General features: G+C 43.5%; 41 protein-coding genes, 3 pseudogenes and 1 riboswitch (2 of these 45 only partly in view). Of the genes and pseudogenes, 12 read left to right on the forward strand and 32 right to left on the reverse strand.

The window, feature by feature from the left end; translation table 11 throughout:
* The 3 genes and pseudogenes from IHV80_RS06915 to IHV80_RS06925 form a co-directional block, all read right to left on the reverse strand.
* Positions 1 to 293 (reverse strand): annotated as a pseudogene (locus tag IHV80_RS06915) (hypothetical protein); it reaches 168 nt to the left of the window's first position.
* Positions 290 to 1,094: pseudogene (locus tag IHV80_RS06920) on the reverse strand (winged helix-turn-helix domain-containing protein). Before IHV80_RS06920 ends, IHV80_RS06915 begins: the two co-directional pseudogenes overlap by 4 nt.
* Before the next feature lie 368 nt (positions 1,095 to 1,462).
* Complete coding sequence (locus tag IHV80_RS06925; protein WP_192890557.1) at positions 1,463 to 2,833, reverse strand: alanine/glycine:cation symporter family protein; 1,371 nt, start codon at positions 2,831 to 2,833, stop codon at positions 1,463 to 1,465.
* A gap of 128 nt (positions 2,834 to 2,961) precedes the next feature.
* Positions 2,962 to 3,095, reverse strand: a riboswitch (glycine riboswitch).
* 301 nt (positions 3,096 to 3,396) lie between these two features.
* Between IHV80_RS06925 and IHV80_RS06930 the strand changes: the two genes are divergently transcribed.
* From IHV80_RS06930 to IHV80_RS06940, 3 genes are all read left to right on the forward strand, one after another.
* Entirely contained in the window at positions 3,397 to 3,555 is a 159-nt protein-coding gene (locus IHV80_RS06930; RefSeq protein WP_048659466.1) for a hypothetical protein, read from the forward strand.
* 176 nt (positions 3,556 to 3,731) lie between these two features.
* On the forward strand, positions 3,732 to 4,466 hold the full coding sequence (locus tag IHV80_RS06935; RefSeq protein ID WP_192890558.1) for a chromosome partitioning protein ParA: 735 nt from the start codon (positions 3,732 to 3,734) through the stop codon (positions 4,464 to 4,466).
* A 402-nt stretch (positions 4,467 to 4,868) separates the two neighbouring features.
* On the forward strand, positions 4,869 to 5,033 hold the full coding sequence (locus IHV80_RS06940; protein ID WP_192890559.1) for a hypothetical protein: 165 nt from the start codon (positions 4,869 to 4,871) through the stop codon (positions 5,031 to 5,033).
* Positions 5,034 to 5,262: 229 nt separating this feature from the next.
* Here IHV80_RS06940 and IHV80_RS06945 read toward each other — a convergent pair.
* The 6 genes and pseudogenes from IHV80_RS06945 to IHV80_RS06970 all read right to left on the reverse strand — a co-directional run bounded on the left by IHV80_RS06945 (position 5,263) and on the right by IHV80_RS06970 (position 12,789).
* A pseudogene (locus IHV80_RS06945) lies at positions 5,263 to 6,803 on the reverse strand (alanine/glycine:cation symporter family protein).
* 680 nt (positions 6,804 to 7,483) lie between these two features.
* Positions 7,484 to 8,644 (reverse strand): ABC transporter permease, encoded by a 1,161-nt coding sequence (locus tag IHV80_RS06950; protein WP_192890560.1) that lies wholly within the window; start codon positions 8,642 to 8,644, stop codon positions 7,484 to 7,486.
* Entirely contained in the window at positions 8,641 to 9,912 is a 1,272-nt protein-coding gene (locus IHV80_RS06955) for an ABC transporter permease (RefSeq protein ID WP_192890561.1), read from the reverse strand. The genes IHV80_RS06950 and IHV80_RS06955 overlap by 4 nt, the downstream gene beginning before the upstream one ends.
* Before the next feature lie 7 nt (positions 9,913 to 9,919).
* Positions 9,920 to 10,894, reverse strand: a complete 975-nt coding sequence (locus IHV80_RS06960; protein WP_192890562.1) for an HlyD family secretion protein — start codon at positions 10,892 to 10,894, stop codon at positions 9,920 to 9,922.
* Positions 10,895 to 10,897: 3 nt separating this feature from the next.
* Positions 10,898 to 12,337: a TolC family protein gene (locus IHV80_RS06965; RefSeq protein WP_192890563.1), complete on the reverse strand. Its 1,440-nt coding sequence runs from the start codon at positions 12,335 to 12,337 to the stop codon at positions 10,898 to 10,900.
* A gap of 221 nt (positions 12,338 to 12,558) precedes the next feature.
* Positions 12,559 to 12,789 carry a hypothetical protein gene (locus IHV80_RS06970; RefSeq protein ID WP_192890564.1) on the reverse strand — a complete coding sequence of 77 codons (231 nt, stop codon included), beginning with the start codon at positions 12,787 to 12,789 and terminating at the stop codon, positions 12,559 to 12,561.
* A gap of 589 nt (positions 12,790 to 13,378) precedes the next feature.
* Between IHV80_RS06970 and IHV80_RS06975 the strand changes: the two genes are divergently transcribed.
* The 5 genes from IHV80_RS06975 (at position 13,379) to gnd (ending at position 19,940) form a co-directional block, all read left to right on the forward strand.
* Complete coding sequence (locus tag IHV80_RS06975; RefSeq protein ID WP_451923561.1) at positions 13,379 to 15,028, forward strand: ATP-binding protein; 1,650 nt, start codon at positions 13,379 to 13,381, stop codon at positions 15,026 to 15,028.
* 69 nt (positions 15,029 to 15,097) lie between these two features.
* Positions 15,098 to 15,793, forward strand: coding sequence for a response regulator (locus tag IHV80_RS06980; RefSeq protein WP_017108183.1), 696 nt, complete (start codon positions 15,098 to 15,100; stop codon positions 15,791 to 15,793).
* Positions 15,794 to 16,247: 454 nt separating this feature from the next.
* Entirely contained in the window at positions 16,248 to 17,750 is a 1,503-nt protein-coding gene (gene zwf / locus IHV80_RS06985; RefSeq protein ID WP_192890726.1) for a glucose-6-phosphate dehydrogenase, read from the forward strand.
* Positions 17,747 to 18,463: a 6-phosphogluconolactonase gene (pgl, locus tag IHV80_RS06990; protein ID WP_192890565.1), complete on the forward strand. Its 717-nt coding sequence runs from the start codon at positions 17,747 to 17,749 to the stop codon at positions 18,461 to 18,463. Before zwf ends, pgl begins: the two co-directional genes overlap by 4 nt.
* A gap of 28 nt (positions 18,464 to 18,491) precedes the next feature.
* Positions 18,492 to 19,940 (forward strand): decarboxylating NADP(+)-dependent phosphogluconate dehydrogenase, encoded by a 1,449-nt coding sequence (gene gnd / locus IHV80_RS06995; RefSeq protein WP_004733587.1) that lies wholly within the window; start codon positions 18,492 to 18,494, stop codon positions 19,938 to 19,940.
* A 131-nt stretch (positions 19,941 to 20,071) separates the two neighbouring features.
* Here gnd and IHV80_RS07000 read toward each other — a convergent pair whose 3' ends face one another.
* Complete coding sequence (locus tag IHV80_RS07000) at positions 20,072 to 21,232, reverse strand: HD-GYP domain-containing protein (protein ID WP_192890566.1); 1,161 nt, start codon at positions 21,230 to 21,232, stop codon at positions 20,072 to 20,074.
* A 345-nt stretch (positions 21,233 to 21,577) separates the two neighbouring features.
* Here IHV80_RS07000 and IHV80_RS07005 point away from each other — a divergent pair, with 345 nt between their 5' ends.
* From IHV80_RS07005 to IHV80_RS07015, 3 genes are all read left to right on the forward strand, one after another.
* Positions 21,578 to 22,342 carry an efflux RND transporter periplasmic adaptor subunit gene (locus IHV80_RS07005; protein WP_192890567.1) on the forward strand — a complete coding sequence of 255 codons (765 nt, stop codon included), beginning with the start codon at positions 21,578 to 21,580 and terminating at the stop codon, positions 22,340 to 22,342.
* Between the two features lie 10 nt (positions 22,343 to 22,352).
* Positions 22,353 to 25,361, forward strand: a complete 3,009-nt coding sequence (locus tag IHV80_RS07010) for an efflux RND transporter permease subunit (protein WP_192890568.1) — start codon at positions 22,353 to 22,355, stop codon at positions 25,359 to 25,361.
* A gap of 308 nt (positions 25,362 to 25,669) precedes the next feature.
* Entirely contained in the window at positions 25,670 to 26,083 is a 414-nt protein-coding gene (locus tag IHV80_RS07015) for a VF530 family protein (protein ID WP_192890569.1), read from the forward strand.
* Between the two features lie 134 nt (positions 26,084 to 26,217).
* Here the strand turns inward: IHV80_RS07015 and IHV80_RS07020 are convergent, their stop codons facing one another.
* The 7 genes from IHV80_RS07020 to IHV80_RS07050 all read right to left on the reverse strand — a co-directional run bounded on the left by IHV80_RS07020 (position 26,218) and on the right by IHV80_RS07050 (position 35,892).
* Positions 26,218 to 26,409 (reverse strand): hypothetical protein, encoded by a 192-nt coding sequence (locus tag IHV80_RS07020; RefSeq protein WP_192890570.1) that lies wholly within the window; start codon positions 26,407 to 26,409, stop codon positions 26,218 to 26,220.
* A 225-nt stretch (positions 26,410 to 26,634) separates the two neighbouring features.
* Positions 26,635 to 27,393, reverse strand: coding sequence for a sulfite exporter TauE/SafE family protein (locus IHV80_RS07025; RefSeq protein ID WP_192890571.1), 759 nt, complete (start codon positions 27,391 to 27,393; stop codon positions 26,635 to 26,637).
* 205 nt (positions 27,394 to 27,598) lie between these two features.
* Positions 27,599 to 29,119 (reverse strand): tripartite tricarboxylate transporter permease, encoded by a 1,521-nt coding sequence (locus IHV80_RS07030; protein ID WP_009846586.1) that lies wholly within the window; start codon positions 29,117 to 29,119, stop codon positions 27,599 to 27,601.
* 10 nt (positions 29,120 to 29,129) lie between these two features.
* Entirely contained in the window at positions 29,130 to 29,630 is a 501-nt protein-coding gene (locus IHV80_RS07035) for a tripartite tricarboxylate transporter TctB family protein (RefSeq protein WP_102451587.1), read from the reverse strand.
* 246 nt (positions 29,631 to 29,876) lie between these two features.
* The gene (locus tag IHV80_RS07040) at positions 29,877 to 30,848 is read right to left on the reverse strand and encodes a tripartite tricarboxylate transporter substrate binding protein (RefSeq protein ID WP_102435135.1); all 972 of its coding nucleotides are present in this window, start codon (positions 30,846 to 30,848) and stop codon (positions 29,877 to 29,879) included.
* Between the two features lie 293 nt (positions 30,849 to 31,141).
* Positions 31,142 to 34,816 carry a response regulator gene (locus IHV80_RS07045; RefSeq protein WP_192890572.1) on the reverse strand — a complete coding sequence of 1,225 codons (3,675 nt, stop codon included), beginning with the start codon at positions 34,814 to 34,816 and terminating at the stop codon, positions 31,142 to 31,144.
* Between the two features lie 32 nt (positions 34,817 to 34,848).
* Positions 34,849 to 35,892 (reverse strand): response regulator, encoded by a 1,044-nt coding sequence (locus tag IHV80_RS07050; protein ID WP_192890573.1) that lies wholly within the window; start codon positions 35,890 to 35,892, stop codon positions 34,849 to 34,851.
* A 321-nt stretch (positions 35,893 to 36,213) separates the two neighbouring features.
* Here IHV80_RS07050 and IHV80_RS07055 point away from each other — a divergent pair, with 321 nt between their 5' ends.
* On the forward strand, positions 36,214 to 37,443 hold the full coding sequence (locus tag IHV80_RS07055; protein WP_192890574.1) for a hypothetical protein: 1,230 nt from the start codon (positions 36,214 to 36,216) through the stop codon (positions 37,441 to 37,443).
* Positions 37,444 to 37,580: 137 nt separating this feature from the next.
* On the opposite strand, the gene IHV80_RS07060 is transcribed toward IHV80_RS07055, so the two are convergent.
* The 15 genes from IHV80_RS07060 to tssC form a co-directional block, all read right to left on the reverse strand.
* Positions 37,581 to 38,360: a protein kinase domain-containing protein gene (locus IHV80_RS07060; protein ID WP_226088516.1), complete on the reverse strand. Its 780-nt coding sequence runs from the start codon at positions 38,358 to 38,360 to the stop codon at positions 37,581 to 37,583.
* Positions 38,314 to 41,706, reverse strand: coding sequence for a type VI secretion system membrane subunit TssM (gene tssM / locus IHV80_RS07065; RefSeq protein WP_192890575.1), 3,393 nt, complete (start codon positions 41,704 to 41,706; stop codon positions 38,314 to 38,316). The genes IHV80_RS07060 and tssM overlap by 47 nt, the downstream gene beginning before the upstream one ends.
* A 2-nt stretch (positions 41,707 to 41,708) precedes the next feature.
* The gene (gene icmH, locus IHV80_RS07070; protein ID WP_192890576.1) at positions 41,709 to 42,905 is read right to left on the reverse strand and encodes a type IVB secretion system protein IcmH/DotU; all 1,197 of its coding nucleotides are present in this window, start codon (positions 42,903 to 42,905) and stop codon (positions 41,709 to 41,711) included.
* A gap of 5 nt (positions 42,906 to 42,910) precedes the next feature.
* Positions 42,911 to 44,242, reverse strand: coding sequence for a type VI secretion system baseplate subunit TssK (gene tssK / locus IHV80_RS07075; protein WP_192890577.1), 1,332 nt, complete (start codon positions 44,240 to 44,242; stop codon positions 42,911 to 42,913).
* A 41-nt stretch (positions 44,243 to 44,283) separates the two neighbouring features.
* On the reverse strand, positions 44,284 to 44,772 hold the full coding sequence (gene tssJ, locus IHV80_RS07080) for a type VI secretion system lipoprotein TssJ (protein WP_086713367.1): 489 nt from the start codon (positions 44,770 to 44,772) through the stop codon (positions 44,284 to 44,286).
* On the reverse strand, positions 44,769 to 45,719 hold the full coding sequence (locus IHV80_RS07085; protein ID WP_192890578.1) for an FHA domain-containing protein: 951 nt from the start codon (positions 45,717 to 45,719) through the stop codon (positions 44,769 to 44,771). The genes tssJ and IHV80_RS07085 overlap by 4 nt, the downstream gene beginning before the upstream one ends.
* Positions 45,720 to 45,722: 3 nt before the next feature.
* Positions 45,723 to 46,451 carry a type 2 periplasmic-binding domain-containing protein gene (locus IHV80_RS07090; RefSeq protein ID WP_192890579.1) on the reverse strand — a complete coding sequence of 243 codons (729 nt, stop codon included), beginning with the start codon at positions 46,449 to 46,451 and terminating at the stop codon, positions 45,723 to 45,725.
* Positions 46,438 to 47,436, reverse strand: coding sequence for an ABC transporter substrate-binding protein (locus tag IHV80_RS07095; RefSeq protein WP_192890580.1), 999 nt, complete (start codon positions 47,434 to 47,436; stop codon positions 46,438 to 46,440). Before IHV80_RS07095 ends, IHV80_RS07090 begins: the two co-directional genes overlap by 14 nt.
* Positions 47,433 to 50,000, reverse strand: coding sequence for an MFS transporter (locus IHV80_RS07100; RefSeq protein WP_192890581.1), 2,568 nt, complete (start codon positions 49,998 to 50,000; stop codon positions 47,433 to 47,435). The genes IHV80_RS07095 and IHV80_RS07100 overlap by 4 nt, the downstream gene beginning before the upstream one ends.
* Positions 50,001 to 50,010: 10 nt before the next feature.
* The gene (gene tssH / locus IHV80_RS07105; protein ID WP_192890582.1) at positions 50,011 to 52,623 is read right to left on the reverse strand and encodes a type VI secretion system ATPase TssH; all 2,613 of its coding nucleotides are present in this window, start codon (positions 52,621 to 52,623) and stop codon (positions 50,011 to 50,013) included.
* A 46-nt stretch (positions 52,624 to 52,669) separates the two neighbouring features.
* Entirely contained in the window at positions 52,670 to 53,602 is a 933-nt protein-coding gene (locus IHV80_RS07110) for a type VI secretion system baseplate subunit TssG (protein WP_192890583.1), read from the reverse strand.
* 82 nt (positions 53,603 to 53,684) lie between these two features.
* The gene (gene tssF, locus IHV80_RS07115) at positions 53,685 to 55,436 is read right to left on the reverse strand and encodes a type VI secretion system baseplate subunit TssF (protein ID WP_192890584.1); all 1,752 of its coding nucleotides are present in this window, start codon (positions 55,434 to 55,436) and stop codon (positions 53,685 to 53,687) included.
* Entirely contained in the window at positions 55,429 to 55,851 is a 423-nt protein-coding gene (tssE, locus tag IHV80_RS07120; protein ID WP_192890585.1) for a type VI secretion system baseplate subunit TssE, read from the reverse strand. The genes tssF and tssE overlap by 8 nt, the downstream gene beginning before the upstream one ends.
* Positions 55,851 to 57,245 carry a type VI secretion system contractile sheath domain-containing protein gene (locus IHV80_RS07125; protein WP_192890586.1) on the reverse strand — a complete coding sequence of 465 codons (1,395 nt, stop codon included), beginning with the start codon at positions 57,243 to 57,245 and terminating at the stop codon, positions 55,851 to 55,853. The genes tssE and IHV80_RS07125 overlap by 1 nt, the downstream gene beginning before the upstream one ends.
* Positions 57,246 to 57,283: 38 nt before the next feature.
* Positions 57,284 to 57,671, reverse strand: the 3' portion of a protein-coding gene (gene tssC / locus IHV80_RS07130; protein WP_192890587.1) for a type VI secretion system contractile sheath large subunit. Its footprint extends 1,091 nt past the window's final position; only the last 388 of its 1,479 coding nucleotides appear in the window; its start codon lies off the right edge, out of view — the gene reads right to left on this strand; its stop codon occupies positions 57,284 to 57,286.

The raw sequence follows: 57,671 nt of genomic DNA on the forward strand, positions 1-57,671 counted from the left end.
ACTAAATCAATAGTGCCAGATATTGAAAAGAAAAGTGATTGAGAAGGGCCTGCCTCTCCTCTAAACCGCAGAACAATCGGGTCGGGCATGTTGTCATCTTGAACCGACATAAGATGCAGAACCTTGTTGTTACTTATTTTGGTGAGCCCATCAGTACGTAATACATTTCCATCGATTATGAGGTCTACCACGCTATGTTGGTAACGGTGCTCTTCTTGCGGTGGAGAGTTAGGAATACTCCATATGCCAACCAATAGAGCTAACGCGGAAAATAGAGAAACAAATGGCATCATAATTGGCCTCTCTCTAGGAATAACGCTATCTCGGTACTCGCACGATCTAATTGCGTGGGTGTGTAAAAGATATTGACGGACTGACGCGTTTCTTTATTGAGTATTGAAAGCTCAGAGTAGTCAGGCTCTTCGCTAATGTATGCCACGCAATCACATTGATATTTATAGAGAATGGCTTCTAGTTCTGGGCTCATCGCCATTTCAGACTCTTGGAACACTTGAACCTGACCAACCCACTGTTCATTGAGTCGGTTGACTGAGTTGATATCGCCAAGGCTCCTATCGTGCACCTTAGCAAAGCCAATAGCGCCGATGCAAATAGCAAACAACCAGTTGTGAAGTAACACAGTCTATTTCTGCGTGATCTGATTTGCTGGTGAGCAGGCGAAGTTGGTTTAGGTATAGATTCATGGCTACTTGCAATAGAGGCCGCAACACTGCTGTTATCGAGTGGAACTTGATCGCTCACTGGAGTGAGAGGAATAGTGGCTCCGCTTTGTGGTTGCGACTCGATAAAGACGCAATCATCGATAAGGCGGTAACCAACTTTTGGTACCGTCACGATTGGCGTCTCTTTAATGCCGAGCTTAACGAATCCTTGGCGGAGTAAACTGATGCATTTCGCAAGTGATGTATCACCAATGAATTCGCTTCCCATGCGAAACTAATGATATCTTGTTTGTTCACAATCTCTGGTGAGTGTTTAAGTAATAACTCTAAAACGCGAGTCTCACGATATCCTATTTTAATAGAACGTTCGTCGTTATAAATACGGTTTTTAATTGGGTCGAATCTGATCATATAGCCAACATTTATTTTTATTATAATTCTCTCAACAATGTAGATGACTATAAACTGACTATTATATGAATTAAAGTCACATGTTTTATTCTGGTGTTTTTTTGTGTGGTTGAAACAAAATGCTGTTTATGCGTTTATGACTAAAAAACGGTTATTTATACATGTTCTGTTAAATATAAGTAATATCTAATTAAGGTGTTGGTTTTATTAGTGGCCTTTTTGTTAGCATATTAATTCGCACAGTGACCCAATTAATATCCTTTTATATGTAAGGGAATAAGTGCTAGTCATGATTTTTCAGTTTAATGTTTGAATAAATATAAAAAAGCCCGCATTTGAATGCGGGCTGTGTATTCAATCAATTCAGGTTAAGCTTTAACGGCTTCACAATCATTTGAAGAAGTTAAAGGTTTGAAGAATAACTTCGTTTCTTCGATGACGACGCGACGTAGCAAGATAAGGCCGATTAGGTTTGGAATTGCCATTAGGCCGTTCACGATATCAGCCAACAGCCAGATCATGTCGAGCTTTAAGAATGCACCAGAAGCAACCAACGCAATGAAGATGATCTTGTAAGGCAGAACCGCTTTAGTTCCCAGTAAGAAAACAACACAGCGTTCACCGTAGTAGTTCCAGCCTAAAATCGTGGTAAATGCAAAGAAGATTAAGCCAACAGAAACCAGCATAGGGCCAAGAGTGTCCGCATTCAAACCGACAGCGAATGCATGAGTGGTCATCGCAGCACCAGAAAGATCGGTTTGCCAAGCACCCGTTAAGATAAGTGCTAAACCTGTCATCGTACAAATGATGATGGTATCGAAGAAGGTACCCGTCATAGAGACAAGTCCTTGCTTCACACACGAGTCCGTTTTTGCCGCCGCCGCCGCCATCGGAGCGCTACCTAGGCCTGATTCGTTCGAGAACACACCACGAGCAATACCGGATTGGATAGCAAGCATGATGCTCGCACCAAAGAAACCACCTGTTGCTGCTGTGTTGGTAAACGCAGAGGTCACAACAAGGGTAATGGCATTCAATAGTTGGTCTGCATTTGAAACCAAAACGCTTAAACACGCGACGATGTACATGATAGCCATGGTAGGAACGACTTTTCCTGCCACCTTAGCGATAGATTGAATACCACCCAATGTTACAACCGCTACTAATATCGTAAGAACGACAGCAGACATTTCACGGGAAGCACCAAATGAAATTTCAGTTGCGTCTAAGATAGCGTTAACTTGTGGGAAGGTACCAATACCGAAGCAGGCAACCCCCAAAGCGAACACAGCGAACATCACCGCTAACACCCTTGAACCGACACCGTATTGCAAGTAGTACATTGGGCCGCCAACCATTTCGCCATTGCTATCGGTTCTACGGTATTTAACAGCAAGTAGACATTCTGCGTATTTGGTCGCCATACCAAAGACAGCGGCAAGCCACATCCAGAATAGGGCGCCAGGGCCACCAATCTTGATTGCGGTCGCTACACCTACGATATTACCTGTACCAATCGTTGCGGAAAGCGCTGTACACAAAGCGGCGAAGCTTGAAACGTCACCCGTGCCGGATTTGTCTTTGGTGAACACCATTTTTAGCGCAGTTGGAAGGTGTCTAAACTGGAGTAAGCCTAAACGAAAAGTGAAGTAAACACCGGTGCCAACTAATAGGATAAGTAGCGGTGGTCCCCAAACGAATTGGTTGATGGTTTGAAGTGTAGCTTGTAGATGGTTCATGATTTCCCCTTAATAAATTAAAAATTTAAGGAGAAGAGGGAAGGCAGTGCAGATCACAGGGATCGATAGCACTACTTAATACATACGGATTTCTAGATAGAATTCTTTTGTTAATTAAGGCTGTTGCTTTCCACTCCTCTGTCCTTTTGCCTGAGAGTTTCACTTAGCGAATCACTTATAGATAAGTAATGGGCACTAAGCTTGCTCCTTCGGCGGCCGGTTTCTACAACAAAGTAGTACGGCTCTCTCCAGAGGTTCCTCCAACAACAGTCCTCACTTTTCTGGATTTCTCCAGCATAAAGCGCCTGAAAGATTTACTTCTTCGGCGGGTTAATCTAACTAAATGTTAATATTTAGTTAAAAACCGCTCTCCTGCAGTCTTCATCGGAACAATTACCTAAATAATTAGGTAATCTGTAGGCGTATCCTAGAACATATAAAATGTGATGTCAGCTACAAAATATCTGTTTGAACAAATGTTGTTCAACTAAATGATCAAACAACGAGTCTCTGACGTAACTTGCTTATTTAAATGGTATAAAATAGAGAAACAAGGAGGAGTTATGACTCGATTAATAGCGATTGTTTTTTTATTGGCTTTGGCATTTGTACTGTTTCGTTACCGGACAAACGAAAAACTGCAAAAAGGGGTAGTGATTGTTATCGTTAGCAGCTTCCTTTTGTATACTGCCAGCCTGATGATTTCGGAGTTAACTCGTTAGACGTTGTGTTGAAGCAGCCACGTATTGTTCTAAAATCGGTGGTGCTCCAACTAGAGTAAGCGAGTTGACAGAACTTAAGTGAAGTATTCAAGTACTAGACTTAAGTGGTAGGTTTAACTGAGCCTTTAAAATTAGTGACCGCGTAACGTTAAACATATTTTTGGGAGTACCCGCTAGTGAACCAGCAATCTGGACAAAGCGAACAAGATGAAGTGGTTGTTATTGAAGAACGCGATAAGCGCAGTCAGCTTTATATCGGCATTGCTGCGGTTATAGGTTTGGCTCTGGGTGGCTTAATTGGTTCTACAGTGACGGCTTCGAAGTGGGAGTCCACTTATCAGGTACTAGAAACTCGTTATCAAGAATTGCGCGACAGCAAAACCGAATTGATGACGTCAGTTGAAGCTAAGGTGGCAAAAGTCGATACCGAGATCGATGCAAAAGTAGAAGCCGCTTTAGTGAAACAGACTGAAGCGCATCAAAAAGAACTGAAAGATTTAGAAAAGCAGTCTGCCGTTTTAGAAAAAGCGAATTATTCATTAGAGCAACAGCTTAATGAGCAGAAGCAAACACTAGAAGAAACTCAGCAAAACAATCAAAAGCTGAATCGTCAAGCTGACATGCAATCGACCCTTTTTGAACGTTCACGTGAAGTCTTCCGAAAAGAATTGCAGATATCTCAAGAGCTTGAAAAGCTTGAGAAAGAAAGAGATGAGCTTGAACAGAGCCTTAGTGCATTGAAAAAGGCGTGTGACGTTTTCTTAGATGGCACATCATGGGATGCGAAATCTGACGCTTGTGAGAAACAAGATAACGCGAACTCTCGACTGAGCGATATCAGACAAATGATTGAAGTTCACACTATGGATCTCAAGCAGATCAAAACGCTAACCGAAGAGATGGGCTTATAAGCTCAGGAGCTTAGTCCACTCATAAGCAAGCCTGTGTGCTAGCGAATGTGTGACAGCAAGTATTCAAACGCCCACATCATGAAAATAGTGTGGGCGTTTTCGTTGTAAACGTGTGTACTTGTACTGCTCGCTTTGTTGCAGATAGCTATGTCGTATCGTTGCAGGTAGCTCAGTGGTTTCGTCTTAGGTAGCTAAGATCCGTTTGCAACCGATTACCAAGGCTATCCGTGATTAGAACCGTAAAATAGCTGTTGATATGTAGTTAGTTGAATACTTGGTGACTTTGCACGCATATTTATATGCAGGGAAAATAGCATAATGGTGGTGTTCTAGGATGAACACGCGGTCTGTTGTCATGCTGTGATTAGACCATCTCAATGGACAAGGGCAAAGGAGGGAGCCATGCCTGAATACTTGTGTGAGACTTGTACTGTAGCTTATTGCTTTGATGATTGTCATTCGTTGCTAGCAAAAAGAGAAATGACTGAAGTCGAAGAGTCACTTGACCGAAACAAAGTAAGCGAAGACCCTGATCGGCTTGAACAAGACAGTGCAGACGCTAGTTAGTCATTAAAATGGATAGGTATCAAAACGGGTAGGTATCAAAACAGATAGGTACTAAAACGGATAGGCATAGTGCTAGCTTTGATTCAGGCATAAAAAATCCCTACGAGCTAAGCAATAAGCCAGTAGGGATTTTAGTTAAGTTGCATTACTGTTCTCGCTTTCTCAAGCAAAGGATATTACAAAAATTTTTAGAACAGTGTTATTCGACCATAAATTATTAACGAGAAGACTATTTCTCGTAAGTTTTGATTTCGCCTGATTTAACGCGAGCAACAAATGATTGCAGTTCTTTCTTCACGACAGGCATTAGGAAGTACAGGCCAAGAATGTTGAAGATCGACATAGCAAAGATAGCCGCATCAGAGAAGTCGATTACCGCGCCAAATTGAATCGTCGCACCAATAACAACAAACACACAAAACATCACTTTGAAAACCAGTTCCGTTGTTTTGCCTTCACCAAATAGGTAAGTCCAAGCCTTAAGACCGTAGTACGACCAAGAAATCATTGTCGAAAACGCAAACATGATTACCGCGAGAGCGAGTGTGTATTTAAACACTTCTGCAGTTTCAGTAAACGATGCAGCAGTAAGCGTCACACCTGTTAAGCCTGTTCCATCGAATGGACCTACGTTTAAGCCAGCGATAGTGATAACCAATGCGGTCATTGTACAAATGATTACCGTATCAACGAATGGTTCTAATAGTGATACAAGACCTTCCGTGATTGGTTCTTTTGTTTTTACGGCTGAGTGAGCGATTGCTGCTGAACCTACACCGGCTTCGTTTGAGAACGTAGCACGTTTCAGACCTTGGATTAAGGCACCAATAAATCCGCCAACCACACCTTCACCGGTAAATGCACCTGTAAAGATGGCACTAAACGCAGGACCAACTTGATCAAGGTTAGAACCGATAACAATGAGAGCCATACCGATATACAGAGCAGCCATCCAAGGAACAACTTTTTCTGTTACCGATGCAATAGAAGGCATACCGCCAACAATAACGGAAAACACTAAGGTAGCGAGTACAAGCCCTGTGATAACACCGTATTCACTAGGTACATCAAATGCGTAAGTGAGCATGGCATGTGCTTGGTTCGCTTGGAACATGTTACCACCGCCCAATGCACCTAAAATACACATTAACGCAAAACCAATAGCAAGGACTTTACCCAGTCCACCCAACCCTCTTTCACCTAGGCCTTGGCTCAAGTAGTACATTGGACCACCAGAAACGACACCTGAAGGTAAAATGGTTCGGTATTTCACACCTAAGGTACACTCACAGAACTTAGAAGCCATACCCAGAAGGCCACACAAGATCATCCAGAATGTCGCGCCAGGACCACCAATCGCGAGTGCAGCACCTACACCTGCAATATTACCCAGTCCGACAGTTCCTGAAAGCGCTGTTGTTAACGCTTGAAAGTGAGAAACTTCCCCATCTTCTTTGGAGTTAGGGTCGGTATACTTACCTTTGATAATGTCTATCGCCATACCAACACGTTTAAATTGAACAAAGCCAAAATAAACAGTGAAGATAATCGCGGCGAGCAAGAGCCAACCAACAATGATTGGGAAGTTTGCTTCACCAAGCGGAACACTTTTAAATATTAATCCAACGAACCACCCTGTGTAGTCATTGAAAAAACCATCAACACTTTTACTCAAGTTACTGATACTTTGGCTAAATGATCCTTCTTCTGCAAATGCACTGGAACTAAATAATAATATAAACCCAAAAATAATTCACGTATGTTTTTCATGGTTTTCCTGTCTTTTTATTAAATTATGTTTGCTACTGTTGTGTTTGTTTTCTATTTGATTTTTATATTTTAGTGATTTATCTACTTCATTTGACGGCAACACAAACGGCTGTATCTAAGTCGAAAAACGAAATAAAGATAAGTACTGATCTTGCTTTATATGGATATCCTTTTGGTATGTGAACCAATAAGACTATGGCATTCGGCTAGCTAAGTCCTACTGATAATCCTATACACAAAAACAATACCAACAAAGAAATTTTTACAATAAATTTACATTTGTTCGGGTTTTGTCATTGTTTTGGAATAAGCGGGCGAGTTTTGGCTTGAAAATGGCATATGCAGTCGTAGCTATAGCAACTGGTGGATTTCGTTATGTAGGCGTTTTTATCCTTGCTTAAAACGCTTTCCACTAAATTCTGAGAGCGATGGAAGAAGGGGGGCTGAGAGTGGCTGATAATAATGAAACAGGCAGATAATAGTGAGAACGACGGATAATAGGGAGAGTGGAAGATAATAGGAAAGTAGGCGAGTTTGAATATCTGATATGTTCTGGAGGTTTTAGACATTCGATATTGAGGATGTAATCGGATCTAAGGACATTAAAAAAGCCCTTTATCAGAGCTTTTTAATTGTTTTTGAAGAACCACAAATCTGATGGTTCAACATTCTTTGTTTAGCTAGTGGGGACTGACTCGACTGATGCTCTTGCTTGATTTATGAAAGAGCTTGAGTGCCAGCAACGAGCCCCATAGCAGAACTTGTCCCCATAATAGCGTCCATTGAGGTGCTACTTCTTGCCAAGACGCACCCATTTGATTGAGTGCCAAGAAACCTTGGATAGCTGGTGTGCTTGGAAACAGTTGTGATAACAGTACCAACCATTCAGGCATCATTTCAATCGGCCAGATAAAACCTGAAGAGAAGATCAGTGGCATTGAACTGATTAACACAACAACCGTGACTAACTCTCTTCGTGGCACTAGCTCACCAATAAAAATTCCAATCAAACAGCTTGCTAGTAAGAAGGGCAGTAGCAGGGTTAAAATTTGTGTTGTTGAGGCGAGCAGGTTAATCCCATACATCGAAAAGCTTGCGCCGAAGTAGTACATGGACAACAAGTAATAAATGCCCACTAAAGTACAGCAGCGAGCAAGCATCAGTTTCGCGGGAGAGGTTTTGCTCCAATAGCCAAACGTTGATTGAGCGTTTTGTGTTGCGCCAACTAAACCAGAAGCCATGGCTAAGGTTTGTTGTAAGATCAAAACAAATACCGCGGGAACCACGTAATCGATGTATCCCATGCGACTATTGAAGGTTGGCTTTAGGTTTAAGCTAAATGCGCTGTAACCTTTGGCTGCGGATTCTAACGGGACACCTTCGACCAATAAGTGACTGACCTTAACTTGCGCGGCTAACGTGCCTCCAGCCTTAGCAAGCCCTTCAACAATGGTTCCGTACACCAAGAAGTAAGATGCATCACCGGCATAAGAGAGCGTTGGGCTTTTACCAAGAAGTAAGTCTTTATAGAAATCTTCTGGGATGACAATGAACCCGCCAATCTCTTGGTCAAGAACGGCTTGTTTCGCATCTTCAATAGTGGAATCTCGACGTACTAAGTCGATTTGAGACGTGGCATCGACCATTCGTTCTAATTGGTAGCTGCTTTGACTCTTGTCCAAGTTTACAACCGAAGCTTTCAATTGTTCAGGTACTTGATTTGCGTAAGGCAGTGGGTACAAGAATGAATAGAAGACCACACCGCCGAAGACGGTTAGCAATACGACGGGATTACGCAGAACAGCCAATAGTTCTTGTTTCAGCAGTTGAGTAAAGCTCATTGTTTTACTCCTTGTTGTTCTGATTTCTCTTGTTGTGCTTGTGTTGACGGTGCTGCTTGTGCAGATAGAGCTGATTGCGTTAAGTGTTTCTTAATTAACAAGATAACCACGAAGGCAGGGACTGCGTACCACAACATGGAAGTAAGGCTCATTAGCGAGTGTGCCGCGCTCACTCCATAACTGGATTGCGCTGTTTGTACTTCGATGTAGTGGCTCACTGGCAGTAAGCTTCTCCAAACTTGAGCAGCAGTGTTCATGTCAGTTACTGGGAAGGTAATTCCCATGAACGCAAAACTTGGCGCGGTGAAAGCACCCGCGAAACTCATGGCTCTAGCTGGATCAAGCGTTAAGAAGAAAAACAAACAACCCATGATGATACAACTGATGACAGTAAGCAGCAGGGCAATGGTCAGTGCCATAAAGCTGCCATTGAATGGCCAGTCTAATAGGCCATAGAACCAAAAGCTAAAGGCAATACCAAACGCAAAAAACAGTGCCACATAAGGCATTAATGTTGATGCCAGTGATTTGATAGGAGAGTTCGATAGCCATGCTTTCAAACCGCGAGCGCGTACGTTTGCAGTCAATACTAAGATCGTGCCGACCACTATCATGATCTGCCATAACGCAGGAATTACGGCTGATACCAAGAACTGCGCATAACTGGTGTTCTTATTAAACAATGGCGTGATCTGGCTCTGCACCGTGACCGCTTGCCCCAATGCCGATTGTACTGTCGTATCACCGTGTGAAAGCTGTTTAACCACTTCGAGTTGTGCGTTAAATGTGCCTTGAGCCTGCAGCAGAGCCGAGTTCACCAGTTTACCGATTAAGATAAATTGGCTGTTGTAGAACACGGAAACTTGCGGGTTTAATCCTAGGTAGATATCTCGGTCAAAGTGTCGAGGGATGACAACATAGCCATAGATATCGCGTTCAATCATCGCCTTAGCAGCTTCACTCGCCGAGCTGTACTTTTGAGTCACTTGTAGCGTCGGTGAGGCATCAACTAAGCGCGTGAACTGTTGCGAAATTTGGCTATGTTCAAGATCAACCACCGCAACGGGTAAGTCACGGGCGATGCCTTGCGAGAAAATCAGCCAAATACTGGCAGCAAGAAGCAAGGGTATCCAAGTTAGGCACGACAACAACCACTTGTCTTTGCGGACAATCGCCCACTGCCTAAGCAAGGTATTCTTCGTTCTATGATGCTCAGTTGATTGTGAGCCTTTAGATTGCGCTCCAGTAGATTGAGAGTTAGCAGACATATGTCACCTAAAGCTCAACCACAAGGCTCATACCCATTCGCAGCGTCTCGCTGGTATCGACAGGGCGAGCTTCTACTTCAAAGGTGCGTAGGTCAAAGCCTTGCGCAGCATCAGTTGAACGCCAAGTCGCAAAATCACCCATGACGGCAATATGAGTTACTTTAAAGGTCAGTGATTTGTCTAGAGCAGGAAGGTATGCCTCAAACTGGCTACCTTTCTCGAAATGCTTAAGCATATCTTCACGTACATTGAGGACTGCCCAAGCATCGTTGGTGTCGATAACAGTCACAACAGGGAAGCCTTGGGGTGCTAGTTCACCGCTGCTTAATAGTACTTGAGATACTTCACCATTAAACCAGCTGTGGATTTGTGTGTCTTTTGCGTAAGCTTCAACTTCTGCCACGGCACCTGCAGCCATTAATGCTTTTTGAGCCGCTGCGACTTTGGTTTCGTCACGAGCGCCTTCTTGTGCTAATTGATACATTTGGAACGCAGCGCTTTCCGTGTACTTCGACGCTTGCCACTGAGTTTTGGCTTCATCACGCTTCTGCTCGGCAACCACGCCATCGTTGTAAAGGTTGTTTACACGTTGATAGGTTTTGTCCATGAGATCGGCCGCCGCTTTTGCTTTCAACCATTGATCTTTAGCGGCTTGGATCTGTTGAGTGCGGGCACCATTCTCCGCTTGTTGTGCTAATGCACCAGCGGCTTTTTGACCCGCTTTTGCTTGTTCTAGCTTCGCGTCAATCTCAGGGCTCAGAAGAGAAAAGATCAATTCGCCTTTTTCAACCGAATCACCTTTACGCACGAATATTTCATCAATTCTGCCAGGCACTTTCGATGAGATACTGTATTGCTGCGCATCGATTTGACCTTGAAGCTTAACAGGCTGAGGTTGATAAGCTTGGTAAAAACTGTATCCGACCCAGCCAATAACGCCGATACCAACTAAAGATAGAAGAAGGGGCTTAATAGGTTTCATGAATTATCCTTTTGACTGGCTATCGGTGTCTGTTTTTGAATCGAAACCAGACGGAACAGAAGAAGTTAAGTAACTCGAGTAAGCGTTCATTTCGCTGGTTAGCGCCAAGAGCTTGTTGAGAGAGATTAGGTATTTGAATCGCGCAGCAGATTGCTGAGTTTTGATGCTCGCAAGATAAAGCTCGGCATCAACCACTTCTAACGAGTTAGAAAGCCCTTGAGTGAACGCCTTTTTACGAAGCGATAGATTCTCTTGAGCTAAAGAAAGGCTTGAGTTGAGACCTTGAACCTCTTCAATCGCTTGGTTTGCTTCAAGGTAAGTCTTCTGTACCAACACGGTTAAGTCTTGCTTGGCTTGTGATTTAAGGAATTGAACCTGTGATACGGCGCTGTGAGCTGCTGCGACTTTGTCTGATCGACCAGAGGTATCAAGTAGTGGAACATTCACACCAATACCAACTAACCAATCAGGTTTCATTTCGCTGGCTAGAGAGTCATCTTCGTAAAGGCTGTAATCACCGTAAAGGTACACTTCAGGGTAGTACTTACCTTTTTCAGCCTTGATTAAGCTGCTTGCTTGTTTCTCTTTTGCATCAAGGATCTTCAAGCCAGGGTAGGTCATCAGGGTTTGATCAATAAACACATCCATATGAGGCAGGTTGTTATTGATAAACAGCTGTTCAGAAGGCTCAACACTTTGGCTTTGACTGAGTATTTGAGTTAATGCTAACTGAGCAATTTTTAGATCGTTCTGAGCTTTAGTGCGCTCAACCACTGCTTTATCTAAAGAGGCATCCGCCTGCAGGCGTTCTACTCGTGCGATTTGCCCTTGCTGCTCCAGCTTGATAGCGAAATCACGGTGTTGAGTTAACCCTGCTTCAACGGCTTGACGTGTTTTAACGACATCTTCCGCTAAGATCACCGAGAAGTAGTATTTACTCAAGTCTTCGTAGCGAGCTTGTTTTTCCATCAACAGTTGGCTTTGCGCTTCTTCACTTTTACCTTCAGCGGCAGTTTGTGCTGCTGTGATTCGGCCGCCAGTAAAGATAGGCCAAATCGCACGGATGGAAGAGCTAAAGATGTCTTGCTCGGTGATCGTTGAAGTCACACCGCCAAGTATTGGCTGTAGAATACCTCCTATTGCACCCAAGTTAGGTACACCACTTAAGCTATTTGAAAACTGTTCGCCATTAATCGTCACGTCACTATCAAGGTGAGTGTAGTTGGCACCTAAGGTAATAGAAGGAAGGTTAAGGCTACCTGTTGCGTTTTGAAGGTGCTGGTAACGCTCAACATTGGCCTGTTGAGCAGCAAGAGAGTTGTTGTTCTCTTGTAATATTTGCCACGCTTCAGGAAAGGTCAGCGGAGCAGCATAGCTTGGCGAGCTGATTGTACCGATCAGAATACTGGCAATCGCAAGGCATCGGAATTTTGGTTTGGTCATCTGAATTAATTACCAAATTAGAGTGTTAACTCTAATGTTAGCAGGAGGATCATCGTTTGTCTTGAATGGATTGTCTCACATGAACAGAAACTCTCATAACTCGTTAATTAAATGTAATAAATTTTAGTCATGTGGATATTAAAGATTAAGGTACGAAAAGAGCACGACAAAGCGTGCTCTTTAAGTTCAGTATAGAAGTATTTATTACAAAATGAAGGGCGCTATTTATTGAAGCTTGGGCAATGGTGATCGGCACGCCACACCAGTTGTCTTGAACCTTGCATTGTTTGTAATAAATCTCTACCTGACATTTGCGGGAAAGCCAACAACACTTTTAGATCGAGCGGGGATGTCTCGTTCTTCTCATAGGCTCTAACATGAGTAAAAGTAGATTGTAAGTTTCTGAACAACATAGCCTTAGTAAGGCAGATTCCAAAATTATCGCGTTTCATTGCCTGGTTTCCTTTTCAACAATGTTTGTACGTTATGTTTTTTATCCTGTTTAAATTCGACAGTGCCACTCTTGGTATCAGTGGTTCGTATTCGGCGTTATTCCCTATTAACACTTGAGCATCTTCACCTGACGTTAGATGAGAATGGGGAGGAGAGCTTGCCCATCCACACAACGTTTAAGTCTGGTGATTCATAACTGCTCATACTGACAAGTGCATTATTGGAGTGATTGTTGCTGACCTGTTAACCGATTTGGTTCGGTTACAAAGCTGTCTTGAAAATGCGACTCATCACTCACCATCGACGAACTTCTTCATATGCAACCATTATAATTGTATTTATTTTAAACAACCTAAAAAACACCTAAAAGCTTAGTGATCTAGCTCAATATTTATTCGTTTATCTGTCTTATTAAGCTAATCCGTTCTAAAAATGAGCGATTGGTTAGGCTGCATAACGTAAAGCAATATCAATTAATAACATGCTCAATTATTTAGTTGAGTAACAGTCACAAATTTGTATAAGCAAAAAGGCCATAAGATTAACTTGGTGTTAACATTGTCCGCTAAGCACTAGGGACGGTCTTATATGAAATGGAGTAATATCAGTTTCCGAAAAAGGTTACTGATTATCATGACGGTAACTGGCCTCGTTGAACTTCTGATTCTTTCAGCAGCAGGTTTCTATTACATCAAACAATCTCAAGAACAAGAGATGGGTTTGAAGGCTTTGGGCGTTGCAGAGTTTCTTTCTGAATCACCACGCGTTATCCAACTTATTCAAAAGAACAATGCTATATCCGATGGCAAACCTTACGTTCTTACTACTCAGATTCAAGATAAATACCGAGGTCTTACGAAGCTCATTGGAGCGGCCTTTATTGTGGTTGGTGATGAAAAGGGCATTCGACTGATACACCCTTACGACGACAGGCTCGGAAAGCCTATGCGTGGTGGTGACAATCAGAAGGCTTTGGTGTTAGGCGAGTCTTATGTGTCGACGGCCAAAGGATCGCTCGGCTTCTCCGTCCGTGGTAAATCTGCCGTAAAAGACCAAAACGGCAATGTGATTGGCGTAGTCTCGGTGGGTTATCTACTGGATTCTCTTCAAGACAGAATTGAACCTTATTTAGCCTTTTTGATTGTGATGGCGTTGCTGGTGGTTGCCGTCAATGCGGTGATTTCAAGCTATGTATCTCGTCGTTTTCAACGCGCTATTTTGGGCTTTGAGCCAGAAGAAATTGGCCGCTTATACGTAGAACTTGATGTGACCATGAGTACTGTGAAAGAGGGTATTTTAAGTATCGATAAGAACGGTATTTTGCGCTCAATAAACAAAAGCGCCTGCGATATTTTGTCTATTGATAGGGATAAAGCACTCAATCAGCAACGTCTATCAGATGTGTTGGTGGGCAGTGATTTAGAACAGCTGTTATCGACTGGCGATACCGATCATGATGTTGAATTGTACCTGAATAATAAACGAATCATTGCCAACCGCAGCCCAATTATAGTGGCGGGCGAAGTGGTCGGCGCGGTGTCCAGCTTCCGATTACGAGATGAGATAAACGATTTAACCGATCAGCTTTCTCAAACTAAAGAGTATGCAGACTTACTTCGTTCACAAACACATGAACATCAAAACAAGCTCAATACGATCAGTGGCTTGATTCAAATGGGTGAGCTGGACTCCGTTCAACAATTGATTGGTCAAGAAACCGCTCACTATCAGAGCTTAATTGAGTTCTTAAGAGAGACAGTGAAAGATCCACTGATTGCCGGCATGCTTTTAGGCAAAACAGAGCGAGCACGAGAGATTGGTTTAGAGCTTAAGGTCGAAGAAGGATCAAGGCTTGAGGCATTACCAGCTTGGTTAAACGCTGAGGATGTCGTGACGATTCTTGGTAACCTCATCGATAACGCCTTTGATGCCACGATGATGGCGATCAAACAAGAAGGGAAGATTGCACCAGCTCGCCGTGTGATCGATGTGTCGATCAGTGATTTTGGCAATGAAATCATCGTAGAAGTAGAAGACAAAGGGTGTGGTCTGCCAAAACACTTGGCAACCAACGCACTCACCGAAAAAGGCGTATCGAGCAAAGCGAAGCAGAACCGAGGTGTCGGTTTGTATCTTATTAAGCAGCTTGCTGACCGATATCAAGGACAGCTTGAAATGGTCGACAACCACGATTTTGGTACGCGAATGACGGTTTATCTGCCAAAAGAAGAACAATAATAATTAAGCGCGAAGTGATCGAGTAAAGATCATCGTGATGGAAAAAGCATGGTTAAAGGAAGAACATAAATGAACGCAATCACGAGAGTCATGGTCATTGAAGATGATATTGCGATTGCAGAGCTTCACCATCGTTATTTAGAACAGATGGGAGGCTTTGATGTGGTCGGGATTGCGACCACACAGTCTGAAGCGTTAATGCAGTTAGATATCTTAAAGCCTGATTTGGTTTTATTGGATGTGTATCTGCCTGACGGATGCGGACTTGATATTTTGAACCACGTACGCGGCAGCAATCAGGGCTGTGATGTGATTCTTATTACCGCAGCTCGAGACGTCGACACCCTTCAACAAGCAATGCGTGGTGGAGTCGTCGACTATCTACTCAAACCTGTGATGTTTCCTCGCTTGGAAGCAGCACTGAAAAAGTATCAGTCGCAGCAGCAAGAGTTTGAAAGTGTGTCGGATCTTAACCAAGGTTTGGTCGACAAGATGTTGCAAGCGAATGCTAAGGCCGACTCTCGAAAGGTCTCTACGTTACCGAAAGGGATAGATGGCGTAACGCTTGATAAAATTAGAGCCATTTTTCAACAAGCCGACATCGCTGACATTACCGCGGATGAGGCGGGTGAACGTATTGGGGCGAGCCGAACCACAGCTCGACGCTATCTAGAGTTTTTGATTACTACTGGCGAGTTAGTGGCAGACTTAAACTATGGCACCGTAGGGCGACCGGAACGTTGCTACAACAAGCCTAGAAAGTAGTCGAACTCAACAAACGTGACTTCCACAAGACAGATAACAACAAACACAATCCCGTAATTTTTCAACTGTAAAACAAGTTGAATAAGAACGGTTTACTTTTTAAGACCAATCTACCACTCACTCCACAGACCAGATGGCATTCTTTCTTTACTACAATGTTTGAGAATGCCGATTTGCTGCTATTTCTACCTTTGTGAACTTCGTTATCGATTAGAATTTGTTCGAAATGAGTCAATATTTAATCGATTGCTTTCACAGTGGTTGATGTAAATCAAATACTCATAGACAATACTGTCCCGAATAGAGGTGATAGCATTCACCCTCGTTTACCAAACGCATTCTCAAGTGTAATAGGCTCTCGCTATTGATGTAATAGCCAAGACCTATTATCTATTTTCGTATGTCGCTGATACCTTTGGCGAATACTAAAAACCTTGTTTTTATAGGAAAGATGATGGTAATACCTGAAAACAGCAGCATCGTTATTTTTGGTGCGTCGGGAGATCTAACTTACCGCAAGTTAATTCCTGCTTTGTACCACCTGTATGCTAGCAATCAACTTCCAGAATCCTTTGCGATTCTTGGAGTGAGCCGTACTGAGTACAGCGACGAGTCTTACCGTGAGAAGCTGAAGAAGTCTCTTCAGGAAATGGAAAAAACTGAGCCAGAGACGCTGAATGCATTTATTGAACATCTGCATTACCAAGCGATCAACACTTCAGATGTAGACGATTACGCTCGTCTAGCCCAACGTCTGGATAAGCTTGAGCAAGACTACCAATTCGAAAACCATAACACACTGTTCTACTTGGCAACCCCGCCAAGCCTTTATGGTGTGATCCCAGCAAACCTTGCTGCACATGGCCTTAACGATGAAAAGAACGGCTGGCGTCGTCTTATCATTGAGAAGCCATTTGGTTACGATCTAGCATCAGCGCAAGCGCTGGATGAAGAGATCCATCATCACTTCCAAGAACACCAGATCTACCGTATCGACCATTACCTTGGTAAAGAAACGGTACAAAACCTTCTAGTGCTTCGTTTCTCAAACGCGATGTTTGAACCACTGTGGAACCGTAACTTCATTGAATACGTTGAAATCACAGGTGCTGAGTTCCTTGGCGTAGAAGAGCGTGGCGGATACTACGACGGTTCTGGCGCAGTTCGTGACATGTTCCAAAACCACTTGCTACAAGTATTAGCAATGGTTGGTATGGAGCCGCCTGCTCAAATCAATGCGGATTCAATTCGTGACGAAGTGGTTAAAGTACTTCAGTGTCTTAAACCACTGGGAGAAGACGATCTGCGTAAAGATTTGGTTCTAGGTCAATACACGGCATCAGACGTTCGTGGTCAGCACTTGCCTGGTTACCGTGAAGAGCCGGGTGTAGCAGATGACTCTCGTACTGAAACGTACATTGGTCTTAAAGCACACATTAACAACTGGCGTTGGAATGGGGTTCCTTTCTACGTACGTACGGGTAAACGCTTACCAACGCGCGTAACGGAAATCGTGATTCACTTTAAGAACACGCCTCACCCAGTATTTGGTCAAGATGCACCAGAGAACAAACTGATTATCCGTATCCAACCGGATGAAGGTATTCAGATGAGCTTTGGTTTGAAAGAGCCAGGTGCAGGTTTCAAAGCAAAAGAAGTGAAAATGAACTTCTCTTACTCTGACTTACCTGAAACTCAAATGCTAACGGCTTATGAGCGTCTTCTTCTTGATGCACTGAACGGTGATGCGACTCTGTTTGCACGTACAGATGCAGTAGAAGCATGTTGGAAGTACGTTCAACCAATCTTAGATCTCAAACAAGACCCTCAAGCACTGTTTGGCTATGCTTGTGGCACTTGGGGCCCGCAAGAAGCCGATGAGCTTCTGCAACGTGATGGCCGCGCATGGCGTTTCCCATGTAAAAACCTAACAGACACGGATTACTGCGAACTATGATCAATCACAAGATCTTTGCAACGCCTGAACTGGTCGTTGAAAACCTAGCAAATGAAATGAAAGTATACAGCGAGCAGGGCAAACCTGTTCACATTTCATTATCGGGTGGCAGCACGCCAAAAATGCTTTTCAAGCTTTTAGCGGGGGCGCCATACGCAGAAGGCATTCAATGGAATAACCTTCATTTCTGGTGGGGCGACGAACGTTGCGTGGCACCTGATGACGCTGAAAGCAATTTCGGTGAAGCGAATACGTTACTTTTCTCAAACGTAAACCTTCCTGCAGAGAACATCCACCGCATCCGTGGTGAAGATGAGCCTAAAGCAGAAGCAGAGCGTTTCGCAAAAGAGATGGCAGACGTGATTCCAACTGAAAACGGCACGCCTGTATTCGATTGGATTCTGCTAGGTGTTGGTGCAGACGGCCACACCGCTTCACTATTCCCGGGTGTAACTGACTATCAAGATGAGAACCTATCTGTATTAGCTTCTCACCCTGAGTCGGGTCAAATCCGTGTTTCTAAAACGGCGAGAGTTTTAGAAGCAGCAAAACGAATCAGCTACCTAGTACTGGGTGCAGGTAAAGTTGAGATCGTTAAAGAAATTCATACAACTCCTGCTTCAGAACTGCCTTACCCGGCAGCGAAAATCCAGTCTAAAACTGGCGAAACAGAGTGGTTCCTAGATTCAAATGCAGCAAGTGCTATCGCATAAGTGCGAATAGCCGCAAGGAGATAAAATAATGAAAGGTGATATCGGTGTAATTGGCCTAGCAGTAATGGGTCAGAACCTTATCCTAAACATGAACGACCACGGCTTTAAAGTTGTGGCTCACAACCGTACTGCTGCGAAAGTAGACGAGTTTCTAGAAGGCCCAGCTAAGGGTACTAACATTGTTGGTGCTTACTCTCTAGAAGAGCTAGTTGAGAAGCTAGAAGCGCCGCGTAAAGTGATGCTTATGGTTCGTGCTGGTGACGTTGTAGACACGTTCATCGACAAGCTTGTACCACTTCTAGACAAAGGCGACATCATCATTGATGGTGGTAACACTAATTTCCCAGACACTAACCGTCGTGTTGCTGCTCTTCGTGAGAAAGGCATCCACTTCATCGGTACGGGTGTTTCTGGTGGTGAAGAAGGCGCTCGTTTCGGTCCTTCTATCATGCCAGGCGGTTCTCCTGAAGCTTGGGAAGCGGTTAAGCCTATCTTCCAAGGTATCTCTGCGAAAACTGACGCGGGTGAGCCTTGTTGTGATTGGGTTGGTAACGACGGTGCTGGTCACTTCGTTAAGATGGTTCACAATGGCATCGAATACGGTGACATGCAGCTTATCACTGAAGCATACCAGTTCATGAAAGATGGCCTAGGTATGAACCACGACGAAATGCAGGCTGTATTTGCTGACTGGAACAAAACTGAGCTAGATAGCTACTTGGTAGAGATCACTGCTGACATCCTTGGCTACAAAGATGAAGACGGTGAAGCGCTAGTTGAGAAGATCCTAGACACTGCTGGCCAAAAAGGCACGGGCAAGTGGACTGGTATTAACGCACTAGACATGGGTATCCCACTGACTCTAATCACTGAGTCTGTATTCTCTCGTTGCCTGTCTGCACTTAAAGACCAACGTGTTGAAGCTGAGAAACTGTTCGGCAAGACTGTTGCTCCAGTTGAAGGCGACAAGCAAGAGTGGGTTGATGCAATCCGTCAGGCTCTACTTGCTTCTAAGATCATCTCTTACGCTCAAGGTTTCATGCTAATGCGTGAAGCGTCGAACGAAAACGGTTGGGATCTAAACTACGGTAACGTTGCTCTTATGTGGCGTGGTGGTTGTATCATCCGTTCTGCATTCCTAGGCAACATTCGTGATGCTTACGAAGCGAACCCAGAGATCGCATTCCTAGGTTCAGATGCGTACTTCAAAGGCATCCTAGACAACTGCATGGGCGCTTGGCGTAAAGTTGCAGCTAAGTCTATGGAATCTGGTATTCCAATGCCATGTATGACTTCTGCACTAACGTTCCTAGACGGTTACACAACAGCTCGTCTTCCAGCGAACCTTCTACAAGCTCAACGTGACTACTTCGGTGCTCACACTTACGAGCGTACTGACCGTCCACGTGGTGAGTTCTTCCACACAAACTGGACTGGTACAGGCGGCGACACTGCTTCTACAACTTACGACGTATAATCGTTAGTTAGAATCAGTAAAGAATAAATTTGTTCTTTCAGCTGTAAGCTAGAAAACAAAAGGATGCCTCAGTGGCATCCTTTTTTATTGGTTTGCGTTTTCTTGGACCGACAGAACTAAGAAGTTATAGCTCAAGCCATCATGACCTGCGACTGAGTATCGTCGTTGTATTGCTCCCGAATTGCCATAAAGTCGTCTAGGTTCTGTTTAAGGGCCTCAACACATTCTGGATCGAACATTGAACCGTTGTGCGCTTCAATGTATTCCATCACTTCATCGAGTGTCCACGCGTGCTTGTAGGCTCTTTTACTCATCAGTGCATCAAACACATCGGCTAACGTCACGATTCTCGCTTCTAGTGGTATTCCAGTGTTACTTAAGGCATCTGGCAACCCCGTTCCGTCAAACCGTTCATGATGATGACGCACGATATTCTTTATGAATTGTATTTCGTCAGAACACATAGAACTGTAATGCGACAGAGCCACGACATCGTCAATCATTTCTTCGCCATATAAGGTGTGGTTGTTCATGATGGCTCTTTCTTCTTCATTGAAGCGCTCGCTACTGAATAAGACCTTATCTGGAATCCGATATTTTCCTATATCGTGGAAGGGCGCATAGAGCCGAATTCGATGAATGAATTGGTGTGTAATTTCCCTTCTGGTGTGCGACAGAGTGCGAGCAATTTGTTCACTGTATTTACCCATGCGAATAAGGTGTTCTTTGGTTTCGGGATCTCGAGCATGACCCATGTTTAAAGCGATCGCTAAAGAGGATTGAAAGTGACACTGGCGCTCAAACCATTGAACGAAAAGACTGGAGATTACTTGAGTGAGATAGGCGATATCACATTGAATATGCTGGTTCGCAAAAAATCCCGTTGATGAAGCATTGATAAACACAAACCCAAGATTACTTTCTTGATGATGAATAGGCGTTGTGTAACTGCTTTGGTGGCCGAGTTCGAGTAGGTGAGATATTTGTTTGGTCGGGCTTATCGTGGTGAGGTCGTTGATGATTCGAGTATCTAAAGATTCTGCCATTCGAGATAAAGCCGATTCTGGCTTAAGTTCTTGTTCGATATAGCGGTGTTGCGCTTCTTGGCAGAGCGTGTCCGAAACAAAGTAATTTGATGCTCTGTTTTCACTGCACAGCACGACCGAAAGCCGAGATAATATGGGGTAATGTTCGCGAGCTAGCCGAAAAAGATCATCAACGATGGCGATAATATCTTTATCTTGGGCGGCTACTCTGCTGATTTGGGAGTAGTCAAACATGGTCAAAGCCAACCTTTATTTATAGTTATATCATTGTTTAATATCGTTATTTATAGGTTTCTATACCATTTCTAAACATAGCACCGTGTTGTTAAAATGTAATACGGTATTTTGATAAATGGTTATGCCATCACTCAAATAGTCGTTATTTCATTGTGTTTCCTGTGAATGTGTTAAGCCGGCAGATTAGACATCGTTAAATTCACTAAATGTGAATATTAAAGATAAGTGGATGGCTGTGTTCACTGACTTAAATATCAATATGTTAAGTCTCTTTTCAACCAAGGGTTACTATACAAAATATTCACGCTAATCATTTTACTCTGACAATAAATAGACTCTGTCGGAGATAAAAATATGAAAAAACTAGCAGTGCTGTCGGCTATGGCGGCCATATCTTTCCAAAGCGGTAGTGCATTCGCCGTTGACTTAATTGGGCACGCGATCGCACAACAATCTCAAGATGTTGTGGCACAGGTTAGCGGTGTTGTAGAGAGCCAACCATTCCAACTTGGCGAGCCGGTTCAACAAGGACAATCTTTAATTATCCTTGAAGATAGTGATTTCAAATTGGAAGTCCGTCGTCAACAAGCAAATTTGGAATTGGTTAAAGCCGACCTAAAAATCAAAAGTAGTATCTACACTCGTTATAAAGAACTAAAAGCGAAAAAGAGCTTGTCGCAGCACGAGCTCGATATCGCTTTAGCTGACCTTCAAGCTGCAAAAGCCCGTGTCAAATTGGCACAGATAGACCTAGAAAAAGCCACCGACAACTTTACGCACACCCAAATCAATTCTGAGATAAACGGCTACGTTGTGAAACGCAATGTAGAGCAAGGCTCATGGGTTGAGAAAGGAAATCTACTTTATAGCGTTGCAGACGTTAACAATATCATTGTTCGTTTATTGGCTAGCGAGCACGATCTGGCTGAATTATCTGTTGGGCAGGAGCTGAATTTGTGGAGTGACGTTAACCCTGAAATTAAAGTCAGAGCAAATATAAAACGTATTGGTATCAATCTCGACCAAGGTTTATTGGCTTACCCAATCGATATTGAAATTCCAAACGAAGATAGCCTTATTAAGCCGGGGATGTCCCTGCATGCAAGTACACTCAACTAAGGAGTAGTCGATGAGACATATTATTAGCTACTTTGCGGCTCGAGGTTTTTTGGCTCGGGTAATTACAATGATGGTTTTTGCGGTAGGCATTGCTTCATTGAGCATTATTAAGATGCAAGAAGACCCAGAAGTGGCCTTTCCAGAAGTAGAGATTGTTACCCATTATCCAGGTGCTTCACCGCAAGACATTGAACTGAACATTACCAATAAAATTGAAAAAGAGCTGCGTGGGGTGCAAAACATCCGCGAAATGACATCGGAATCAACAGAGGGGACTTCACTGATTTTACTGGAGGTCGCTGAAGATGCTGATATCGCAGATGTAGTACGTAAAATTCAGCAAGCGGTTGATCGAGTCAGTGGGTTACCGAAAGATATCTCAGACCCTCCGCTTGTTCTCCAAGAAAGTACCTCGTCCTTTGAAGTTTTACGTTTTGGTGTAACGACAACTGGTAATTACAGCGATCTTCAGCAGTATGCCCGTCAGCTTGAAAAACGAATCAAATCGATATCAGGTATTGGGACTGCAACTATGTCTGGCTTTCGTGAACGAGAGTTTTGGATTGAGGTAGATCCAAGCAAAGCGAGTCGCTACAACCTCACGTTTAACGATATTATGACATCGGTAAACAGTCGAAATTTATCGTTATCAGGTGGTGTTGTTGAATCGTGGAAGTCAGAACATCGTCTTGTTACCTTAACGCAGGTGACCAGTGCAAAAGAGCTAGAAGACACCATCATTCGTGTTTTGCCTGATGGTGGGCTAGTACGAGTTCAAGATATCGCAACGGTCACTGATGGGTTCGAGAAAGCCACTGAATACGGCATGATTAACAACCAACAAGCGATTTTATTTAATATCACTAAGACGGCTAACGCAGATGTACGCACCGCTATTAGTGCGGTATTAGATACACTCGATATTGAACGCGAAAAGCATGGTGGTAAGTTCGATTTTCATACGTCGATTAACCTTGCTAAAGACATGGAAGATAAGTTCTCTATTGTTGCGAGCAACGGCGGTTTAGGTCTAGTTCTCGTATTAATCGTGTTGGGTATGGCTCTGATGCGTCAGGTTGCTTTCTGGGTCGCTGTCTCTATTCCTTTCTGTATTTTTGGCGTCTTGGCTTTAATCCCTGGAATGGGGATGACCTTAGATGCAATAAGCTTGGCTGCTCTCTTACTCGTTATCGGTATTATTGTCGATGACTCGGTAATCGTTGCAGAAAGTATTTACAGCGAAAGAGAGAAAGGTGCATCGCCACTGGATGCCGCCATTGAGGGAACGCTAAAAGTCTATAAGCCAGTTCTGGCAAGCTTAACCACTACGATCCTCGTGTTTATCCCAATCTTCTTTATTCCGGGAGAGCTAGGGATGGAGATTGCGGTCATACCTCTAACTGTCATTATGGCTCTGACGTTTTCTTGGTTTGAGTGTACGGTTACGTTGCCAGCTCACTTAGCCGATGCACTTAAAAAACCAAACTTAAACACTCGAAAGATACATGTGTTCAATAAAGTGGTTACTCGTTATGAAGCGGTTCTTACTCGTGCGTTGCAACACAAGTTTAAAGTCGTTCTATTCGCGTTACTTATGTTGGGTGCTAGTGGGGCTATAGTTGCAACACTCAGGTTAGATTTCTTCCCAGCTCAAGCGGCAAAATACATAGAGGTTTACACAGAAGTTAAACCCGGCACTCCAATGGATAAGGTACGAGCAGCACATCGTCAAGTGGAGCAAGCGATTAGTGCTTTGCCTGATTCGGAAATGCTGAGTTATGAAATGACCTATTCGACGCCAGTAAGTACAGGATTAATTAATTTAACCAATGCGGAAGATAGAGAGAGAACCGCAGACGTTATCGCGGACGAGTTAAGCAACAAGCTCAGTGAGATTACTTCTGTCCCGTTTATTAAATTTACAGTAGATGCGGGCGGAGCACCTCCCGGTGAGCCTGTAGAAGTACGTGTGATTGGTCAAAACAAGGAGTCTCGTGATCATGCCGTTCAAGTGATTGAAGCGTGGTTGGGGCAACACATCGGCTTGAGTAACGTGACGAACAATGAAGAGCTTAAAGATCAACAGCTTGAAATTGTGCCTCAATACGAGTGGCTCGCTCGCTATGGTTTAACTGTCGATGATTTGGCGACTACCTTGCGCGTAGCATTTGATGGCGAGAAGGTGTCGACAACTTGGATTGGTGATGAAGAGGTTGGTCTTCGAGTCATATTAATAGAACGCTACCGTAACCTTGAGAAATTGCGAAATACCAAGATCTATACCGCGGACGGAACTCAAGTACCTTTAAGTCGATTGGCTCACGTACGATACACTCAAGCAGAACGTATCATCTTGCATTTCAATGGCGACCGACAAGTGTTGGTTACGGCTCAAGTAGAGGGTAATGCGCTTGATCCTGATGAAATCACAGATGAGCTATGGGAAGCCGTGAAAGGTCAAATAAGCTCTGATGTCATGTTGGATATTGGTGGTGAAGTGGAAGCAACTGAAGAAGCACTAGGGGGAATTGTGGTTGCTTTTCCATCTGCTATTCTCGGGATCTACTTTGTGCTGGCCATAATGTTTGGCTCGTTGGTTCAGCCGTTATTAGTTATCTCAGTTATCCCTTTTGCTTTGGTAGCCTCTTTGATGGCGCTATTTCTCCATATGCAGCCTATCTCGTTATTCGCCTTAATCGGTGCGCTTGGTATGTGTGGGGTAGTGGTCAACAACTCCTTGGTGTTGATAGTTAGAATTAATGACTTACGAGACCAAGGTATGGAGATCACTCAAGCTGTGATTCAAGCTGCGAAAACTCGTTTAAGGCCAATCTTATTGACTTCTGTAACGACAGTCGTTGGCTTGTTACCTTTGGCTTATGGTATTGGGGGGGCAGATGTGTATATGGGGCCAATGGCATTAACCTTAGGCTATGGCCTACTATTCTCTGTGCCAATCGTACTGTTCATTGTCCCTTGCTTGTATGTCGTGATATCGAGACGGAAAATGACTATTTAGGTTGTGAATTAAGCGACATTAAACGATAAATCATCAAAGAGAGGGCAATTGAAGCTCTCTCTTTTTGTGTATCTCAGCGGCCCCTATCGTGAAATAAGTGGATGACTGGTGGAAATTGAGTCATTTAAGTCTACTTACTAAAATATAAAGAGTAGATAGTTAGGATACTGGTTCGCTTTATGCCATCATAAAGGGAGTGATAGGGAAACGGACACTCCCATAGAAATACATTGGTAGACATTATTGATGATGGCGTGCCAAGTAGAATTCAGAGCCCAACTCGGTTTAGGTTGTGAAAAGGTAAAGAGATGACTGAAGAAGAAAGAATTGAACTGCAGCAAAATAACCCGCTGCACGGCTTGAAGCTAGATACGATGATCACTGAATTAGTGGATCATTATGGTTGGGAAATTTTGGACGCAGCAATGCGCATGAACTGCTTTAACACAAAGCCAACCGTTGCAAGTGCCGTTAAATATTTGAAAAAAACAGAGTGGGCTCGTGAAAAGGTTGAAAACTTCTACCTTTACCGTTTTAAGCGTATGCCTAAAGCGTCGGACATCGAATACCAGATGCCTCCGCGTTCACGTACATTCCGTCACGGACTAGAGCCTCGTGAACCAATGGAATTGACGGTAGAGTCTATCCACGCTTCACAAGCTAAAGCTGCATCTGCATTTAAAGAGCGTCGTGGCGGCAACGGTCGTAACTTTCGTCGCTAGTAAAGGGCGTCGTTAATAGAAAGGCGTCGTTAGAAAAGCCGTCGAAATAGCCTAATCAGCTAAAGCGATAAGCATAAAATACAAAAGGAGCCTAAGCGCTCCTTTTTTAATGCGTGTCGCTTTAGTCGTTTGCCTTAAGCTTTGCGGTTCTTTCTTTGATTCTTCCAAAGGTCAACGACATAGACAATGGCGCTGATCAGTAAGAATAGCGCTGACACAGAAAACAGAGCGGGCATTTTTAGGATCCACGCGAATGTGGCAGCAAGAAAAGCGACAAAGCAAATGAGTCGACTTGATGACATGACATGACCGAGTTTAGTGTTCATAACGCCTCCTAATGAAGTCTCATTTTCGACAGAAGAATTATCCCACCTTTGGCAAAGTAAAGGCTAAAAAACAGTCTAAATTGTTATCAAATTTGCTAATTGAAGGACTCGTCTCACATATTTTGGCTTGGCTATTTTATAAGCAATAAAATAGCGAGATAGGTATCGAAAGGGAAAATATTTTCGGTCGGTCTTTCCTGCTGCAAGTCTTGTTGCACTGAATGTTTAGTTAGCATAGAAAAAGTAAGCGGTGATCAAAAAGCTAGCGATGATCACTGTGGTACGAACATATTGTTGAGGAATACGGCGAGAAACTTTTGCTGAATAGTAACCACCGACCAATGTCCCAAACAAAACGGCCATACCTGACGGCCAATCAATCGAACCATTTACAACAAAGAACACGATTGCCGCGAGTGATGCGCATGCCGATACCAACAATTTGATGCCATTCATCACGTTGATATTGGTATATCCTGCCAGTGCCAAATAACTCAATGTCACAATCCCTAAACCTGCATTAAAATACCCACCGTAGATACAAACAATCAAAAGCAATAAAGCGGAAAAGAATGCGCCTGCGCTGGTGGCGTGCTTATGTTTAGCGGTTACTTTCTTTAGCCATTTATTGAGTGTGCCACCAAAGGTAAAAAGCAGAGCGGCGAACAGCAACAACCAAGGTACGGATTGAGTAAATAGCGCTTCTGGTGTGTGTAGTAGTAAAAATGCACCAATGCCGCCGCCAATTACACATAGCCCGACAACGAGTTTGAGTTGTTTGGTGCCAGATTGAATTTCATGGCGCAGTGCATAAGCACCACTGATGTAACCAGCGCATGAAGCAAAGGTGTTGGTCGCGTTGGCTGCAATCGGAGGCACGCCAGCAAACAATAGAGCGGGGAAGGTGATAAAACTGCCTCCGCCAGCAATGGAGTTCAGTACACCGCCAATCACGCCTGATAAGAATAGAATCAACCAATCCATAGTTTTAGAATCCAATGCGTTAAATGATGAATCACCTTACTTGATTTTGTTATTAATATCAGGGATATGTGTTTTTCAGGAGTCGGATTGTGAGTTTGCTACCATCTTAGAGCTGTGGTTTTTTGAAATGACTGATACGAAAAAAGGAGCCTGAGGCTCCTTCTGTTTAGTTTAAATAAGTGATGTTCGCTTGCTTTCTCTGAGCCTAAACTTCAACTGGTTTTGCTCTAAAGCTCTTGAACAGCTTAACTAGAATCGGACTAGAGAGAACCAATACCGCCAAGATAGTGAATGTCATGGTGATAGGGCGTTCCCAAAGGAAGCTGAGCTCACCATCACTGATCATTAGGGCGCGTCTCAAGTTCTCTTCCATCAAACCACCTAATATGAAGCCAAGCAGTAATGGCGCGAGTGGGAAGTTGGCCAGCCTTAACGCTATCGCCGCCATCGCCACAATTAGCATTACAAAGACATCCATCGTGTTGAAAGACACCAAGTACACGCCAGTGATTGAGAAGAAGATAATCATTGGCAGTAGTACCGTTCTTGGTACCGCTAGCAGTTTAGAGATATAAGGGATCAACGGTAGGTTTAAGATAACCAGCACGATGTTGCCAAAGTACATCGAGATAATCACCGACCAGAATACATCTGGATGCTCAACGAACAGGCGAGGACCCGGTTGGATACCGTATGCAATCAATGCACCTAGCATGATTGCTGTAGTACCAGAGCCCGGAATACCAAGTGTTAGTAGTGGTACGAATGAACCACTTGATGCGGCATTGTTTGCTGATTCAGGTGCAACAAGACCACGAATGCTGCCTTTACCAAATTCTTTCTGTTTGTCTTTTGGCGCGAGGCTACGTTCCATACCGTAACTCAAGAATGCGGCAATCGTTGCACCAGCACCAGGTAGAACGCCAGTAAAGAAACCAAGGATCGAAGAACGAATCGAAACGGGCGCGACTTCTTTGAACTCTTCTTTGGTCACTTTCATGCTACCAATATCGGCCATCTTTTGGCTTTCTTCGCCGCTGGTGTCTTTCTCTGGTTTCAAAATACCCATTAAAGTTTCACCTAAAGCGAATGTTGCCATTGCAAGAAGTAGGAAGCTGAATCCGTCCATCAGGTCCGTTAGACCAAATGTGAAACGTTCTACACCGACACCTTTGTCGATACCCACAGTTGATAGCATTAAACCTAAGATAGTCATCATCCATGCCTTGATGACCTGACCTGGACCTGCAAATGCCGCTACAGCTGATAAACCTAATAGCATCAGTGCAAAGTAGTCAGAAGACTGGAAGCTTAATGACACGCTTGCTAGAGCTGGTGCTGCGATCAACAGCATAATTGCAGAAAGCGTACCACCAGTAAAAGAAGAGTAGGCTGCAAGGGCAAGGGCTTTACCAGCTTGGCCTTTTTGCGCCATTGGGTAGCCGTCGAATGCCGTTACTACCGTAGACGAACAACCCGGAGCATTGATTAAGATTGATGATGTTGAGCCACCAAATACCGCGCCATAATAGACACCCGCCATCAAAATAAGACCTGAAGAAGGGTCAAGGCCGTAAGTAATAGGGATCATCAGTGCAATTGCTGAAATTGGACCGAGTCCCGGTAGCATCCCGATAAAGGTACCCACGAAACAGCCCACGATTACCATCATGATGTTCATTGGCATCACAGCGGTAGAAAGTCCTTGTAAAATTCCATCTAACATAATGTTATCCCTACCAAAGAGTGAAGATTAAACCAGGCTCTAGGTAGATATCTAAGCCTTGAGTTAAAAGAAGAAAGAACGCGATAACGAAAGGAAACGACGCCCCAAATAAAACCGCTTTGCGGCGTTCACCCAGCAGGTAGAAGCCTGCAAGTAAGAAGAAGCTAGTCGCTAAAACGAAGCCAAGATAAGTCAGTCCAACACCGTACAGTGCCATCAGCACAAGAAAGCCAATCAGTAATCGCCAGTTCAAAGGTGTGGTGTCACATTTGATTTTCTGATCCGGTTGCCCTGTGACGAGTAGGATCAACGATAGCCCGATGCCAATGAAGGTCAGCAGGGTAGGCAGTGTTCTTGCAGTAAACGGTTCATACTCGTCACCGGGGAATAAAGGAATCAGTGTGGTTTGGTAGCCATAGCATAAGCACGCCAACATAAAGATCATTGCGCCGAGGCGATCTTTAGAAAGCAGGGATTCCTTACTCAGAAATTTGGTTGGTAAGTCCGACATATCCAACTCCATTTGGGGTGGTATAGAAAAGTAAAAAAGCCGTACATGAGCGAGTCAATGAAATGTCTGGGATCACTAACCAAAGGTAAGCGGATTACGGTGCTGGTTTATCAGCCACTTGCGTCTACAACGAATCGGCAAGCGTTAGTAATACGTCTACGAATAAACAAAGGAGTTTGAAGTTAACTCATGTACGGCGAAACAAGGAAAGAGTGAGAGGGTACGAATACCCTCTGCTATTGTTGGTTATTTCAAGAAACCAAGCTCACGCATTAGGTCGCCCATTTGTTTTTCTTGGTCTTCTAGGAACGCGTAAAAATCTTTGTCTGCTTTGTAGTTGTCAATCCAACCGTTACGGTCACGAACGACTTGCCATTCATCGGTCTTGTACATTTTGCCTAGCGCTTCATTCCACTCGTCGATTTTTGCTTGACTAGTGCCTGGAGCTGCGAAGAAACCACGCCAGTTGGCAAATACAGTTTCATTGCCGTATTCCGTTAGTGTTGGAATGTTTGGAGCAGCATCAAGACGTTTTGGTGCCGTCACTGCCAATACTTTTACTTGGCCAGACTTAGACATCTCTAACACTTCACCAAGGCCTGTTGAAAGCAGTTGGGTTTCACCAGAAAGCAGTGCGGCCATTGCTTTACCACCGGCATCATAGGCAATGTAACGCACTTTCTTAGCGTCAAAACCTTCGCCTTTGAATGCTGCTGCCACAACAAGGTGATCCATGCTGCCACGAGCAGAGCCGCCAGCAATTTTTACTTTACGTGGGTTGCTTTCGAATTCTTTTACTACGTCTTCCCAAGTGTTGTACTTAGAATCTGCAGACGCGACGATTGCACCGTAATCGGCAATAGTTGCTGCAACTGGAGTTAAGTCGCGGAAAGACTGTGGGAAGATACCTGTTAACGAGCGCACAACGATAGGCGTTGAGTTCACCATTAGTGTATCTTCTTGACGTTGAGCGGTTTCAATTAGGTGAGCAATTGCTTTACCGCCGCCGCCACCAGACAAGTTTTGGAAAGAGACATTTTCTACGATGTCTGATTTCACTAATACATCACCCGTACCACGAGCTGTCATATCCCAACCGCCACCAGCGCCGCCAGGGATTAGGAAGTGGATTTTCTCTACGTCAGCAGCAAAAGTGTTAAAAGAAAAGGTTGCTGCGATGATAGAAGCCGCAAGAGTAGGTTTCAGTGCCTTGAACATGGTTCACGTTCCTTATGTAGGGGATCTCTTCAATGGAGAGAAACTTATGTTTTATATCCAGCTGCTAAACACACGAGTAGGATATTGCTTAGCAGATGAGGTTAAAGTTAACGGTGTGTTAACGAATTGTCTTTAATGCGGTGATATTGAGGATAAAGAACATTGGGTGAATAAAGTTCATAAAGTTCACGGCGAGAAGCTAGTGTCTTTATTCGTTGAGAGACATAAAAAAGAGAGCCACCAGGGCTCTCTTTAATTGTTTGTAAACTCGAACAAATCTCGTCTTTTCATTTTCACGATGAGTTCGTGAGTGCTGAGTTTTTTAGCAGTTCATTGGCGGTATCGAAGTCGAATTCCTCTAGCGCGCCTTCCAACCTTTTGAACTCAGAAGGAGATAAGCCCACTACTGAACCATCTTCAATGTTAAGAATGATGTTGAGTGCTTCTGTATCATCGTTGGCAACGGCTTCCAGTAATTGACGGTACAACTTGGCGTTTGGCTGATTGGGTGATGGAGCCGTGTTTGCCTGTTGTTCTTCCGGATATTTATGGGTTGGATCTGACTTTGAGAGCGAGTTTGCGATCTGTTGGCTTAACGTGATCGTGGTTTTGATGACCTTGTCTTTTAAATCGGTATCCGTGAGTTCGGATTCCAGCTTTTCACATAGACTATGCAAGTCGCTAGCCCCCAGGTTACCAGCGACACCTTTGAGTGTGTGTAAGTAACGCTGCTGAGCACTGCTTGATAGTTCGGAGGCTAAAGTTTCTTCGTCAGAGTAAGCTTCAAAAAATCGCTTTAGTAGTTTTAGGTATAGCTGGTGATTGTTGCTTGCCCTCATCAATCCCATGTTGGTATCAAGACCACTAATGACAGGTAACGCCTCGGGTTCTTTTTCTGCGTTGTTTTCTTCTTGTAGAGTATTGGTGGACTCTTGCAATGAAACATTGAACTGCACAGGGTTAGACGGTGAAACCCAATTTGCCAAGGTCGCGAACATAGAGCCGACATCAATCGGTTTTGCGATAATGTCACTCATCCCGCAATTGAGTGCTTTCTCTTTATCTCGCTCCATTACGTTTGCTGTCATCGCAATGATTGGGGTGTGAGTGTCTTTTATCTCGTTGCGGATATGCTCAGTTGCTTCATATCCGTCCATGATTGGCATTTGGCAGTCCATCAAGATGCCATCGAAAGGGGTATCATCAGCAATGGCTTGTTGATAAAGATCGATGGCTTGTTGTCCATTCTCAGCAATGGTGACTTTAATCTGCTGGCCTTCTAACAGCTCTGTCGCGAGCTCTTGGTTTATCTCGTTGTCTTCAACCAACAAGATGTTAGCACCAGCCAGTTGTTGAACATTCGCAAGCTGATTCTGTTGTTCCAATTCGCTACGAGAGACGCGATCTGAATCAAGCCCATAAAGAGACACGATAGAGTCAAAGAGGTGAGAAGAGGTAATCGGCTTGTCTAAAATACTCGGAACCTCAAAGCCTCTTTTAGTAATGGCTTCGGCTAATTCTTCTCGGCCATAAGCGGTTAGCATCATTATTTTCGGCTCTTTACTCAGTGATAAGCCGAGATTGAGCGCTTCTAACAGATCAACACCGTCGCGTTTAGGCATTTTCCAATCTGAGATAATAAGATCAAAGGGTTTATTGTTAGCATCTGCGGTGTGTAATTCCACTAACGCTTCATCAACAGAAGCACTTAACGTTGGAGTGAGTTTTAGAGATTCTAAAATATCGCCAACGATCAAGCGTGCACTAGAGTTGTCATCAACAACCAACACCTTCAAATGATTAATCGAAGCGGGAACCACCACTCGGTTTTGGGTTATTGAGTGACTAACGCGAGTTGCGATCGTAAATGAGAAGGTTGAGCCTTTACCAAGTTCCGTTGAAACGTGAATGTCTCCACCCATTAATTGGCTGAGCTCCTTACTGATCGCTAAGCCCAAACCCGTACCACCATATTTCCGAGTGGTAGAGCTATCGGCTTGAGTGAACTTATTGAACAGTTTAGCGGCTTGCTCTTGTGTCATACCTATTCCGCTATCAGAGACAGCAAAATTCAGTTTTATGTCGTCACCATCTCTTTCTTCAACAGAGATAGAAATTTTCACTTCGCCTTTCTCTGTGAATTTAACGGCATTGTTGCTGAGGTTAATCAAGATCTGGCCAAGCCTTAGCGGATCACCAATAAGATTGGTTGGCACATCTCGGTCTACTTGGATTAGAAGCTCTAAGCCACGCTCAGAAGCTCGTAGGCCAACCAAGTTAGTAATGTTGTCTAGTACGTTCTCGAGATGGAAATCGACGTTTTCTATGTCTAATTTACCCGCTTCGATTTTAGAGAAGTCGAGAATGTCATTGATTAGCCCAAGTAAGGTGTCTGAAGAGAGTTTCACTTTATGGATGTAGTTACGTTGTGCCTTAGTTAAATCGGTTTTTAGTGCCAAATAGCTCATACCAATGATGGCGTTCATCGGTGTTCTGATTTCATGGCTCATGTTAGCTAAGAAATCGGATTTAGCATGATTGGCGGCATCAGCTTCGTCACGTGCAACGGCTAAGTTTGTTGCAAAGTGCTCAAGGGCTGAATGCGCTTTGTTGGCTAACAGGCCCATCAACAAAATGATCAAAAAGAATATTAAGCCACCAATGGCAAGGTGTGATGAGACGCTTGAAGAGTCTTTTACATTATCACTTTCCGCCATATAAGCATTCGCAACTAAGTCATGCAGTTGAGTGAAATTAGCGTTCATCTCTTTCAATACTTGATGGCTAAGCAGTTGAGCTCTGGCTAGGTTAGAAAATTCGGCTTCATAAAATGTCACGTGTTGATCAAACGCGGTGATATTCATTTCAGGTGCGTATAACGTCAGAATGTCAGCCGCTGCGAGTGACACAGACTGCATTTCACCGATCAAAGTAAAGACTTGTTCTGATATCACCGATTGATCAGCAGATTTCGCTAACGAAAAATCACGATTGAGCTGCTCTGATTGGCTTAACAGCGTTTGAATAATCAGCAGATTTTCACCGATTGAAAGCTGAGATGAAAGGCGAGATTGAGCATGTCCTATCTGTTTGTTGAGGTCGGTTAATAAACCTTGTTGCTGTGAGTTAAGCATCGTTGAAGCGCGTGATAGCTCAATACCGCTGCGAGATACTTGCTTGGTGATTGATGTTTTGAGTTGTACTGCAGAGCTAGACAAGCCTTGTAGCTGAACTAGGTTAGTGTAGTAGCGGTTCTGAGCTTGTTGGACAGTTTGTAGTAACTCCGTGCCTTGTGGGTCTGTGACCTCGTTTTTAAGCTGAGTAATTAATGCTGATATCTTCTGGATTTCAATCTTGGTTAACGCATATGTTTGTGGCGAACCAGTCAGCAGAAATTCCTTTTCTAAGTTTTGAACTTTGGCACTGAGTGTTGTGAGCCCACCAATTTTCATAACTCTATCAGCTTGATCTTCACTTAATATTCTAAGTTGTTTAACGTCTTGGCTAACCGCATTGATTGTGTCTTTGTGAGCGCTTTGCATTTCCGTAAGCAGATCAGTGGCCGCTAGCGATTTTTGGTTCATTCGATCACGAGCTTTCTCGCTCAACTCAATCAAGTCAGCGTATTTGATGAATTGATTTATATATCCAGTGAGCGATATTTCAGCGTGCGGGTTTTGGTTATGAGCAGCAAAGGCTTCGACCAACTCCTTTGACAGTTCTGCTTCTTTATAGAAGAGTTGCGCAGATTGCGGTATACGCTCGTTGCTAAAAGAGAGTTCGTGAACGCGAAGCTTGTCGAGGGAGGTAAGCAATTGAGTACTGACCGCGTAGTCTTCAATGCCGACGAAGCGATTGTTTAGGTTAAACCATGCGGCAACCGCCACCGAGAACAGCACTATGGTGGCAATAATAAAAGAGATGAGTATTTTTTTAGAATCAGATGCGAATCTGGAAACAGTATTCATAAAGTACCTGTATTTAAAAAGTACCAGCGAACTTAGTGGTCTTGTTCATCAGTAAAAGAGCCCTTGATGGTTAACATCTCATCGAGCTTGTTAATGAAGATAGGAACTAAGTTAGGGTCAAAGTGAAGGCCAGCTTGTTCTTGTATTAGCTCAATCGCTTTTTCAATTGGCCAAGCTTCTTTGTACGGGCGCTCGCTAGTTAGGGCGTCGAATACGTCTGCAATTGCTACAATACGAGCACTTAGAGGAATGTCTTCGCCAGACAGTTTATGAGGGTAGCCGCTGCCATCCCATTTCTCGTGGTGGTAAAGTGCGATCTCTTGAGCGAGTTTCAGCAATTTGGAGTCGTTGTCTCCAATGATGTCTCCGCCAATGGTGACGTGTGTTTGCATGATTGCCCATTCATCTGCATCAAGCTTACCGGGTTTGCCTAATATGCAGTCGGGGATGCCAATTTTTCCAATGTCATGCATCGGTGCTGCTTGGAACAGTAGTTCAACCCATTCTTCACCCACGTCTAACTGCTGAGCAATGATCTTTGAGTAGTAACTCATTCTAACGACGTGCATTCCGGTTTCATTGTCTTTGTATTCAGCGGCTCGGCCAAGCTTACGAATGATCTCAAGCCGGCTCATTTCGAGCGCTTCTGTTCTTTGTCGGACTTTACGTGACAGCGCAAGGTTTTGGTCATACAACGAAATATGTGTCGCGACACGAGCTTTCACTATCGGCGGGCTAACGGGTTTGGTTATGTAGTCCACCGCACCTAATTCAAACCCTTTTTGTTCATCTATCACGTCTGTTTTCGCCGTGACAAAGATGACGGGAATATCAGAGGTGACAGGGTCGCTTTTTAGCCTTTGGCAGACTTCATAACCGTCCATTTCAGGCATCATGATGTCGAGAAGAATGAGGTGAGGTTTTGGCGAGGAAGAGGCTATCTTTAACGCTTTTTCGCCTGATGTAGCCGCTTTGATTTTAAAATCGTCGTTGAGGATTCCAGAGAGAGTGTGGATGTTGTCTGGGATATCATCAACAACCAAAATAATGGGTTTATCTGTCGTAATTTGATTCATTTTTTGTCCCTAAAAAATTTAATCAGATTGCTATGTTCTATGCTAGTAAAGCGTAGTGGAATTTGGTGGAAATGCATGATTTCAGGAGGGTTAATTATTGGTTTTGGAATCCAAAAGGAAATAATGGTACACCTATCTATGAATAGATATTTTATATGTTAACCTTTATTTAACAAAGAATAACTACATGGATTGTGTAGTAGTGCGATCAAGGTTGAATAGTTCAGGGTTTAGTTTGCTAAGACCGAATAATTCAGAGGGACTTAGTCGTTCAAGTAACTTTTCAAATCTAAAGTGGACTTGTTACAGGGAGAACGTACGATGCCGAATACAGGGCTGACCATCATTCAGAAAGACATGCTATCGCTATTTGCGAATGCAGATTTGGTGGGTGTGACTAAAGTAGATAAGGTTAAGATTGCGGTTGCCGCCGCAACAGAAGTAGACAGTTTAACGGGCACCATTACCGAGGCTGTGACAGGGAGTGGAACCAGCCTTGCTGGTATGATTGAAAACATAATCGAGCAGATAAAAGAAAAATTCCTCGATTATGCAAAGAGTATTACCAGTATTGCGATGGATGATATCAAAGCTCAGATATTGAGTATGATTCCAAGCTTGGTTAAGCGAATTTTTGCTGATTTAGCGCCTGCAATCGATGATATTAAAGAAGCCGCGACGAGAATTTACTCGGCGTTGGGCAAAGCCGTTAACAATCATAAAACCCGTCACCTTAGCTCAATGACAACGACGCGTGTTGGTGCTGATGTGATTGATAAAATCCGTGGTGAGATCCGCGCCGTTGCGATCGAAGATTCAATGATTGCACTGGCTCATGGTGGAGTAATTGCGATTAACTTAGCCAGTTCAGGAATTGGTGCCACTGTAACCAGTATTGTTAAAGCGGTTCTTTCTATTTTCAACTTTTTCCGTGGTTTATACGACAAATGGGTCATGGAGCGTAAGTTCCGTAAGTTTAAGCAAGAGTGCGTGATGCTGAATCAGAAGCGAGATGTTATTGGCGCTAACTTCTTCCGAGACTGGTTCAAAATGAAGATGGAAGAGATCCCCGTTATCGCTTCCTACATGGTTTGTATGCCTTGTTATAGTTCCCCATATAATTTTCTTTCAATTACCGATATCACACCACCTCCGCCTAATATGAAGACTCGCTTAACTCGAAGAATTAAGCGCAAATTTGGCCGTAAGGTGAATACCGATCCTTCAGTGATCAAGTTATCTTTCCAGAAGTCGACCTTGAGTGCTTACGCCACATTGCAAGAAGAGGCTAAGGCGTTTATTGCCAACAGTGAAATCGCGCTTGAAAGTAATAAGCCGGGAGTGAAACAGGCGTTAAATGCCGCACGTGGTGAACCTAACTTTATTCCGGGAACGGATGAGAAAGCATTTTCCAAGGCGGTAAGAAAACAGCAGGTTAAGAACTTCTTTAATGGTACAACTATCAAAGAGAGCGTGAAAGAAAGCCTTGCCCCCAAAGCATTAGCCGCAACCGTTGCTGGTGGGTTGGAATCGCTCCTAATACCTGAATAACAAAATGAACAGCTGCTGGAATCACTCAGGTTATTGATTTCACAACATAGGCCAAGTGGCTTGAAGCGAACAAAAAAGCGGATGATTGATCATCCGCTTTTTCTTTGTCTGAAGATATAGATATAAATATAGTCGGCTTATCTATGCTGTTTTAGTAGAATCTGATACCGAGTTGGTAGGGCTGTATCATCTAAAAATTCCTCTAACGTAACCGCAAGAGCGAACCAATCGTCAAGCTTGCTTGTTACCAAGTCCTGTCTAAAGTACCGAGGCGTGTAACTGTCAAAGCGAAGTTGTTCGCGTTCAGTACCTATGTTAGTAACAGAGCCAAAGTCGATGAGTTGAGCTTGTCCTTGTGGGCAGAATACGATGTTGGATGGCTTAATATCACCATGAACGAAACCTAACCTGTGGACTTGGTTAATTGTAGATTCTAAAGCGTTAAGCCAGCGTGAAGGTAAACACTCCGCTAAATTTGAATATGCTTGTATCTCTAGCAGTGTTTTACCATTCATGTAAGAAAGAACTAAACAGTCACTCTTGTGGCTAGAAAAGTAATCACAATAGTTAGGCCAGATATCATTTTTATTGGAGTCGGTATTGAAATTGGTATTTGAATACAGAAACTCCGCCTCTTGTTTTAAGAAATGGCGGTGCTTTAACTCTTGAGCTGATTTTATCGTAACCAGCCCCCAACTAGGATGTTGGGCTTTGAAAACCCGTGAACTTAAACGAGAGAGGTTAGTGTATCCATGAGCGTTGAACACTTGCAGAAGCTTTTCATCGTTCGAGTCCGTTTTTGAGAATAGATCATCCTCAGAAATTTGAGCTCGCCTTAATGGACATGACGAGCTGTTTGAAAGTGCGTTATCAGATACCACTTGGTAGTGAGAATCCAGAGAAGAAACCGGGAACAAATGGGTTCGATTGACCTTGAGTTTTGATGGTCAGCTTTACTTTACTGTCACCGTATACAAACTCAACCTGAGTATCTTGTGCAGAGGTGAAATTCACGTTTGGCTCGAACAAACGGAACCAACTCCATGTTCCTTTTACGGTGTTCTGGCCAATTGTAGAATCCTGAGCATTGAGTTGAATGCCCAACTTCTCGATAAACTTCGCGTCACCTTGCCACGATTGTTGGCTCCATAGCGTTGGGCCATGACGATAGGTAAAGATAGGCTTATCTGAAATGATTGAAAACTCCGTGATGTTTGGCGTCATATCGACGGCTTTCAGTTGGAAATTGATCAGAATGTTCGATGGATCCGCTAAGAATAGGGCGTTCTTTATATCAGCGGCCTTATCAATCATTGTCCAAACTTCAGGTGTAATGGATAACCCTGTACCTGGTAGTAATCCCGGTAAATAGGGTGCTTCGTCACTGTTTTTGATAAATCCATTTAAACGAGTTTGAGAGAATTTATCGACGATGCCATTAGTAACGAAGAAGGCTTTAACATCCGCAACACTGACATCCGATTTAGATTTTCGGTTGAACGGATAAAACGAAGCCAATCGCTGTTGGTAAGGTTGATACACTTCTTTCGACCACACTGTATTCAGGTAATCGTGAGCCAGTGACATCACCGTCTCATTACTCTGATGTACCACTTTATTAATCAGCTCTTCAGCGACCGTTAAATGATTGTTGGAGAGGCTTGATAGCGACGCAATCGGATTACCAGCTTGCAACGTCACGGACAACGTATCAAAGGCGACCTTTTGTGGCTCTTTAGTCTCGTAAAACTTGTCTCCCCACTTTTTAGCGTTAATAAATGCGGTTAGTAGGTTGTCTATGGGCTTCTTACCTTGGTCGTTGGCAGAAACCTGTTTTTTGTACGATTGGAAACTAAGAGATATCTGACGAGCGGATTCTTTTTTGTCAGGATCTTGAATTGGCATGCTTGCAGGATCTTGTTCCTTGTCACCCTTAGCTGGTATTTCTAGTTCTACATAGGTGTACTTAGCGATCGTCGAGTACAAACTGACTAATGGATTATTGCTGGCTTCTGACAGGCTCGTTAACGTATTTTTTAATTGCGTAGGGTCAGCCACTTCTTTGACTTCGACATTACGAACCAAATCACGCCAATAGTTAATGTAATCATTCTGGTAGGTTTGCTTCAACTCTCGGCTGATTCGGTGAAGCTCGAGTGCGCTAGGATAAGCACCGGCAACGCCTTCATAAGACTGCAAAGCAGATTTAAGAGTCGGGGAGTTGACTGATAAATCGAGTTCGTTAAAACCCGTTGGCGTATAAATATACGGAACTAAGTAGCCGGCGTAACTTGGCGAGAATTGAAGTACTGAGTCAAAGTTCTCACCTAATTCACCACGAATATCGACGCGCTTTGCATAGATAGTAGAACTTTGGATATGTTCGTACAACAGGGTTTCAATACCTGTCTGGGTGATGACTTTCTTAGCTAGGCTCTCTAAATCATGGTTCGATTTTATTGGCGTTAGGTTACGTGCAAATATGTCATTCAATAGTACTTCTAGCTGAGCAATGTTGATGCTATCTGCCTCTCCTTGGTCTTGCAGAGTACGAACGTAGTAGTTTTTAAGCTCTTGGACATTGGTTCTGTCTTTGTTAAAAAGTAAACGGTAGTTATTAAGCAGAGACAGCGTTTGAGATTGATCTTCAAGGTTTACGTACACAAACAGGTCTTTCTCGATCGTATTTTCCATCGAAGGGATAAGCACCTGTTGTAACTCCGTGAAATAGGCTTCTTCGACTTCTTCCTTGATACTAGGGTTCGGCATAAACGGTAAGCTATACCAAGGCTCGGGCTGTTTGTAGAGGTTATATATTCGCTGTAGTGAGAACAGGTTCGGAATGTTATCTGCCATGTTTTCAATATCATAAGGTGAGGCAGATATCGCTTCTTTGTAGCGTTCCAACATTACATCCGCTCTGGTCTCACGTTGATTTTGGAAATCAAAGTCGAACTTAATCACCAATAACACGGCTGCGAGTAAACCAATCCAAGAGAGCGTGAACAGAACTTGGTTAACCAACAAGGTGTTCTCTTTACGTTTGTTTACGCCCACTAGTTCGTGTTCCGATAGGATCACGTGTGTCATGAGGTATTGGGCAAACAAAGTCTGATTAACAGGGATTTGCTCGTTCTGTTGGTAGTGTTCATGTCCTACAGAGTAGGAGACCGCACTCGCAAGTAAGTCGGATTGCGAAGAGCTTTGGCCATCATGAGTGAAATAGAAGCCTCTGAACTGCAGTGCGTCACTGAGTTGCTCACCTCGGTATAATCGATTGAGGAACAGCCAAAGGTTTTGTTTCAATAGTCCAAACTGGAAAGGAGCACTGGCAATAGAGTTTCGATAATCTTGATTCAATTGACCTGCTAGTGCATTGCTCATGTTCGCAATCAGTTCACTGATTAAATGATCGTATTCATCATTGAACCAGTTCGCATCGATGCCACCATGTGCAGAGTAAGGCGCTGTGGCACCGAATACTTCATCTCTTTTCGACTCGTCAAAAGCAGAGAAGAACTGACAAAAGTCGCTGATGCTGCCCATATTCGAGATGACGTTATAAATCGGTAGGCTTACACCAAAGGCTTGATTGAACGTCTTGATTGTCGATTTAAGCTCGTCAGCCTGCTGTGTTATCTGTTCGTTATTTTCCAGTAGTGACGATACGTCAGTGGTGAGCAACAAGCCATTAGCTGCTTGTCTCGGGCGCCATGCGGTTAGAGACTGACTGAGTGTTTTTAGATATTCAGGATGCTGGTCTTCTCCCATACTCACCGACACTAAAATAGAGTGCTCACTGACCCAAAATAGGATCGGGAATTCGATGTCATTACCGAAGTCGTCAAGCTTATACGCTTCGTAGCCCATTTGAGTGATGATGCTTTTGTCTTTGTTTGGGTTTTGACTCAATAGTAAATAGATGGGTTGATCGTAACGACTGGTTAAGCGAGTTTTACGCTTCTGACCACTGATCATCCGTTTAAAATGATTTGCTAATTGCTTTTGTCTTTTCCGAATCAGTTCTTTATCCAAAGACTCTTCTTGTGATTTTGCGCTGCGTTTGATGAGCACCCAATAGCAAATGAAGCCGATAAGCGTAGAGACGATGGCGATAGTCGTCAGCGTCCACACTAAATAAGCATTGAGTGGTGTTAACAGAATGACACTAGAGGCGACGGTAAAAAAGGCGACAGAGGCTAGGGCAGAAATGCCTACTGTTTTCTTAACGTTGCCTGACTTGTTTGATTTGGCATCCGGCATAATCAGTTAGACTCTTCCTTGTTTAAGTCATGCGCAGAAGTGCGAACAATAATGGCGTTTATTTGGTCGCTTTCTACGAACCAAGCTTTGATTGTTCTCGCTTCTTCTGAGGTGTTGGCTCTTAATATCACTCGATAGTATTTCTTGTAAGGTGAGATGATTGGCTCATAAGCTGACGGAGATAGATTCTTGATGAAAGCTTGGGCATTTTTCTTATTTGAGAACGTCGCGAGTTGCACCAACCAATTGGTTGAGCTTGGCGTGAAGTTAGTCGTTTTTGAGGCTTCTACTGCGTCAGCTTTACTCGCGTGACGAGGAGGGTTTTCCAAGTCGTTATCTTGGCTGATGAAGACAATGTCTTGGATTTCTCCAGATAGAACATAGCGTTGGCTAAAGTTCGGTAAAAAGGTGAAATCACGCGATCGCTGTGCGTGGGTTTTGTTGTACCAGAACTCCGTTAAACCAATACTAGTTGCTATCAAACAAAAGAAAAACAAGCTGGTAATGAAGTAACGTTTACGTCTAGTCGGTTTTCTTACGTCAGGTAGTTTTACCTTCGTGCGGCAGTGAACGCCACTCGCGGTACGATATTGACTGATGGTTTGTTCTAATTGATGAACGAATGCTTTTAACTGTTCAGCGCCGCCTTCGCGATATTGGCCTTTGAATCCAATATTGATGAAGAGGTAGATAATCTCCAGCAGATCGATCAGCTTGTGTGGTTGTCTTGCGGCTTTTTCAGCAACAGAGAAGAACAGTTCACCGCCATTACGCATGCCAAACAGATCGCTAAGTAGGGTTTTATTTTCCCAGCCGCGTTTCTCCCCCCACTCGGTGTAGATGATGAATTCATCAATGACTACAGCGTACAAAAAGCAAAGTTTATCGATAACGGCAATAGGGTAGGTAAGCTCGGTTGCTTGAGCCTTTATGTCGTTAATACCTTGAATAAACTGCTCTCGGAAAACGGTTAAATCTTCGGGTTCAGACAGCGTTGAGATTTTGAGTGTTTTGGTCAGCAAATCACTACTGATGTTGATCAGTTGATTCTCTGCCTTATCAAAGTGACGCAGAAACTCTTCTTGGGTGCTGGTGGAGTGCACCGCAACTAATTTAGACAAAGCTTGGTCAGACTCTGTATTCGCAGAGCTTTTTGATGCTTTATCTATAACCAGTGTTTCTTCGTCTAAATAATCCATGGCCATTATCTCAACGCGTATAGAACGACTTCGAGAGCGGGTATGCGAGCATCGACGTGCAGCGCAATCGCATCACGCGTATCAAGCATATCTAACCAATTCCGATCTTTGGTATCGACTTCAAAATAAGCGACACCTTGCATCGGTTTTAGCTCACTCGGTGCGATAGGAAGTGGCGTTAACGAAATGCCAGACAGCGAGCTTCTCACTAACTCAACAATCTTGTTGTTACTGCTTAACTTGGCTGAAATAGGGAACAGTTCATTAAGCTCTGTGCTGCTGATATCGGACTTAACACTGAGAACGAAACGACGGTTATAAACGCTGCTAGGGTCTTTGATTAATGTGCGAAGTAAACGGCGTTTCTCAAACAGTGAAATGTCCCACTTGAATTCGATAACCGAGTCTTGTTGAACCAGGGTGAGTAAGTTTCTTAGGCTCGAAAACAGTGGGTTAAAGTTGTCGTAGAGCTTGTCATATTTTAAAGGCTGGCACTCATCTGGAATTGCTGGTGTTAACGCCATGACTTGAGCTTCAAACTGTTTCAACTTTGAATAAAGTTCGTGTGTCGGGTATTTGGTGTTACTGATGGTTAATTCAAACCACGGTAGCCAAGTGTTGAGTGTTTGAAGCCATAGGAAATCTTGCATCATAGACTGAGGACTTTTTTGCCCTTGGCCAGCCTCGATGCGTTTAAGAAGGTTTTGAGCTCGGTTACTTACCAGCGCATGAATCTCTTTGACTCGTTCGCTAAGGAGAGTTGAAGCGCCGTAATGTAAGCAGGCAGGGATAAAGGCTCTATCGAGCATGACTTCATCAGAGTCGCTGATCTCTAAGATCTTAGCGACGGGAATTAGGGTAAAACCAGACGTGTCTTCTCCAGCGAATTTGAGGCTGATATTAAGCTGAGCGACATCAACTTCAACACTGGCATTTTCAGAGGTAGACGTGTCGAAGACATTGATTGAACGTGTGATGTAACGGCTTTGTTCTTGGCCATCTTCGCTGTAATCATTGTTGCCTTGTAAGGAGATTGGCAGAGCAAGGTAAACGATGGTTTCAATGGTACCTTGAGGAATGTCGACTACGATCTCTTGCTTGAGATTGAATTGGGTTCCATCAGGGAACACACCAGAACAGCTTGGAATAGACAGCTTACCGATCTTCAATAGATCGTGGTTAAGTACTAACTCGGTGATGCCGAAGAAAGGGGCAAAACCAGCCAGTGTTTCGATATTCTGACGAATGTAATTTTGCACGTAACGGTCTTGCTGCTGAAAGTGCTGAGGAGCAATAAACATCCCTTCTTGCCAAACTACTTTTTTGAAAGCGTCCACGTAAAATCCTTTTCTATTATTTTTATATCTTGGCTTTTTTATTAAAAGATTTGCCACCAGCTGGAGTCAGGCTGTATCACGGCTAACTCTGCTTTCTTCCCTGTAATCGTTAACTCTAAGGTTTGCTCTGGATCGGAAGGCATCATCAAAACGGTCTTGGTTGTGCCATTCTGGTAATCAGCGAATTCGACCAGAGCTGCAATGTATTGCGTGTTCTTGTTGACGTCTAACGTCAGCTTTTGCTCTGAGTTAGGTAGTACAATCGGTAATACCTGTTTTGAAACTAAGTTTGCCGCCAATAGCTGCAGGTCATTGTTGTACAAATCTATAAACGGAAGTTGTTTGAACAGTTGTTGATCCGTTAATTGGTAAAGCCTAACCACAACAGGGTTGGCTTGGTCGTCGTTGTATTGGTTGACTGTCGCATCCGCTTTAACGGTCAACGAGTATTGAGTGACAACAGGAGCAGGCTCCGATGAAGAGCATGCTGTGATCAGTAAACAAAGCGATAAGAGTATGAGACGTTTCATTCTCTCTCCTCACTTTGCTTTTGCATGTTCTCCATAAACAGCGCTTTGAACTGACGTCTGAAATCTCCGTTGTCTTGGCGGTGTTGGAAGTGCTTTCTGTAGATCTTCCAATATTTTTTATCTTTGTTGGTAAAAATACCGCTACTCACGTATTCACTAAACTGGTTCTCAAGCTGCTTTGGTGCAAACTCATTCAAGAACTGATCAACCGTCTGTTCTAATGCATCGAACAGCGCTTTTTGTTGTAGCTGTGGGTTCTGTAAATACTGTTGATTCTTCTCAGTTAACGTAATGAGTTTGTCGATCGACTCTTCAATACGGGTATTGTTCTCAACATTAACGGGTAAATACTCTAATTCAGTAGCAGAGAGAGCATTGCTATCGCGATGAGCGATTTCGTCCACTTCAATGTTGGGTACGACTTTGTCGTCGTCTAAGTCTTCAAAAGGATCAGACGAGAAGGGGTCGTCACTCAATACATTCTTTGAAGAGAAGTTTGAGGTTTTCTTAACTGTCGCGACTTGCGGTGCGTCATCTAAAAAGTCTGTGTCGCTGTCATCCAGTTTTAAGTTGAAAGGTTCTATAAAATTGTCATCCTGTGTGGTGTTATTGGCCGCGCTCATTTTTGGATCACTCAATAGGCTCACCAGTAGTGTGTAGCCACCCAGTTTGATGATGTCACCATCGGTAATGACGTACTCTTTCTCTTTTGCCAGCGACTTATCGTTCAACGACACGCCGTTGTTACTGATGTCTTTAATCACGTAACCACGGTCTGTAGGGTAAAGTTGGCAGTGAGTTCTTGAGATCCATTTCGTTTGATCGGGTAGCGCAATATCACATGATGGAGAACGACCTAAGCTTCCGCCACTTTCGGGCAGATACGTCACTCTAGAGGAAACGACCTCTTCAGCAGGTACAGAAATCATGTGGACACTGATGGACAATGGCTACTCCTTGCACTTGGATATGGCTGAGTTAAAACTATCTAGGAAACCTGAGTAGGTTTTAAGGAATCGATTCGAAAAATAGACCCCCATATCCTTGGTATCTAAATTCGTCGAATTGAAGTAATCGAGTGGTAAAGAGGCTTTATCTAGTTCTCTTTTAAAGACCAACTCATCCTCTAAAACAACATCAATTTCCCTTTGTTTTAAAAGTCTTAGTAATACTTTAGCATCTCGTGGCTGCTTAACGACGTTAAATCCATTACGTTTTAGCCAAAACCATTTGTTTGAGCCAAATTTGGCAGAAAAGTTAAGGTTTAACTTTGACAATTCATCAACCTTCGGTTCCACTCCTGGGCCAAAATACCAATTCAAGGTTTGTTTTGCGATAGGTGCCGAGAGCGTTGCGTATTCATCACGTTCTGAAGTTTGGGTTGCAACGAAGAAACCGTGTTGGCTGCCACTATGCACGCGCAGTTGTGCGTCAGACCAAGTGGTCATGGTAAGTTGGTAAGGCTGTCCCATCATACTTAAGGCACATTTAACCTTGTCTAAAGCAATTCCTTGCATTGTTGCGTTTTCGTAGCTTTGGTAGGGCGGCCAATCTTGTGTGGTAAGCATTAGACGAGATGGCCCAATTTTTACTTGAGCAGAAGCACTCATCGACCAAAACGTCGAGATGAGTAGAGTGACTAGCGATAATCTGATGGTAGAGGCTCTAGTTAACATCATTAGAGTGTCCTATCACTTCAGATATCTTCAAGATTGACACTGGCGGGTAATAGTCGAGCTTATGAGCGGCTTCGATATTAACAATATAGGAATATTGGCTAAGTGACTCTATCGGAATGTCTGAAGCTTTCTGAGTTCCTTTCAATATGTTTTTCGCTTTGTATCCAGCAAATTGACCAACATTGTAGTAACGGCTGACAATACCAAATAAGGCCTTATGCTTTCTTATTGGGCTTTCGGTTGCCGAGAATGTGGGGATACCTTTCGAATGTAGCCCTGATACGACTTCCCCTCCTTGGGTGATGATGTAAGAATCAGGTGGTAAATAAGCCATATCGACACCATCACGTTTCATATTGTTTATCGTGAGGTTAATTAAGTCGCTGTTTGACTTGTTTTTATCAATGTTAAGTGGGTACAACATAACACGCTTGTTATAAATTTCCGATAACTCCATCATTTTATTTGCGGTGATAATCGAATTATTTTCGTCAGCGTTATATATAACCCCAAGGCTTGAAATGTTATTGAGTTTTTCTATCGCTTTAAATTGTATTTCATGGGGTACGATGTGCGATACACCAGTAAAATTTCTATCGTCTGAAGATAAATCAGCAATCAACTTAGAACCTACAGGGTCGGTAACGATACTGAATACAACTGGCGTCGTGCTGTTTATTCTAAACTCGCTAGGTTCTGTGTAAGTTCCTAATAAATTCAAGGTGATAGTAGTGCCGAATGAATAAATAAGATCGGCATCTTTATATTCTAGATCTCTAATATGTTGTTTGAGCTGTGCTATATCTCTATTTGCATCAAGAATTGTAAATCTTACATCGACGTGTTGGGATAAATAATCCATGAAGCCTTGTTCGGCATCGGTTACCCCTCGCCATAATAAAAGAATGACATGTTTTTCGTCACTTTTAGCGAAGGAGAGTGGGATAATTAAAATGAAGCTAAGAACGAACACTATAAATCTCATGATTGAACCTCTAGCTTCTGTTTATCAGACTTCAGAAATATTGAGAAAAACACAATCAAACTAAAGGAACTCGCAAGTAATGACGCGCCAAATATAAGGATAGTTTGGTCGTAACCGAAGATACTCAAACAAACTCCGGCTAGCATTGGCCCTGCTATATTACCGATACGCTCTGTAAGCCTAAATATGCCGATGATTTTACCTTTCTCGATGCCTTGACCAGAAAGTAGGTCGATGACTAAAGGTATTTGAGGAGAAACACAGATGCCGTGTGCGATACCAATAATAATCACAATAAGTAGCAACCCTAATGTGCCTTGGAAAAAATAGAAGTTGAGCAAGGCAAGGGACGAAAGTAATCCGCCAATAAAAATAAAGGCCATTTTGTTTTTGAGTTTATCGACCAAAATGGCACTCAATGGCGAAATTAATATGATGGCAAGGCCATAGGCCATAATCACACGCCCAGAAACAGAGCTACTTTCACCAAGGAACTGCAGATAGACAGGGCAGATGTAGTAAAGGAAGCCAGTGAGTACGATCTTCGCAGGTATGGCACTGAATATTGTGATTAAGGCAAAGTACTTGTTACTTAACAGTAGCTTGAAATCTTTTAGTTTGACGGGCTTGCTTGAGTTTCCAGTGTTTGATTTTTCAAAAAACACATAGACGAGTAACACACTGAGTGTTGCTAATAGTCCGGCGAGCATAAACGTTTCTGAGTATCCAAGCTTCTCCGCTAAGATTCCTCCGATAGCAGCACCACATAAAGATCCAGAGAAGAATGATGATAAGAAAGTCGCCATGCCTTTGGTTCGATTAGAGTCATTGGTGGTATCGGACACATAGCCTTGCGCCGAAATGAACACGATACCGTAGCCGACTGCCGTGAAAGCGCGCGCTATCAGCAAAAATTCTAAAGATTGAACGAAAGCCGTCGCGACTAAACCGACACAAGTGATCAGCCCTCCTGTCATTAACGAGTGTCTTCGGCCTACTTTGTCTGACCAATAACCTGCGAACGGCAGCGAGATAGCCCAACAAAGCATGAACAGGGAAATGGGTAAGCTAGTGACTAGGTTTTCAGGTATCCAGCCGGTTGTGTTTTCTAGCGAAGAAACAAACCTAGGGAAAAAGGCCAGCGAAGACGCTTCTGAGAACACCAATAAAAATAGGGGTAAGCGAATGAATCGAAAGTCTTGTTTGTCGATATCTTGAGATGGCTGATTAGGGTTTAGCTTAGTAATGGCTTGATTAGTCAGGCTGAGCAGTTTGCCAATTTCATCGCGCGTAGAGATCTTCGCCAAGTGATTAACGATGTCGCGGTTCACCAACATGAAGACTTTCTTTACTTGGTTCCAAGGCGAAATAATCATGAAGTTGCACATAAACAGAATGATTTCGGCCACCACAAGGCAAGAGGCGACCAAGACAGTAATCATGTCCATGACGCTTTCTTTGAGCAGATTGATGATCAAATTATTATCTGTGGTGACGTTTAGTTGAATCGTATGACTGTTGTTGAGTGAGAACGTCGATTCTCGGATAGAAGGGTGCTCAACTTGTTCTGCCGGATAACGATAGGAAGAGCCAGACTGTCCTTCGAAGTTAATCGAGAGAATCTCGCTATGGTGGTCAACGAAGAAAGCAAACTCCTGTTCTAAGCCGTGCAGCTTGTCGTCAGGAACTCCTTTGTCGAGTAACCCTTTAATCATCTGATTTAATGAGTCGCCAATTAGGTTAGACTTTTGCTCGAGTTTAATCTCATAAATCTGCGAAAACTTGTCTAGCGATTGGTAAGAAACCCCAAGGTTAGCAATGATCGTCAACAGGATGGCAAGAGAGATGATAAACACTGGAAAGTGCTTGTTTTTCAACTTCTCAAACTTAGACAATGAGTTCGGGGATTGCAGCGCCTTGTGAGCTTGGGTAATCGTTGGCAGTAATTCATCCGAATCGGTAGCGGATTCAAATATTGCAGTTGCGCCTTTGACTCGGCCTACAATACCTTTCAATAGGTACTTCAAGGAGGCAAAGGCAAACAGGCAAGAGAGTAGTATCCAAATTGCCGAATAGAGGAACTGGAGCTTGAGCAAGAAGGTTTTCTGTTGCTCTAACAGAGTTGTGGAATAGTAGAGCTTTACCTGGCCTTCGACTAAACCAAAGGAGTTAGTGATATCGAGTGATAGCTGACGGTCATTTTCTTGATTTCCCTCTCCGGTACCAAAGAGCCGCTCGCCTGAACTAGAGACGACTACCAAGGCTGTAATGCCGTCAACGATTTTTAAACGGCGGTCTAACATGCTTTGTATATTTGATATAGCTGAAAGAGGTAAGCCTAAACTGATGGCTTGGTTGATATCGTTATGTGTTTCTTCCAACACAATCTCATAGATAGAATCTGAGGTTTCAGTCAGCCTTTTCTCGAAATTAAAATAGTTTAACGTGGCATTTAAGGTGATGGAAAACAGCAAAACCGCCATGATGGCCAACATCAACTTAACCCGAAGAGACAGGTTAAGTAATGAAAGTTTGGTCAAGGTTTGGCTGGCTTTGCTGTTCATTAGTTAAGACCTACTTAATAGATAAATCGAAGTCGGCACTGTTGTTCGTCGCGCTAACAGTGACTTGAGTTATCGGTTCGCTACGGCTGAGTCGACCAATACATTCTTCAGCTAATCTAGGCATCAATGAACGGTTGATGATTTGCTCGACAGCCCGGCCACCCGTCGTTGGGTCGGTATTGCGATCAACTACGAACTGAATGAAATCCGCATCCCAAGTGAACGAAGCCTGATACTGCTCCGCAAGTTTTTTCTTAATTCGATTGAGAGAGATCTCAGTGATCTTCGCGAGTTCTTCATCATTAAGCGGGTAGTAAGGAACAATGGTTGTTCGACCTAAGAAAGCAGGTTTAAAGTACTGCTGCAGATCTGGACGAATTGCTTCAAGTAACTCATCGTTGTTGATACGGTCTGTGGTTTTAGCGCACACATCACAGATAGCTTGATCGGCTGCGTTCGATGTCATGATTATGATGGTGTTTTTGAAATCGACGGTTCGGCCTTCACTGTCTTTGATATGGCCTTTATCGAAGATTTGATAGAACAAATCATGTACGCCAGGGTGCGCTTTTTCCATTTCGTCTAAAAGCAGTACTGAGTAGGGGTTGCGTCGGATAGCTTCTGTTAACACACCACCTTCACCAAAGCCGACATAACCGGCAGGTGAGCCGAGTAACATAGAGATCTTATGCTCCTCTTTAAACTCGGTCATGTTAATCACGGTAAGGTCGTTACTACCTCCGTACAGTTGCTCCGCAAGCGCCATGGCGGTTTCGGTTTTACCTACACCACTTGGGCCACACATTAAGAACACACCAATAGGTTTTCGGTTATCCGTTAAACCAGCACGGGATATACGAATCGCTTTTGCGAGCTCATTCTTCGCGACATCTTGGCCAATCACTCGAGTATTAAGTTCGTCTTCCAAGGTAAGCAGCTTAGCGATTTCATCACTCATCATGTTGCCCACAGGGATACCCGTCCAATTGGCAATGACTTGCGCAATGGTGTTGTCGTCAACCATCGCATAAACTAACGGCTCTTCACCTTGTATATCGGCTAATTCAGTACGCAGAGTATCGAGTTGTTTCTGTTTAGTGGCGTCGACTGCATCTTGCTCTTGTTCTTCGGTTATTTCTTGTTGAACAGATTTGATTTGATCTACTAGCTCGATCTCTTTTTCCCAACGTGTGTAATAAGCAGCCAATGCTTTTTGGTTTTCTTCAATTGATAGAGTGAGCTCTTTGATTAACTCTGCGCTATTCGAGAACAAGGCGTCTTCTTTCTCGAGCGCCGATTTCTCGTTTTCTTGATAGCGAATGGTCTGCTCTAGCGTTTCCAATACCTCAGGTTTCGCACCTTGTGTCAGTGCAATTCGTGCACTGGCGGTATCAAGCAGGCTGATCGCTTTATCGGGTAATTGACGACTTGGTAGGTAACGGATTGATAAGTTAACCGCTGCTTCGATCGCTGATTCTGCGATAAACGCACCATGGTGAGCTTGCAATGAAGCGGCTACGCCACGAAGCATTTGCATGGCATCTTCAGCGTTAGGTTCTTCAATGGTTACGACTTGGAATCGACGTGTTAGAGCCGGATCTTTTTCGAAGTACTTTTTGTATTCCGCCCAAGTTGTCGCTGCGATGGTTTTGAATTCACCACGAGCTAGCGCTGGTTTGAGAAGGTTAGCTGCGTCGTTTTGTCCGGCAGCGCCGCCTGCACCAATGAGAGTATGAGCTTCATCGATGAAAACAATGATAGGAATTTCAGAACTTTTCACTTCGTTGATGACATCTTTTAGGCGGTTTTCAAACTCACCTTTAACGCTTGCTCCAGCTTGCAGTAATCCAAGATCTAGAGAGTGAATTTGTACACCTTGCAACGCACTAGGAACTTCATCTGCGGCGATTCTTAGCGCTAAGCCTTCGACAACAGCGGTTTTACCCACACCGGGTTCACCTACCATAATCGGGTTGTTTTGGCGCTTACGACATAAGATATCAATCGCTTTTCTTACTTCGGAATTACGGCCAGAAATTGGGTCGATATTGCCGTCAATTGCTTGTTGAGTCAGGTTGACGGTGTATTTGCTTAATGCGTCGTTGCCAGCGGGTGTAGTGTCGATACTTCCATTAGCAGAAGGGGCGGCAGAGTTACGTGCAATAGGGGTTTTCTTGATCAGACCTTGCAGAGATTCTAATGACACACTGCTTAATGTTTCAAGCTGCAGGGTACTCACGCCGAGCACGTTTTGTTGCATCAGCGCCTGAATAAGGTGCAAGCTGACAATCTCACCGTGACCGTAGTTTACAGACGCAATCATCCAAGCATCTTTGATCAATTCAGTTAAGCTGTGGCTTAATGTTGGCTGACCTTCATTGCCTTTAGGCAACATAGAGATTTTCTTGGTCAGTTCATTAACTAGTGCGTCCAATGAAAGCTTTTGAGATTCGCACAGCGCCATGAGTTTTGCGTCTTTCTGCGAGATGAGTTGAAGAATCCAGTGTTCTGTTTCTATCGCTCCAACACCTTGGTTCATCGCCGCGCCCGCCGACGCTTCCAGCGCTTGCTTTAGCTCGGGAGATAGCTTTCCTACTAAGTTAGTGAGAGTTACTTGTGTCATAGTCAATTCCTTGTATCTCTATAATCTATACATTCCGTATTACGAACTACAAAAGCAAAATCTTTACGGTTTCATTGGGGTTACGTTCCGGTGCTAGGTAGTCAATCTCACCTAAACGAGCGGCAATAGAAACGTTGCTTGATAAACGGGGTCTGGTTAAATATGAACGCTTAACGTTCAGGTAAATGGCAACAGGTGTGCTGTCTTTTAAGTAATGCTGTGTTAAAGACAGCACCGCTTTGGCAAATTGGTCATCTTGTTGAATTTCTAAGAACTCATGTCTGTTTTCCGGTGTGACAAAAATACTCAAGTTATTAAAATGAGCGAGGCAGGTTCTTCCAACTAAAAAGCCTTGCCCTAAGCGGCTGTTGAAATCCCGATTTGTGCCGATTCGAGTCAATGAATCGGCAGGTAAAAGGCGTCGTTCAAAGGTTTTACATTCAACCTCGATCGAGTAAGGGAAAAAATCATTTAGGATCTTTTTCAAAGCGGTAAGGCTACGGCTTTGTTGGCTCAGTAACAGTGAATATTGCAGGTACTCTTTGTGTTCTTTTCCTAGCGCTGCAAAGTGATTCAACAACGCTGTTTTTTTCGGGTTTTGTTCGCTTTCAACGAGTAACCAACGTCGTGCATTGGTTCGATAGGTAATTTCAAAGTGTCGTTGATTAAACACGTCTAGAAAATCTTGCAGTGAATGATCTTCATTGTGTATCGCAGCTAACAACTCTTCGTAAATATAATTGGGTATGACGCCTTTAACGCCAGAGAGCGCCTGTTTCGCTAATCTAAGTTTTGCTTTATTTCCCTTTAACGAGAAGTACTGAATCTCTTGTGGGTTACCTGTCGGCATAGCCTCAGATTTTAATTGGATCTGCAACGGCGTTGTATTTTGGGATTGAAGTTGCTCCAACAATCTCATTGCCTGAGAGAAGTCGTACTTTTCAGGCTGAGTCGCTAAATCTTCGATGAAATGTTTCATATCATCTCCCTATGACCATCGTTCTTGCTATGCTTAGCTCGCATAGTTACTGACATTCCCAGAGCTACCGACATTCGCTGAGTTATAAGCACAATTGACTACCGTGAATTTTAGGGTACTTCTTGATGACACCATCTCTTCCGTAGATACGGACCTTGAGTTGGATATATCGGTCAAAGCTACAAAACTGCTGGAAGAAGCGGTTCAACACATCGGCAAATGCTAAATAAGGGGAGGTCGCATCAAGTGTCAGTTCAATCTCTGTTCCGGGAGAGAATACGTTTTTTCCCAACACGCGAATTGCGGACACTTGGGAGTTGAATGTAATTGAGTGAATCATCTGAATTTCAGCGCTTGATACCTGTTCACGACTGCACAAACTCAACATGTGCTTAAGGTCGGCCACTGGATTACTTGATTGCACCAATGATGAAAAGTTTGTGTTCAGCAAACTAATAAATTCCCAATGGATGTTTTGGTCTACTTCTTTTGGAATGGGTGCTGAAGGTGGATAAATAGGTGAAAACTCACCGGGTAAGTCAATACTCTCTAAGCACTCTAAATTGCCGCTCACACCACAAGCCTGTTTACCATTAGTACAAAGTAAATGAGTGCCGAGCAGCTTACTGAATTCAGTACTTGGCGTTCCAGATAACGAAATCGCAATGCTCATTTCACCGAAGTGATTGTGTTTACTTTGCCAGTAGTCGTACTGTTGGTTGTGTGAATATTTTTCTTTAAAAAGAGGGACTAAAGGTATTTCACCATTGGGTGTGATTTCGTAAACGTTCTGAATTTCAATGATTTCGATATTGTTGTCACTGTGCGCGTCGGCATTGACCGGAACCGAAAGTGTTCTGTGATCGTATGGGATCGGTTCGCCGGTTTGTTCGAACAAGTTAATCGCGGGTATCACATTGAGTTTAAAGACATCTTTATTGAATAGACGGATAAACTCAGATGGTAATGAAGACATGAACAAGTTAATGACGAGTTCAGATTCGTCAAACTGGCTGGCGTATTCGGCAAAATTCTTAAGTCTAAAGAACTGGCGCTTCTCTTTAAAAAAGAAGAATTCATTAATCAGTTGGTAACCCGTGAATTGATTACCGTGCTCAGGTAAAAACTTGAATTCAAGATCGCTGATTCGATTTTTAAGCTGGTGGCTATCAACCGTGATGTGTCGAGCGCATTCACTGTCTGAAATAGAGATCGATAAGGTGTTGTTTAGAAGAAGCTCGACTAGTGAGTCTGCGTTGTTTTCAAACCCTTTGACGAAGAAATCGAGGTCATTCAATTCTAAATGGCTGAAATGTACTTCTGGGTCGCCAGTACTTAAAGAAATCTGAACAACCGCAGAACTTTGATTGGCCGATTTCGGTCTGTTAAAGCTAAATGGCGCGCTTAATGCCTTGATGTTACCCAGGTTAAACGGGGCAACTTTGAGTTCGTCAACGGTTCTAAATAGGCATTCGTTTTTGGTGTTGGTGCTCGAAAACAGCGAACCTTTTGGCAAAGTACTTGATTCAATGGGGCCATCTTCGGCAAGTAATTCAAGATAAGCGACACTAGGAACCGTTTGAATATAGGAAGGGTAAAGAACACTTAAAATACCTTCAATAACCTCAGGTAGCTGCTCTGAGAGTTTCTTTTCTACCTTCGCATTCAGCAGTGCGACGCCATCTAATAGACGAGCCATGCTAGGGTCTTCAATCTTACCTTGATGAATATTGAGCTTCTCAGCGTGCGTCGGGTATTCCTGACCAAACTGCCCTAATGAACGGCGCACAAAGGCCAGTTCTTGCTCGAAGTAACGCATAATAGGTTCAGTCATAGTTATCTTCTTCTAAAGAGGTCGTTAAGTCACTTAATGCGATTTTGGAATCAAAGATAAGGTCCTGTTCACCATGGCTGGTTTTTACCTTGGCGATGATGTTGAACGAAAGCGAGTTGTCACCCTCTTTACGTTCTCCAAGCTCGACAGAGATGTCATGTAATCGTGGTTCAAAGCTCTTTATCCATGTTTCTATGCGCAAGGTGAGCTGAGTCTTTTCTAAGGTCGCACTCAGTAACTGAATATCTTCAATACCAAACTTCAAATTAGAACGGTTTACTTCAACCAACCTGTTATCGATATCGGTCAATGATGCCTCTGCTTCTAAGAGTTTGGTGAGATGGAACTTGATGTCTTCAATCTCAGGGTCCTGATAGGGCTTTGAATCACTGATGAAGGTTTTCCAAAAGCTCATTACGCCACCTCGTTCAGGTCAGTAGTTAGAACTACTTCGCCACTGAAATAGTCGAACTGGTATTGAGGAACGATACGCAGAGTACAAGCGAAACTGCCAGCTTGAGAGCTTGACTCAGTGACACTCACTTTGGCGAAACTTAATGGATATTTGGATAAGGTTTCTTCATTGGCGAACGAAACGTTGCTCGAGAACTTGTCAATCCAGTGCGTCAAAAACAACTCACACTCCGTGGCGTTGTTGAAGCTACCGATCATCTCTCTTACTTGAACTTTTAGGTAATGCGCGATGCGGCAAGACATCAGTGTGGTTTGAATCTGCGTAAGGACTTTGTCATTGTCACTTTGTCCGCACTGCCAAATCGAATTGTTACCATTGAAGTAAAACTTATCGGTTAAAGGACTCTTCGCTAATGGGATAAAACCGCTCTGCGCATAGAAATTCGACAGTTGCCCGAACAAGCTAATGTCCGTTACTGGCTTTTGCAGGTGACTATCGAAATAGTGATTCGCAGGGAGATTGATGACGGCGCCTTGAAGTTTATCGTTCCAACGAGATTTCAAAAAACCAAACCAGTTCACACGGTGAAACTCCCGCATGATAGTGGTCGCAAGCACCATATTGGCTAAACCCCACGAACCTTTACCTTGTTCATTGTAAATAAAGCCAGCTCGTCGGTTTCTGTAAGCATCACGAAGGCGAACTTGAGGAAGTGCCATGCCGATAAAGCGAGAGCTCGTTTTGCTACGTAAATCCTGCCACGCTTTAAAGTCGGGTCCGGAAAGGATTTTATTGATACGTTCAATGTCTGATAGCCAATCGGCGCCGCTTTCACCAAAAAACGTGGATACTGGCGAAAACAACATAGGGCAAAGTGTCGCTTCGCCTAATTTACCTAACAGTTCTACGGTAAACAGATCGTCGTAATCAGCGTCAAAATCGATGTCCATCGAGATCGGGTGGCTAAACGTGATGCAACCAAAAGGGTGTCCACCTAAGGTATTCAGTTCGTTATTGCCGATCTTGTTATATAAGTCACTGGATTTGGTTGAATAGGCTTGATTGACGTCACTAGAGATCTCAGCCCAATTCATATCGAGCAGCTTCACATGAGCTCTTTGATAGCTGATGGGGAGGGAAACAAGCTGTTGAAGGCTTAGCCAGTTACGCTCTAGCTTTTGAAACTCTGGTTCATGCAAGACTTCATCAAGCTGCAAGCTGAGCTTAGTATCGATTGTTGATATAAGTGTTGATATCAATGAAATTAGTGAGGATTTAGAGTTTAAGGAGTGTTTGTCTAGCTCAGATAACAGAGATAAAGCCTCTTTCATAAAGGTATTATCTGTGTCATCTAATTGGTTGAATTTGTTTTGCCATTCTGTATTTAACTTCATACAAAATTTTTGGCCGGATTGCTCCGGCCAAATCCATATTAGCCTGGAATCTTCGCAACCATTCGAACTGAGGTAGTCAGTTCTTCAAGTTGTAACCAAGGTCTTAAATGAGCGACTGCTGAGTAGGCACCCGGCTTACCAGGTTGCTCGACCACTTCAATGCGAGATTCACAAAGAGGGGTTTTTGCACGTTGCTCATTACCAATTGCACCAGCGTTGGTGTATTGGTCGATCCATAGTTGTAGCTCTCGTTTAATATCCGGAGCTTCAAGGTTCGAGCCCAATTTGTCTCGACCCATTACTTTTAGGTAGTGGGCGATACGGCTACTCGCCATGATGTAAGGCAGGCGGGCAGAAATTGCAGCGTTTGCTGTTGCATCTGGGTCAGTGAAGGTTTTAGGCTTCTGAGTTGTTTGACCGCCAATG

It is taken from the genome of Vibrio bathopelagicus, from assembly GCF_014879975.1.
Lineage (GTDB): Bacteria > Pseudomonadota > Gammaproteobacteria > Enterobacterales > Vibrionaceae > Vibrio > Vibrio bathopelagicus.

Coding starts and splice junctions, on each gene's coding strand:
- IHV80_RS06925 (WP_192890557.1), bottom strand. CDS start 2,833: ATGAACCATCTACAAGCTACACTTCAAACCATCAACCAATTCGTTTGG.
- IHV80_RS06930 (WP_048659466.1), top strand. CDS start 3,397: ATGACTCGATTAATAGCGATTGTTTTTTTATTGGCTTTGGCATTTGTA.
- IHV80_RS06940 (WP_192890559.1), top strand. CDS start 4,869: ATGCCTGAATACTTGTGTGAGACTTGTACTGTAGCTTATTGCTTTGAT.
- IHV80_RS06950 (WP_192890560.1), bottom strand. CDS start 8,644: ATGAGCTTTACTCAACTGCTGAAACAAGAACTATTGGCTGTTCTGCGT.
- IHV80_RS06955 (WP_192890561.1), bottom strand. CDS start 9,912: ATGTCTGCTAACTCTCAATCTACTGGAGCGCAATCTAAAGGCTCACAA.
- IHV80_RS06960 (WP_192890562.1), bottom strand. CDS start 10,894: ATGAAACCTATTAAGCCCCTTCTTCTATCTTTAGTTGGTATCGGCGTT.
- IHV80_RS06965 (WP_192890563.1), bottom strand. CDS start 12,337: ATGACCAAACCAAAATTCCGATGCCTTGCGATTGCCAGTATTCTGATC.
- IHV80_RS06970 (WP_192890564.1), bottom strand. CDS start 12,789: ATGAAACGCGATAATTTTGGAATCTGCCTTACTAAGGCTATGTTGTTC.
- IHV80_RS06975 (WP_451923561.1), top strand. CDS start 13,379: ATGAAATGGAGTAATATCAGTTTCCGAAAAAGGTTACTGATTATCATG.
- IHV80_RS06980 (WP_017108183.1), top strand. CDS start 15,098: ATGAACGCAATCACGAGAGTCATGGTCATTGAAGATGATATTGCGATT.
- zwf (WP_192890726.1), top strand. CDS start 16,248: ATGGTAATACCTGAAAACAGCAGCATCGTTATTTTTGGTGCGTCGGGA.
- pgl (WP_192890565.1), top strand. CDS start 17,747: ATGATCAATCACAAGATCTTTGCAACGCCTGAACTGGTCGTTGAAAAC.
- gnd (WP_004733587.1), top strand. CDS start 18,492: ATGAAAGGTGATATCGGTGTAATTGGCCTAGCAGTAATGGGTCAGAAC.
- IHV80_RS07005 (WP_192890567.1), top strand. CDS start 21,578: ATGAAAAAACTAGCAGTGCTGTCGGCTATGGCGGCCATATCTTTCCAA.
- IHV80_RS07010 (WP_192890568.1), top strand. CDS start 22,353: ATGAGACATATTATTAGCTACTTTGCGGCTCGAGGTTTTTTGGCTCGG.
- IHV80_RS07015 (WP_192890569.1), top strand. CDS start 25,670: ATGACTGAAGAAGAAAGAATTGAACTGCAGCAAAATAACCCGCTGCAC.
- IHV80_RS07020 (WP_192890570.1), bottom strand. CDS start 26,409: ATGAACACTAAACTCGGTCATGTCATGTCATCAAGTCGACTCATTTGC.
- IHV80_RS07025 (WP_192890571.1), bottom strand. CDS start 27,393: ATGGATTGGTTGATTCTATTCTTATCAGGCGTGATTGGCGGTGTACTG.
- IHV80_RS07030 (WP_009846586.1), bottom strand. CDS start 29,119: ATGTTAGATGGAATTTTACAAGGACTTTCTACCGCTGTGATGCCAATG.
- IHV80_RS07035 (WP_102451587.1), bottom strand. CDS start 29,630: ATGTCGGACTTACCAACCAAATTTCTGAGTAAGGAATCCCTGCTTTCT.
- IHV80_RS07040 (WP_102435135.1), bottom strand. CDS start 30,848: ATGTTCAAGGCACTGAAACCTACTCTTGCGGCTTCTATCATCGCAGCA.
- IHV80_RS07045 (WP_192890572.1), bottom strand. CDS start 34,816: ATGAATACTGTTTCCAGATTCGCATCTGATTCTAAAAAAATACTCATC.
- IHV80_RS07050 (WP_192890573.1), bottom strand. CDS start 35,892: ATGAATCAAATTACGACAGATAAACCCATTATTTTGGTTGTTGATGAT.
- IHV80_RS07055 (WP_192890574.1), top strand. CDS start 36,214: ATGCCGAATACAGGGCTGACCATCATTCAGAAAGACATGCTATCGCTA.
- tssM (WP_192890575.1), bottom strand. CDS start 41,706: ATGCCGGATGCCAAATCAAACAAGTCAGGCAACGTTAAGAAAACAGTA.
- icmH (WP_192890576.1), bottom strand. CDS start 42,905: ATGGATTATTTAGACGAAGAAACACTGGTTATAGATAAAGCATCAAAA.
- tssJ (WP_086713367.1), bottom strand. CDS start 44,772: ATGAAACGTCTCATACTCTTATCGCTTTGTTTACTGATCACAGCATGC.
- IHV80_RS07090 (WP_192890579.1), bottom strand. CDS start 46,451: ATGATGTTAACTAGAGCCTCTACCATCAGATTATCGCTAGTCACTCTA.
- IHV80_RS07095 (WP_192890580.1), bottom strand. CDS start 47,436: ATGAGATTTATAGTGTTCGTTCTTAGCTTCATTTTAATTATCCCACTC.
- IHV80_RS07100 (WP_192890581.1), bottom strand. CDS start 50,000: ATGAACAGCAAAGCCAGCCAAACCTTGACCAAACTTTCATTACTTAAC.
- tssH (WP_192890582.1), bottom strand. CDS start 52,623: ATGACACAAGTAACTCTCACTAACTTAGTAGGAAAGCTATCTCCCGAG.
- IHV80_RS07110 (WP_192890583.1), bottom strand. CDS start 53,602: ATGAAACATTTCATCGAAGATTTAGCGACTCAGCCTGAAAAGTACGAC.
- tssF (WP_192890584.1), bottom strand. CDS start 55,436: ATGACTGAACCTATTATGCGTTACTTCGAGCAAGAACTGGCCTTTGTG.
- tssE (WP_192890585.1), bottom strand. CDS start 55,851: ATGAGCTTTTGGAAAACCTTCATCAGTGATTCAAAGCCCTATCAGGAC.
- IHV80_RS07125 (WP_192890586.1), bottom strand. CDS start 57,245: ATGAAGTTAAATACAGAATGGCAAAACAAATTCAACCAATTAGATGAC.